Origin of the sequence: Alicyclobacillus contaminans DSM 17975, from assembly GCF_000429525.1 — a bacterium.
In the GTDB taxonomy this organism is placed as follows: Bacteria; Bacillota; Bacilli; order Alicyclobacillales; family Alicyclobacillaceae; genus Alicyclobacillus_A; species Alicyclobacillus_A contaminans.
The window spans coordinates 57,672-115,342 of sequence record NZ_AUCA01000003.1; the positions used below are offsets into that span (position 1 = coordinate 57,672).

Consider the following 57,671-nt stretch of genomic DNA (forward strand, 5'->3'; position numbering starts at 1 on the left):
TTGGACTTCACGAACAGCAGCAGCATGGCCCGAGCCAACAGGACGGCTGTCAGCATGCTGATGACGATGCTCAACATCAGCGAAATGGCGAATCCGCGGATGTCCGCCTGACCGAACCAGTACATCACTGCGCCCGCGATGAATGTGGTGACGTTGGAGTCGACAATCGTCCGAAGCGCGCGTTTGTTTCCGGACAGAATGCTCGACTGCAGACTCTTGCCGTTGCGCATCTCGTCCTTAATCCGTTCATACGTGATGATATTCGCGTCGACCGCCATGCCAACGCCGAGCACCAGTGCCGCCAAGCCCGGTAGCGTCAACACCACGTGCAGTCCCGAGAAGGTGACCAAGACCAGGTACAGGTAGGCCACCAGTGCCAGATCCGCAATGAGTCCCGCCAGCCTGTACAGCACCAGCATGAACAGAAAGATGAGGATAATGGCAGCCAAGCCGGCCCACATCGTGGCCTTGAGTGAAGCGAACCCGAGCGAAGGTCCCACGCTCGTGGAACTGATGAGGTGCAGCGGATACGGCAACGCACCCGCGTTCAGTTCCTGCGCAAGGGCTGTGCATTTCTCCGGCGTATTCAGATCTCCGCCCGATATCTCCGACTTGCCGTCGGACATGATCTGCTGGATCACAGGATCCGTCAACAGGTTGCCGTCCAGAAACACGTAGATGGGCTTGTTCAGATACTGCTTCGTAATCTGCTGCCAAAGCCCAGGATCCTTAAACTCGAGCGTGACCACGTTCTGACCGAACTGGTCCGTCGCCCAGTGCGAATTGCTCTTCAGATCAGCGCCGGTAGCCAGTGGTTTTTCATTCGGCAGCGGCGCCCACTTACCGGTCTTCGGATCCTGTTTGGCTTGTCCATAAAACTCCAACTTCGCCTGTCTGCCAATGATTTGCTCGTACGACTGTTGATCGAACTGGCCGGCCAACTCCACGCGAATCTGGTTGCCGTTCTCCAACTCAATCACCGGAGAACTGACGCCCAGGTTGTCCACGCGCAGCTCGACCGCCTGCAGCGCAGCCTGTATCCCGTCCTTCGTCAACGGATGATCTGGTGTAGCTTCAATTTGATACAACAAATCGAAGCCGCCCTGAAGGTCGAGTCCGAGTGGAATAGATTTCCACAGTTTCATCGACGTACCCGCAGTCAATCCGACGATGGCGCATACCAGCACGAAAAACAGGCCGAAACGGCCCCATCTGTTACTGCTTTTCCTCTTCAAACGGTCAATCTCCTAACAACTCGAATTTGTTCCAAACGCGCAGCCATCCCCAAGTATAATGAATGAAAGAATTCCAGGTCAAACCGAATCATTCCCCGGATTTCTCCGCCACGCGCTGACCGTGGCGTGACTCATGAAACGCCCGATGTTCAGACCGAGGATGGCAGCCACAGCCTGATGCAGCATCGGGGTTTCGCGAAACATGGAACGAGCGCAGCCGAGCACCTCGTCCGCGGTGACGGCATGATAGCCCAAGGACCGAAATTCTTCCGCCTTCGCCTCGCAGAGAGGCAGCAAATCCGGCAGATACGAATCCCAATCGAACACGGGGTCCAGTGCGTGTTCCATCTTGCGCTCCTCCTTCTCACAGCATCGCCATCACACTGCCTGTTGTCCGAGTTCTACAATCGCCCGCCGGAATCCTCCCGATTCGACACACAATCCTCCATTTCCGCACGTGGGACTAATCCCCGCCGCTGCTGCATATGGTCGAAGAGACAGGCTATCGGAGGGTGAACGCGGATATGAATCGATCCTTTCTCCACGGCGCCATGGTTCTGATGGCCGCCATGCTCGTCACCCGGGTCATGGGATTCGCGTACCGCATCGTCCTGACACGCATGATTGGCGCCGGTGGGATGGGGCTGTTTCAAATGGTCTTTCCGCTGCTGGGCTTTGTCATGACCTTTGTCACAGCCGGTCTGCCCATCGCCATCTCAAAACTGGTGGCGGAAGCGTACGCGCAGCGGGATGCGGTCCGAATTCGGCGAGTGCTCGGTGTCAGCTGCGCCGTCATCCTCACCATGGCCGCCGTGTTTACCGCGCTCATGTGGTTGTTGCGCGGCTTCGTTCGACATCACTGGCTGACCGATCCGAACGCGTATCCAACTTACTTGGCCATGATCCCCGTGGTATCCATCATCGCGGTGTCGAGCATCTTTCGCGGCTACTTCCAAGGGCTTCAGGACATGTCGCCGCCCGCCGCGGCCTCCATTGCGGAACAGTCCGTCCGCATCCTCAGCGTTTGGGTGCTCGCCGCCTACTTTGTCCACGTTTCTTTGGCGTTTGCCGCAGCCGCCGCGATGGCGGGCATGGTCCTCGGCGAGCTGTCCGGCCTCGTCTGGCTGGCGGTCCAATACTTGCGGCGTGGACGGCTATCCGTGATTTTACCGGACGCACGCCCGCGGAGCCTGGAGAATCGGCGGCAGACCCTGCGGGCCCTGATTGAAGTCGCGGCCCCTGTCACGCTGAGTCGTTTGATTTGGTCGGTCATTTACGCCCTCGAACCGGTGCTCGTGACGAGAGCGCTGTTGATCTCCGGCGTGTCCACGACGATGGCCACCACGTTGTACGGCCAATACGGCGGCATGGCCATTCCCCTGCTGGTGTTTCCCACCGTGTTCACCAGCAGCCTGGCCACCAACCTCGTTCCGTCCGTGTCTGAAGCGATGGCCCGCGGCAACTGGCGGCAGGTGCAGCGGCGCGTCGGGCAAAGCTGGACCGCGACCGCGCTCGTCGGTTTCCCCACCTCGGTCATCCTGTGGCTCTACGCGGAGCCTCTGTGCAGAGCGGTCTTTGCGGACCAGGGAGTGGGCCCCATCCTCGCCATCATGGCGCCGGTCGGCTTTCTGCTGTATTTGCAGAGTCCGCTTGGCGGCGTTCTGCAGGGTCTCAATCGAGCCGGCATCGCCATGCGCAATTCCGTCATCGGCGGTGTCTCGCGACTCGTGTTGATTTACGTCCTGGCCGCGGATCCAAGACTCGGCATTCGCGGTGTCGCCTGGGCCCTCACCTGCTCCGTGGGGCTCACCGCGCTGCTGCATCTGTGGAGCTTGCACCGACTCGTGGGCCTTCGCTTCGACACCGTGGACACGGTGAAAATCCTGCTGGCGACGGTGGCCATGACGGTGTTCGCGGGGTGCTTGACACCGCCGCACGAACACATGCCCGGCCCGCAACTGCTTCTGGCCGTCACCAGCAGCCTGCTGGTCTACTTCATCTTGCTCTGCATGATGCGCGTGGTGACGACGCGCCGCGTCCGCCGCATCCCGCGCGTCGGCCGTTGGCTGTCAATGCTGGTGCGGGCGGTCCCCTTTTCGCTGTGACTGCCCTCCGCGCTGGCCGGTGCCCTCTTCAGAGCGCGTTACGGAATCTTTCGGGGCATCCACCGGATCGATGAACAGCATCCCCTCGGTGTCCACCGACGCGAAGAACACATCCTCCACCTGCCCATACCCGCGGCGTGCCAGCTCCTCGCGAAGCCACTGCTGGTCGCGCCCGAGCACGTCGAGCGTCTTCTGGATGGGCACGCCGTCGGCGATGATGGGCATGTGAATCGACTCCGGCGACACCTTGAGGTTCATGTCGGTGGGCGTCACCGGTCGATGCTCCGCTTTCGGGAACACGCTCAACTTACCGGACGTCTCCAGAATGGCGAACTCCACATCCGCCACATTGGCGATGCCTTTTTCCCGCAGCTGCATCATCAGATCGTTGATGGTGTAGCGCATTCTGCGCAACTCTTTGTCCTGAATCTGGCCGTGCTCCACGAGCACCGTCGGTTCTCCGTCCACAAAGTGGCGGAAGCGGTGGCTCTTCATCTGCAGAAACGCGACAATCACCTGCAGGGCGACCAGCGCGCCCACCGACAGCAGCGCCTGCATGAGCGGCTGATCCGTATCTTCCATGGGGACCGTGGACAATTCCGCAATCATGATGGAGACCACGAAGTCGAACACGGACAATTGGCCAATCTCCCGCTTCCCCATGACCCGCAGGGCGATGGCGACCACGATGTACAGGATGAGAATGCGCAGGCAAAATTCCCAGACGGGTATCTTCAACACAACGGAATGCCCCCTTCCCGCCTAGTATGGCCGGAGGAGAACGAATGTTGCGTCCGCCCGCCACCCGAGCTTGCATTCGTCCGAACGGGCCGTCACGCGAATGACTGGTCGTTCAACGACACTTGAAGCGACGTGAACATGCCGGCCACATGGTCGAACAAATCGGCGGCTTCCTCGACGTGATCCAACACATCGGTCGCCAACCCCGCGGTCAGCGTGATGATGGCCGATGCGCCAGCGCCAAACCGATGATTTGCGATGGACTGCCGAACCCTATCCGCCACAACGCTCAATTCGGCCGCAGTCATATTCGGCAGCACAATGAGAAACTCGTCGCCGCCAAAGCGGCAGGCGAGTTCGCTCTGACGAAGACTCTGCTTCACCAGCAGACTCGTCTCCTTCAAGATCTTATCCCCCACGTCAAACCCGTAGGTTGCGTTGACTTCGCTAAATCGCTCGAGATCCACGCAGATGACGCCCCAATTTCGAACGCCGGCCGCCAGTTCCTGGCGCACCTTGATGGTCAGAAAGTGGAACGTGTAGAGTCCGGTGAGATCGTCGATAAACAACTGTCCGTCGAATTCCGGACTGTACAACGCCGTTCGATTCCGCCCGCGCTGCTTGGCTCCCCAGTACATCGCGGAATCCGCCTTGAGCAGAACGTCGCGATCATTGTCGGCGTCGTCCGGAAACACGGCAATGCCCGTACTGATGGTGATACCCTGCAGACGGTAGCCTTCAAACTCCACGACGTGGTGCGCCACCGCGGCGCGAATCGCTTCCATCTTGGCAAACGCCTCGTCAGCGCCCATGGAAAACGCCAGCGCGAACTCCTCGCCGCCATATCGGGCGACCACAGCGTCAGGCCCCGCCATTTCCACCAGCAACCGCCCCACCGACCTGAGCACCATGTCGCCCGCGAGATGCCCGTATGTATCGTTGAACTTCTTGAAAAAGTCCACATCCACCACCGCCACCGCCACGGGTTCGCGAAACCTGTCCGCTTGGTCAACCCTCCGTGCCAACTCTTCATAAAAGTAGCGGTAATTGTGCAACCCAGTGGCACCGTCGCGCATCGACTGATCTCTCAATTTCTGGTACAGTTTGGCGTTGTCGAGCAGCACCGACAGCTGATCAGCCAGCGTTTGGAGATACTTGATCCAATCTCCGAACGCGTGCGTTTGGTGTGAATAACAAACCAGCGCCCCCTGGACAACGCCGCGGTACACCATCGGGAACACCGCCATGCTCTCGTAGTATGGACCGAACCCATCGTGTGCAACGCGCGGATCCCGACGGACATTGGGTACATACGTCCAATGCTGGTCCCGTATCACGCTCCAAATGAGACCTCCGTCCGCTTCGCGATATCCTGCCGGACTGAACTCTCCCACGGCGTTCGCCGGCCAAAACGCGGCGGGCATCAACCGGTCCCGAGCCTCGTCGAATACGAACAACACGATGGCGTCCGCATAGGATAGTTCGGCGGCAGTTTTTGCCGCTTCCAAACTCAAGCGTTTCACGTCAAATTCGGACAACCATCTGGATACCGCCAGATGAACCCGTTGCATGACTGCCGTTTGGCGATACAGTCGAATGAGATAGGCAACGAGAACCATCGGCAGCACGATGAACGGACCGAGCAGCTCGTGCGCCACACCCATCGAAACCAGCAACATGGCCAAAGGCAGGGCCACAACGGTGTTCAGACCGTCCGCCAGGAATAGGTCCCATAGGTCGGAAATTTCAAACGTCCCGCGCAGCACGTGCAACACGTGCAGAAGGCTGTGATTCGTAACCACGTGTGCCAGGAGACCCATCAGCACCGCGCTGAACGTCGGCCAATCCAGCGCGGAATACTGCGCACCGTGTCGCATCCACCCGTACACTTCGAGCATCGCGCACATGCTCAGCCCGTACTGGCCAACGTTGAACAGCCACGTGTTGAACGCAGAGCTGCGACGTTGGAAGAGAGGGGCCACTGCCATTGCGAAAACGCTCAAACAAATCGCTTCCGCGCCACCGTACAGCACCATGACGCCAATGGGCAGCGCAATCATGAGCGTTCCCCTCGCTTTACCGAGTGGAACCGGCATCGCCTCCAGCAACGTGGCAAAACACGCCATCCACGCGGCGACCATCCAATGACCCGGGTGGATCTGCGGAATGTAACAAATCGTCAGAAAGATACCGCTGACCCCAACCACCCACTGGTACATGGCCACCTTGAACTGCCTATTTCGTTTCAAAGACTCACCTTCTCTTGTGCCGCGAAAACGGCTTGCCTACACCTGCACCCGACCCTGTCCTCTTCTGGCGCCCCTATCTTCGAAAACATTCCAATTCATGTATAATTTTTGGCAAGTTTTGTAGTTCATTGTATCATACAGTTCATGCCTTCGTCACCAACGTGGACAAATATATTTCGAAATCCGCGATAATTCCAATCCAACGCCGGCCCCGGGGCCGGCATAAAGGAATTGTCCAATACATAGAAGGTAGAGACAAGTTCTTGCGCGACACCTTGCCATGATGAGGAGGAACTGCAATGGAAACGTCTGTTCGCGGCACGCTGCACGCGCTTCGCCGCTATCCGGTGCTTTACGGGCTGGCCTTCAGTTTGTGGTGGGCACTGGTTGGCATCGTCTGCGTCGCAGGTTGGGCGCACCTCGGATTGCCCAGCGATGGCCAACTGCTTGCGGCGGCATACACGACACACTGCGCAGCCATTCTGCTCGGCGCCATCGCCGGTAGCCGAGCGGCTGCGGAGAGAGGTTGGTTCTACGGTGGCATGGTGGGACTGGTCTATGCCCTCGTGATGGTTGCCATAGGACTTGTGGTGTTTACCACCTTCACCCTGGACGCCAGAGGGCTGTTCCGCCTGCTGGTGATGTGTCTCATTGGCTGTTTCGGTGGAATCATCGGCGTCAACACGGTTCGCCGTTGAACCATGCGTGTCACAAGCAGCCCGCACCTGGGGCGCGGGCTGCGACATGCTTCACTGGCTGGCGATCACGCCTCTGACTGCACGGCTTCCGGTGCCGGCTCGACCACGCGCATGACCGCGCGCGGATCGAACTCCATATCCACGCCCTCCGCAACCTGGACACGCAACACGTCGTCCTGGACGGAAGTCACTCGTCCATAGATGCCCGACGTGGTCAGAATCCGGGCGCCGGGTCCCAAACTTTTCATCATTTGTTGACGTTGCTTCTGTTGTCGACGCTGCGGCAGAATCAGCAGTGCGTAGAACACCACGAGCATGACAACAATCAGAATGACGTTGGCCAACCTCACACTTCCTTTCCACGTTTCCCCCATTATACAGAGACGCGAGCGGCGGGGACAAACCAAATCTCACGAACTGGAATAGCCGTACTTCGCGTAGAACTCGCGCTTGTATTCCGGGAAGCGCTGTTCCACAATCGCGTCGCGGATGCGCTCCATCGTTCTCAGCAGAAAATACAGATTGTGATACGTCGTCAGTCGAATGCCGAGCACCTCGTCCGCTTTGATCAAATGCCGAATGTACGCCCGCGTGAACGTTTGGCAGACTCTGCAGTCGCACTCTTCGTCGAGCGGCCGGAAATCCCGCGCGTACACCGCGTTTCGAATCACCAACTTTCCGCGCGAGGTGAGGACCGTTCCATTGCGCGCAATCCGCGTCGGCAACACGCAATCGAACATGTCGATGCCGCGCTCCACCCCTTCGAACAAGTCGTCCGGGGAACCCACACCCATCAGGTAGCGCGGCCTGTCCGCAGGCAGAAAGGGCGTGGTGTACTCCAGAATTTCGCACATCAACGGTTTCGGTTCGCCCACGCTGAGCCCGCCGACCGCATAGCCGGGCAGGTCCAGTTCCACCAGAGCCTCCGCAGCGTGGCGACGCAGATCTCGGTGCTCTCCCCCCTGTACAATCCCGAACAGAGCCTGACTCTCAGGGCGCCGATGCGCGACCTTGCAGCGAGTTGCCCAGTCCAGCGTGCGGCGCAGGGATACCTCCAGGTATTCCCGCGACGCGGGATACGGCGGGCACTCGTCGAATGCCATGATGATATCGGCGCCGAGCGCGTTCTCAATGGCCATGACGGATTCGGGCGAGAAAAAACGCGGACTGCCGTCCAAATGGGAGCGGAATTGGACCCCTTCATCGGTGATTTTCCGCAGGTCGGACAAGCTGAAGACCTGAAAGCCGCCGCTGTCCGTCAGAATGGCTCCGTCCCATCGCATGAACCCGTGCAGCCCGCCCGCTTCGCGAACCAGGTCCTCACCGGGTCGAAGATGCAGGTGATACGTGTTGGACAGGATAATCCCAGCCCCCATCTCCGACAGTTCCCACGGCGCGACGGTCTTCACGGTCGCCTGCGTTCCAACCGGCATGAAGACCGGGGTTTCAATGCTGCCATGGGGAGTGTGCAGTCGGCCGCGCCGAGCTCCGGTTCGGTTGCAGCGCTGCAGCAGTTCATAGCGTACCGGTGACTGTGTCAATCGAACCCCTCCTGGTGATGAACATTGCGTCTCCAAAACTGAAAAAGCGATAGCGCTTTGCCACCGCCTCTCGATACACATCGAGGGTGAACGATGTCCCCATCATGGCGGCCACCAGCATGATCAGCGTAGATTTCGGCAGATGAAAATTGGTGATGAGAGCGTCCACAATCCGGAACTGATACCCCGGGTAAATGAAAATATCCGTCTCCCGCCGGCCTGGTTCCAGTCGCCCGGACTGCCCTGCACTCTCCAGCGTTCGCAGCGCGGTGGTTCCGACAGCAATCACACGGCGTCCCTCGTCCTTCGCTCGATTCACGGCGTCCGCCGTGGCCTCCGACACTTCGTACGTCTCGGCGTGCATCACGTGCTTTTCCACTTCATCCACCTGCACGGGCCGAAAGGTCCCAATACCGACGTGCAACGTGACAAACTCCAACGACACCCCGGCCGCCCGCACCTGTTCCAGCATGCGTTCGGTGAAATGCAACCCCGCTGTCGGCGCCGCCACAGATCCCGCAGGTTTCGCGTAGACCGTCTGGTAGCGGGACATCTCCCGCAACGGTGTTTGGATGTACGGAGGCAGGGGAACCGTGCCAAAGGCATTGAGAAAAGCCTCGAACGGCTCTTGCACATCAAATCGGACGACGCGCATGCCCCCATCCAACACATCGGTCACCACCGCGGTGGCGTTGGCATCCGGTTGGGACGGCACGCCGTCCACCGTGCGCCGAAACATCAGCTCCGTTCCAATTTTCAAGCGCTTGGCCGGCTTCGCGAGCGCCTCCCACTCGGTCGCGCTGCGCGGTCGCGTCAGCAGCAGCTCCACCTGGGCGCCGGTATCCGGCTTGACCGCGTACAGGCGTGCGGGAATCACTTTGGAGTTGTTGAACACCAGCATGTCCCCAGCTTGCAGGTAATCCAACAAAGATCGAAACTGCGTATGTATCACGGACTGTTGCACAGGATCCGCAACCAGCAACCGGGAGTCCTCACGGTTCGCCAACGGAACCTGGGCAATCAGTTCTTCGGGAAGTTCGTAGTCGAATTCGTCCACAAGCACAGGTCATGTCACCTTTCCGTTCAAGCATCGGCTTCCATTATACTTGAACGGCGCGGCGACCCCAAACGCGAGAAACACACAATGGACACCACCTGCGGGCGTCCGATGACTGCGGAAATTCGGATGCAAACCATCAGATTCCGTTCAACGCCGGGAGTGTTCAAATCCGAACAGACTGCCCAGCCAACTGTTTCTGTGCTTCGCGTTGTTGTGATGGTTTCGCTCCGGTACTGCGTGCATATTGCTCGCCTTGACGTGGCCAGGCGATGGTCCAACAGCGTGTCCACTTCGGGTCGTCGGCGAACTGTGTCCCTTGCCGACGGGGCGAGTCACCTGATTGAACACGCTCTGCACCGGGTTGACCGCCGGACTGAACGGACCGGCCACGGGAATGGTGATCACCTGGTTGCCGAACCTCACCGTCACCGAGCTTCCAGCATCACCGCTCTCCTGCGACTTTCGACCATTGCCTCCCTTCGGTCCGCCATTGCCGTCATTTCCATTGTTGCTTGAGCCATGGTTCGTTGCTGCACCACGGTTGCTGCTCGGCACGTTGCCCGCCGCTCCCGGTTTGAGCTTGTCACCCGAATGGCTTGCTCCTTTACCATTGGACGTTCCCTGGCTGTTCGCGGACTTCAACGCGTTCGAAGACGTTCCGCCCCGCGCATTCCCATCTTCCGCACCCACGGCCACGGCGCCCAGCGCATTGACCAGACGCTGCACCTGTCCCACATCACTCGTCTTGAGCGCCTGCGACACGGCTGCCGCCTGTTTCCCGGACAGCACAGTGTCGAGTGTCGGCCCTTGCAGTTGACTCAGCGTCAGGTGCTCTCCCTCGCTGCTCGCAATGATGTACGCGGCCAGTTTACCAGGCGAGATGTTGGCCTGACTCGCAGCGTTCCAGACCATCCCGGACAGCCCCAGCGTGCATACTGCGGGATGATGTGCCTTCACCTGCGGATTTTCCGCAATTTCCTGCTGAACACTGCGCGCCGCCTCCGAGGTAATTTTATCCACAACCTGCTGTGCCGATGGCCCTGTGGAGACCGGGGCCGCGGAAATCAGAATGGTGTCCTGGTTGGGAATCATGCCCTGCTTGGCAGCTTCCGCCGTCACGTCGGACAACGCCTGCTGCAGGGTCTCGTCGACCAGCCGATGTCCGTCTTTCGAAAGCGCCGACAACAGTTGCTGTCCGTCTGTGTTGATGCCTTTCGCCGCCAACACTTTCATCGCCTGATTTACGGTCATGGAGAGACTTGGATTGATATCGATGGCCACATTTGCGTACGCCTCCGTCGCTCGCCCATCCTGGAAGCTCCACCAAGCGCCGGCGGCCACCGCCACGCACGCGGCAATCGCCGCGCCGCCGATGCGGTACCACGCGGATCGATGAATCGCCTTGCGCCTGCCGTGCTTCAGGTGTGACGGTTGTTCGGGAGCGTCCCAGGAAACCGTGCTGCCCACGTGCATATTCGCCGTTCTCGGCAATCTGCAAAACTCTCCATCCTTCGTCAACACCACCGCGGCATCCGCGGCCAATTCCATCACAATGCCTTGCCGCCGCATCGCTCAACCCTCCCTTCTATTCGGTGATGAAGGATTGCAAGCTGCGAAAATCGCCGCACAGCAGCACCACCACGGCGAGAATGTACTTTCTCTGCCGTTCCATCGTCTTTCGCGAAACACCCACCTTCGCCTCCAACGCCTTCAACGGCAGCGCCTGCTTCTCAAACACGAACCGGCGCAACGCCTCATCATCGGCGACCACACGAGCCACTTCGATAGCATTCCGGCGGGCGTCGGCGTGCTTGGGCGACAATTCCACCAATTCCATCAACGACAATCCAAATTCCCTCAACCGCTCCGCGTACTCCTCAATTTCCTGCCGTCGTTCTGCCTGTTCTTCCGATTGTTGATGCACCGCGATGGACGACTGCACCTCCACGTAATTCGTCACATTGTCCTCGTCATCCACCACGTCGAATTCCGTCCACGGAACAGCTTTCGACTGCGTTCGCTGGGCCCGAAAGTGATCGATCAACCGGCGCCGAATAATGGTCTCCGCGAATCCTAAAAAATTCACTTTCCGATCCGGATCGTACCGATCAATGGCCTCATTCATCGCAAGCAGCGCAACGCTGTATTCGTCGTCCCGGCCGCGTTCAATGTAGCGCCTTGCCGCCTGGGATGCAATCCGCAGCACAAAGGGCGAATACGCCTCAATCAACCGATTGCGGGCTTCGTCGTCTCCGGCCTGCGCCTGTCTCAACAATGTATCCAGTTGCACGGATTCCTCGGTGTTCTTGCGGCGAAAAGACAATCCCCGCACGCATTCCACCTCGCTCTACAAAATTCGGTTTTCTCGCGTCGTTTCTAGGGGTGCGGCCGCAGCCCCCTACGCCTCATCACCACCACGTTCCGGCAGCGGAAATTTCAAATGTTGATATGCGCGCACCGTTGCCACTCGTCCGCGCGGCGTACGTTGAATCAGGCCCATCTGCAACAGGTAGGGCTCGTAGACATCTTCAATGGTTCCAGCTTCTTCCCCGATGGCCGCCGCCAGGGTCTCCAACCCGACGGGACCGCCGTCAAACTTTTGAATCATCGTCAACAGAACTTTGTAATCCAGTTCATCCAATCCCAGGTGATCCACGTTCAACCGCCCCAAGGCCTCCCTGGCAATCTCCAGGGTCAACACCCCAGCGCCCGCAACCTGTGCGAAATCCCGCACCCGCTTCAACAACCGGTTGGCAATCCGCGGTGTCCCGCGCGAACGTCGGGCGATTTCCAGCGCCGCGGCTTCCTCCAGCGGACATCTGAGAATCGCGGCGGTCCGCTGAATGATTTGAGCCAGGCTGTCCACTGTGTAGTAATCCAGGTGTGCAATCACGCCAAATCGGTCGCGGAGCGGTGCCGACAACAGTCCGGCTCGAGTGGTTGCGCCAATCAACGTGAACGGCGGCAGATCCAAGCGCACCGAACGGGCGCTCGGCCCCTTGCCAATCAGAATATCTATGGCGTAGTCCTCCATGGCTGGATACAGTACTTCCTCTACAGCTCGGGACAGGCGATGGATTTCGTCAATGAACAGCACATCGCCCGGTTGCAGATTGGTCAGCAGCGCGGCCAAATCACCTGCACGTTCAATGGCTGGTCCGGACGTGATACGAATATGTACGCCCAGTTCATTGGCGATAATCATCGAAAGTGACGTTTTGCCCAGCCCCGGCGGCCCGTACAGCAGGACGTGGTCTAGCGACTCCGACCTGGCCTTGGCCGCCTCAATGAATACGCGAAGGTTCTCCTTCACCTGTTCTTGTCCAATATAGTCATCCAAGAATCGCGGCCGAATGGACTCAAAGGCGCCATCCTCACCGCTCCAATCCGCCGATACAATCCTGTCTTCCAAGCGCGTCCCCTCCAGTTGCATTCACGCCGATGGACCATTGCACACCGTCCCCCAAGCTATCGGGACAACCTCTGCAAACACAGTCGCAATGCATCCTCCACACCGAGCGACGGAGATTCGGAGAGGACCACACGCACTTCTTCCGAAGCTTGCCTCTCATTATAGCCAAGGGCCACCAGGGCCTCAATCACGTCGTTCTGGACGGTTCCCACCGGCGCTCGCCCGGTGGTCCCGGCTCCCCCGGACCGAATCCAGCTCGGTTGCCGCGACGCGGCCAGCTTGTCTCTGAGTTCAACAATCAGGCGCTGCGCTGTCTTCTTGCCCACGCCGGGCAACTGGCACAACGCTACCACATCCTCCGCGTACACGGCTTCGGCCAGCGCCTCTCCGCTGGTGCCGGACAATATCTGCAAAGCCCCCTTCGGCCCAATCCCCGAAACGCCAATCAACAGTTCAAACCACAACCGGTCCGCCTCTGACGGAAACCCGTACAGGTACACCCCGTCTTCGCGCACCGATTGATGCGTGTATAAAAACACCGCTTGTCCGGCCTTCAATTGTGACAAGGCCGTTTGAGTCATGTGCACGCGGTAGCCGACGCCTTGGACGTCCACGTCCACGTAGCTGCCGCCCACCGCAAAGACGGAGCCGCGAAGGAAGGAAATCACGGCTTTATCCCCCTTCCGTAGCGCACCGTCCGCCACGGCGACGCCGGCGATGGTGCGAGTGGCGCCGTCCTTGCCCTCGGCGGCACCGTGTGGGCGTGCGTCAGCGCCACCGCCAACGCATCGGCGGTGTCATCCGGTTTCGGCGCCTCGGCCAGCCGGAGCAGAATGCGCACCATCTCCTGGATCTGGCGTTTTTCCGCCTTCCCGTATCCCGTGACCGCCAACTTCACCTGCATCGGCGTGTACTCCGCCAGTTCGAGGCCGCTTTCCACGCCCGCCAGTATCGCCACGCCGCGCGCTTGGCCAACGACGAACGCCGTCGTGGTATTGCGGTTGAAAAACAGTTCCTCCACCGCCATCCACCGCGGCCGGTATTGTTCAACCAATTCCCGCAACGCCCGATAAATGTGTTGCAAACGCAGCGGAACCGACCAGTCTGCGGGCGTCTCAATACAGCCGTACGCGACGGCGTCGGCGCGCTGTCCGTCTGTGTCAATGATGCCATAACCAAGCCGGGCAATGCCCGGATCGATGCCAATGATTCGTTCTCCCATGAACCTGTTTCCTCCTGACTTCCTGATAGGACTTCTCCTCTTGACCACAGAAATCCTACTGTGGTTTATGAAGTCCGCGGCGGGCGCACGGATTCGGTGCCCGCCGCAGGCGGAAGCGGAGCCACAAAAAAGAGCGCCGAGGTCTCCCCCTGGGCGCTTTGCGCGTTCGATGGTGAATACATGTCAAACCTCCGCCGTGCATGAGTTGCGTCAATGGGCCGCCGCGCGAAGGAACCGTGGAAAACGCAGCAGCGCCACCACCAAGCCGGCAACCCCAAAGGCGAGCAGAACAACCAGACTCTGCCATACGTCAGCCACATGCCAACCGCGAAGCATCACGTCTTCAAATCCCTGTTGTGCCCAATACTGCGGTGTGCAGCGTCCGATGGTCTGCAGAGCCTGCGGCAGCATCTGCATGGGTACCCATACACCGCCCAGCGCTGCCCCACCCAAGGAAATCAGCATCGTGATGCCGCGCCCCTGGTTCTCCCCGCGACTCAGGAACGACACCGCCAACCCAAGTCCGGTTCCACAGATGGCCAGGCAGATGACAATCGCTGCAATGGCCGTGATATCTCCGAGTGCAACGCCGTATACAAGGTGCCCAAAGGTCAGGAGAACGGCGCACTGAACCATCACAGCGAGGATGTTTGGCAGCCACATCCCCATCAGATAGGTCAATGGATGCAGCGGCGTACTGCGCAGCCGGGTGAGCATGCCGGATTCCTGTTCACCGAGAAAACTTCGCAGCATCGTCATGATGATGAAGAACACAAACATCACCGTGTAGCCGGGGACGACCTGCTGCACCATGCTCACCGAAGCACCCGGCGCCACCTGCTCCGTCACCTGTTGCAATTGAATCACTGGCCGAAGCACCTGCTGCACTTGCTGTGAAGACAACCCCTTGGCTTGAAGCTGTTGTTGCATATAGGAGCTTTGGTACGCGTTGGCCACGCCGGACACCATGGATGCAATGGGACCGGTGACTGTGTCCGCCGTCGGATCGCGGTAGAGCGTCAACGTTGCCGGATGGCCGGTGCCAAGGGCGCTCCCAAAGCCGTGCGGGATTACCAACAGCGCGTCGAGTGTGCCGTTCTGAATCCGGTGGACCGCGTCCTGAACCGAATCCGTCTGCTTCTGCAGCGCAAATCCCTTCACATGGTTCATGGCCGTCAGCAGCTGCTGAGACGCCGGTGTGTTGTCCTCATCGATATATGGAACGGTCAGCTTCGCCTTGTCGGCGCCGGAAAAAGCGGAGCCAAACAGCAGCATGAACAACATCGGCATGATGATGAGAAAGAATAGATTTCCTTTTCCTTTGAGAAGAAGCTTGAGCTCCTTGCGGACAATCGACGTCATGTCCATCCTCCATTCTGCTTTGGCGCATCAAGTTGCGTCGTCCACCATCGCACCAGCGACCGCATGACCCCGCGATACAAGAGCGCGCTCAGTCCCTGAGGGATGTACCCGTCAGGGCAAGAAACACCGATTCCAAAGACGGCCGCTCCAACGCCAGCGCGTGCACCTGTGCGCGGTGTTCCTCCGCCCACCGCAGTACGTGGTGCATGGTCCCCACGGCATCCGCCGTCTCCAATCTCCATCCGATTCCTTCCCGCGTATGGTGCTGCACCCCCGCAATCTGCGATGGATGAAAGTCGTCCACCTCCACGTAGACGGTCATGCGCCCGTGTTCCAACAGCACCTCTTGGAGCGATCCGGCCGCAATCACGCGGCCCTGGTCCACAATGGCCACATGGTCGCAAAGAGCTTCCACTTCTTCCATGTAATGCGTGGAGTAGATGATGGTCACGCCCTCCTGCTGTAGCGCGCGAATCATACCGAAGATGTGATTGCGCGACTGCGGATCGATGCCAACCGTCGGTTCGTCGAGAATGAGGAGCTTGGGCTGGTGAAGCAGCGCGGCCGCGATATTGATGCGCCGCTTCATTCCACCGGAAAAGCCGCCCACCAAGCTGTTGGCTCGGTCGCTGAGTCCAGTTGTTTCCAGTACATCCCGAATTCTCCGTTCCAACACTGCCCCGCGAAGGCCGTACACACCGCCAAAAAACCGCAGGTTGTCTTCGGCACTCAGTTTGTCGTAGAGCGTAATCTCCTGGGGGACATACCCCACGTTTCGCCGAGCGTCCGCACCGCGGCGGGCGGCATCCAAACCGAATACTTCCGCCTGACCGCCGTCTGGTCGAACAATGCCCGCCAAAATCTTCATGGTCGTCGATTTCCCGGCGCCATTCGGCCCCAGCAACCCAAAGCAAGATCCATTGCCGACGGAGAACGACACGTCGGCGACGGCCACCGTCTTCCCATATTGTTTGCGCAGATGTTCCACCCGTACTACCCAGTCCATCGTCTCATCCCCCAATCGGACGCATCGTCAACACGCCCGTCATCATCACAACGTCAGGTGCTTTTCCATAATTCGAGTTGCCAGCCGCAGCAGGAATGCAGCCAGCACCCAGCCAACCGCCATCGGCAACAGCAACCACGGTGACACCGCGACAAGTCCTCCCCCAAGCTCCGGATGTACGAAAATGAATTGCTGGTCATTGGAGAACAAAAACCACCACAGGATGCCGAATAGCCCCCAACCGAGCGGCACCAACGGTCTCAGCGTGGAATAACGAAGCATGCCGTACGTGACGCCGACCGATCCGGTGAAAGGCAGGATGCCCAGCACCACGAGGTTCAGCCGCGCGCCCGTCAGAAGAAAATCCGCCAACCCCGAGGCTGTGAATTGTCCCTGGAGCAGTACCGTGTACAGATACAGCAGACAGAACAACGCATCCAATCCGACCATGATGATGAGTGCGCGCACAATGCAGGCCACAAACTTCGACACCAACAAGCGGCCGCGCGGATAAGGCAGGGTCAGCCACCACCCGGCCGTGCCATTTCGAAATTCTTGCGCCACCAATCCGGTTCCCATACCGGCGCAGACGAACGGGATGGCAAATGTGTAGAACCACACAAACCGACCGTCGAATCCAGGTCTCCTCAGGACCAGATATGTGGTGACCGCGATGGCCACAGCGACGATGATTGCTAGATACACCCATCGCCAGATCCGAAGATTGTACTTTCCCCGCTGCTTTCTCTCCTTCATGTCATGGCGCACCAACGCCCAAAACACGCGCTGCCCGGTCATTGCTGTTCTCCCCCCAAGTGCAGCCGTTTCACAATCTCGCGCATACTTCCGTACTGGCGCCGCAGCGCATCCGCCTCGCCAGCCAACTGAAGCCGTCCATCACCGAGAAAGATCACGCTGTCGAACAATGCCTCCACCTCGTGGATTTCGTGCGTACTGATGAGCACGGTCTTGTCACCGTCGCAGATGTGCTCCATCAACGCATCCACAATCTGTTCCCGGGAAACCACGTCAATACCGGAAAACGGTTCATCGAGGATGATGAGCGGAACCCGCCGGGCCACGCAGAGAATGAGCATCAACCGCGCCTCCTGTCCCCGAGACATGCCCCCCGCCTGAAGGGTGAGGTCAAGCTGCATCAGCGATGCCAGTCGTTCCGCCACAGCGCGGTCGAAGGCCGGCAAAAACCGTTCAGCCCACTGAAACGCCTGTTCCGTCGTGTGATCCGGATACCACCGCGCCCTGTCCGGCAGATACGCGATGTTCTCGTTCGCACGCCAACCGGGCCGCTGTCCCAAGACCTCCACCACGCCCGCGTCGGGCTGCACCAGGCCGGCAAGCATTCGGAAAAACGTGGACTTGCCCGCCCCATTCGGTCCCAGCACCCCCACCACGTGGCCGCGAGGAATCGTGATATCCAGATGGTCGAGCGCCGTTTTCGCCCCGTATCGCTTTGACACCTGTTTGCAGGCCACCGCGATGTCCGTCACTGCATTTCCTCCTCCTGTCGCCGACTTCGCAGCTGTTCAATAATCTCCGCCTCGGTGAAACCAAGACTGCGCATCTTCGCGAGAAACTCTGTCACCACGCGGTGCGCTTCCTGCTGTCGAAACGCCTCCACCCGCTGCCGGGACGAGGTGATGAACGTCCCTTGACCGCGGCGCGTCTCCGTGAGACCCTGACGCTCCATCTCCTGATAGGCGTGCATCACCGTGTTCGGCGTCACGCGCAGTCCCTGAGCCAACTCTCGCACTGACGGTATCTTCTCGCCCAATCCGATATCGCCCCGCAGAATCGCTCGGCTCATCTGTTCCACTATCTGCTCGTAAATGGGTTGGCTGAGATCCAATTGGAAGCGGAGTGCACCCACCTGCCGTTCATCCAACCCGCTCCCTCCTTCACCGTCAAAACCTGGTGTATCAAGTGAACTGAGTGTATGATAACACATAATACACTCGCACTGTCAACCGCTCATTCGCACAGACTGTCGTTGCTCTACGGGGAGAGCGCCACGTCCTTCGGAACGGACGTACCATGGCGTAAAAAAGCTGCCCCGCCGTCATCGAACGATGACAACGGGGCAGCCCGCTCACTGGCCGCATACGCGGCGAACCGATTGTCCGCTACACCGCATCCTCTGCCGGATTGCGGGGTGGAGGCGAGATTTCCTTGACGTATACCGGCATTTCGGTGAACCAAGTCAGCCCGTGGTCCATTCGCCATGCGGCGGATTCCGTCCAGAACGCGTTGACCGTATCGTCCGCGATAGAACGAATCTGCACACTGCATCTCCCATCCGGGTACAGAGTGACAAACGCCGCTTGCCGAGTGTGACCGCCGGCGCGGTCAAACGCCGGCACGTCCGCTGTCTGCCCGAAGTCAGCGATGGACGGCACATCTGCCCGCGCTACGACCACACCCTGAGCTGTCCACACGCCCACCGCCGCCAGAACGGTCCATGCCAACAGGCGATTGGCTCTTCGTTCCCGTTTCCGCCTCGGCATCTCCCTCACCTCGCTGTCCTTGTTGGCTCTAGCATGCCTGGACAGAAGCAGAATTATTCCGCTATCGCCGGATCGAGGTTGGTGTACACATTTTGAACGTCGTCATGAGCCTCCAGCGCCTCAATCAAATCCAAGACCTGCTCAGCCGCTTCGCCATCCAACTGGATGTACGACGTAGGCTGGTAGGTCAGTTCGGCGTCCTCCAACGGAATGCCGTCTTTTTCAAGCGCATCGCGCACCGCCGTAAATTGTTCAGGCGCCGTGACAATCAAATACGAGTCCGCGTCTTCCTGCAGGTCGTCGGCGCCGGCCTCCAACGCCTTCAACATCAGATCGTCGCCGGACAGAGAACACGCTTCTTTCAACACCGTGATGGCGCCAATGCGCCGAAACATCCAGCTGACGCAGCCCACTTCCCCGAGGTTCCCGCCGTGCTTCGAAAAGATATGGCGGACGTCGGCTGCGGTGCGATTTCGATTGTCCGTCACGATATCCATCATCACGGCCACACCGTGCGGCCCGTATCCCTCGTAGAGGATTTCTTCGTACGTCACACCGCGCAACGTTCCGGTAGCCTTCGCAATGGTTCGCGCGATGTTGTCCGCCGGCAAGTTGTTTTGGCGCGCACGCTCCACCGCCACTTTCAGGCGGAAATTGGTTTCCGGATTACCGCCGCCTTCCTTGGCCGCGAGATAGATGTCACGCGACAATTTGGTGAACAGCTGGCCGCGAACCGCGTCCTGCTTCCCTTTTCGCCGTTGGATATTATGCCACTTCGAGTGCCCTGCCACGTGGTTTCCCCTCCATCCATGCATCCAGTTGCGGAATCCGCGTTACATCATTGACCCCAATCGCGCAGATAACGGAAATCCACACCGATGGTGCGCGATGACAGTTTGGCAATCACCGGGGGTTTGCGCTTGTACTGGTTCCTCTGAACGCGGCGCACAATCCCCTGCAACACCCGTTCGTCGTAACCGTTGGCCGCCAATTCTTCGGGGGAGAGGCGCAGATCCACCAATTGATACAGCACCTCGTCCGCGAAGTCGTACGTAAAGCCCAGTTCACTTTCGTCGGTCTGGTCCTGCCACAGATCGGCGCTTGGAGGTTTCTCCAAGATGGCTGTGGGCACGCCCACGAACCGAGAGAGTTGTCGCACCTGCGATTTGTACAAGTCGCCGATGGGATTCAACGCACTCGCCAAATCTCCAAACTGCGTTCCGTACCCGAGCAGAAGTTCCGTCTTGTTGCTCGTTCCCAAAACCAGCGCACCATGGTGCGCGGACAGATCAAACAGCGTGCTCATCCGTTCGCGAGCCATTCGATTGCCGCGCCGCAGCGGCGTCGCCGGCACGCCCAGTCGTTCATCCATCCCGGCGAAATACGCATCCACCGGTCCACTGATGGGTACGACCAACGACGGCAGGCCCAAATCCTCGACCACTGCCTGCGCATCCTCCAGGCTTTTTGGATTGCTGGTGGTATACGGCATCATCACCGCCAAACACCGCTCCGCCCCGAGCGCCCGTGCCGCGAGATACGCCACCAGGGCCGAGTCAATCCCGCCGGACAAACCGAAGACAACCTTCGAAAACCCGGCCTTCTCCACTTCTTCCCGAATGAACGCGGTCAGCACTGCGACCGTCAGCGCCTCATCCAACTGCAAACGCCGTTGAATCTCCGGATTCATCACAGTTCTCCCCCCTCCCGACGCACAATTCGGGAGAGCATGCGCAAGACCAGATCTTTCTTTTCGTCTCTCAGCAGCGGTGTCGTGTAGCGCGCCCGCCGGACATTCGCCAGATGGAGGTCGCCACACACGAGCGACTCCTCCAGGGACGGCGCCTGAACCACCCAGGCTCCATCCGGAGACACAATGCCGGAACCACCAAAAAAGTTGACGCCATCCTCAAAGCCGACGCGATTCACAAACACGATGTACACGCCGAACAACTGCGCGTACACCTGCAACAGTTGCCTCCAGAATTTTTGAGATCCAAACTCTCCCTGATCCGTCACGCTGCGCGCTGGACTGTTGGACGGCAGCAGCAGCACCCGCGCCCCGGAATGGGCCAACAAATAGGGGCTCGAGGGGTGCCAGGCGTCTTCGCAAATCAACATGCCCATCGTCCCATAGGCGGTATCCACGGTCGCAAACTGCTGCCCGGCCGCAAAATACCGCCCTTCATCGAACATGCCGTAGGTCGGCAGATAGACTTTTCGATGCACGTGTTGCACCGAACCCCGTGTCACGTACGCACTGGCTATGTAAAAGCGGTGATCCCGCGATTCTTCCACAAAACTGAAGACCACGTCCAGCGCCAAATCGCGGCTGGCCGAAAGCAGCGGTTGAAGCGCAGGAGAATCCAGTGTACAGGCGACATCCAGTGTCAGGTCCTGCAGTTGGTATCCTGTCAGTCCCAGTTCCGGGAACACAACGAGCGACGCGCCCTGTTGCTTCGCTTCGTTCATGATTGTCACATGTTTGTCCACATTTGCCGCGACGTCGCCCAATACCGGACGAACTTGTCCCAGCGCCACTCGTAACGATTGCGCCACGCAGGTCTCACTCCCAGAACCTCATCTTCTTCCCAAGAATGCATCCCGAATCTCCCATGGAGTCCAAAGCTATGTCTCAGTATACCTTGCATGGAGCGGAAAGCAAAAGGGCACGGGGATGTCCCCTGCCCCTCGTCAAGGTGCATCGTCCACTGCGTCAACCTCGAGAATCCGCCGGCGCCATCGTTCAAGATGGAAGGCCCGCCGCAGTTGCCGGGCGGTCCGAGCATTTGGTTGCCGCAGCCACGCCGCGCCTGCCCTGACCAATAACTCCGGAAAGCCGAACAGCGCATACAACCGCTGGCCATCCTCACGGACACCACCGCTGTTGCGCAGGTAGACCGTAACAGCGTCGCGAAAATCACCCGCGGCGGGCTCTGCGAAGTGCAGCCCGTGATTGATGCACTGCATGATATCAATCCACGGGTGATCCCAACCGGATTCGTCGAAGTCAATCACCGCCACGGCACCATTCGGCTGCACCAAGAAATTATGGGGCGCTGCGTCGCGATGACAGTACTGCCAAAGCCGCACGTCGGCCAAGCTGGCCCGAGCCCGCTCGGCCGCCATCAACAGCTGCGCCCGTTCCGACGCCGGAATGGGGCAGTCGGGCCGCTCGAACAATTGCTCCAAGAACGCCCGCTTCCAGGTTAACTTCTCCGGCAACGGCTGCCGTTGCAACAGTGGGCGCGGCGACAGCCGCAACACACGCACCACGCGGTGCAGTACGCCCAGTACGGCGACGGCCCGCAGCCGCTCCGACTTATTGGATGCCATCAGCGCACGGCCGGAGAGCCAGGGCTGCAGATATCCCACCGTCCCGTCGGGCAGGTACGTCAGCCAGTCACCGCGTGCATTTCGAACGGGCCCCGCTGCGGCAATCCCCATTCCCGCCATCGCGTCGCACACCTGCCTCTGCACCGTGAGCCGTTCCGACGCGGGAACCACCGCTTCGGGATGTACGCACTTCCAGACAAACCTTTCATGGGTATCGGCGACAATACCGTACACGGTGCGCATCCGAACCAGGCCGCGAACATATAGACCGTACTGGGCGACCAACGCATCGATCAACTGCTGCGGATTAATCCGCGCTGCGCTCGGCCGCTCCGGATTCATCGGAATCCCCGTTCGCGTTCCCCTCGGTCTGGTTCGGCAGCGCCAGATGGCGGCGGGTTTCTTCGTGGGGCGTTCGCCACGCTCGCCACGATTCCGGCGCCTCCACGGCCCAGCTCGACGAGTCATCGTCCGCCCACATACCGTTCCAGTCGCTGGGCGACTCCATCGGCATCCCTTTCGCCGTGGTGCCCATGGGCAGCCCAAACATCTGAGGATGATACGGAATGAACGCCCAATAACCAGCCGCCATGGGCTTCACCACCGTAGTCCCAGGCATTGGGTGCGGTACGTCGGCCCCCCGGTACGGATAGTGCGTATGGGGACCGAGCGGTCCCGGTTCCGCAGGATACGGTTCCATCGCGGCAGCTTCCTGTGGCGCGGGCATCATTTCGTCAGGCATCATCTGACCTGGCATCCCTTGAGCAGATGGCGCCATCCCGTACCCTCCCGGCATACCACCCTGGGGCTGGGGATACTCGCCCATGGGCGGTGCTGGATATCCCTCCTGCGGAGTCCACCCGGCTCCGCCGGCCGTGGTGCCGGGATGGGCCACACCGGGAACGTACACAATCTGTCCGGGCTGCGGCGTGTCGCCGTAACCGGGATTCAGGTCTTTCAGTTGTCCAACCGTGGTCTGATAGCGGCGGGCGATGGACGCCCAGGTTTCCCCGGCTTTCACCACGTGCGGCCAGACGAATCCGAAATACGGGGGAACCTGCTCCGATGGAGCGGTAGGCGCCTTCGTTCCCGCCGGTTGCGCCTTCTTGTGCAGTTCGGGAATCACCAGCACCGTCCCGGGAGAGAGCCGATTTGGGTCAGAGATCTGCGGATTGGCAGCGAGCAAAAGGTTCATGCGGACGCCTGTGGCCTTGCTGATGGACCACATGGTGTCGCCCTCCCTCACGATGTACTTCTTCATGCTTTTGCCTCCCTTGGGCGCCCGGTTTGGGCCAACATCCCTGCCAGTATATGCAGTCGCCTAATGGGTGCCCGCCGCTGGAGGAAAATTGGGCGACGACGGGTTCGGCAGGCCCGCGCCGTACATCGTGCTCGGCACTTTCCCGTTGAACACGACGTACGCCAGCGGGGTTCGGGAGGATACGGTCACCGGCTCCGCCACCAATGGCGCTATGACCTGAACATCAGCGGAAAGGTCGAGATAGAGGACATGCACGGTCTGGTTGATGCCCTCCGTTTTCGTTTCCACGCGAACCGCGGAGTGAGCGGATCCGACCAGTTCCATGCGCACCGGCAAGCGCGGCCCCATGCGCGAAAACAGCGCGCCCCCGAACGTCCATCCGAGCGGCAGAGACAGCGTTTCCGAAGCCAGCGCCGAGAGGTGATGCTCCGCGGCTTCGGTGGCCGCCGCCTGCACGCGGGTGACCGCACTGAAGTCGAAGTCGGCGATGCGCAGTCCGCCGGTCGAGTCGGTTTCGTAGTGAACGATTTGCTTGGCGGCCGCACTGTGCGCCAACTCTTCGGTCACCGCCTGGCTCAGCGCAGCATTGGCGGCGCGAATCGCCAGCGCCCGGGCACCCGCGGCGATAGCAGGCTGGACCCTGTGATTGACGAGATAAACCGCAAACGCCAAGCCGAACAACACGCCCCATGGCGCCAGCGTTCGCCATCTGCGGTGCACGCGCGCACGCCGGGATCGCTTTTGGCCGGGAGTTGCATGGAACCCTCTGCCGAACATGGACATCCCCTCCACAGCATGTATACGCCGTGGAGGGGATGAACTGGACTTTCGAATGGAACGTTGGAGCCGGCCGACTTACGCGAAGTGCACGAGGAAGTAACTTTTCTTGCCGCGTCGTATGACCACGTACTGGCCCTCAATGCCGTCCGCCGCGGAGATGTTCGCCTCGATGTCCGTCTGTTTGTCTCCATTGACGGAAATGGCGCCATTCCGAATATCTTCCCGGGCCTGTCGATTGGACGGGCAGGCGCCCAGTTCCACGAGGACGCTGACGAGACTGACCGTCTCCTCCTTCGATTTGCGAATGGACGGGACCCCCTGCAGCGCATCCGCGATTTCCGATCCGGTCAGCTCCTTCAAATTCCCGCGAAACAGCGCGTGAGACACCTGTTCCGCCCGTTCGGCCTCGCCCGCTCCGTGGACGAGCGTCGTGACTTCGCGCGCCAGGGCCCGCTGCGCGGCGCGCGCGCCGGGATTGCTCGCCACCTCGTCGGCCAACGCCTGAATCTCTGCCTGCGAGAGGAAGGTGAAGTATTTCAAATACTGAACCACGTCCCGGTCATCGGTGTTCAACCAGAATTGATAAAACTGGTACGGCGTCGTCTTCTTCGGGTCAAGCCAGATGGCGCCCCCTTCAGATTTGCCGAATTTCGTACCATCCGCCTTCGTGACGAGCGGCATCGTCAATCCGTACACAGTCTGTCCCGACTGCCGACGCACCAGCTCCAGTCCCGCTGTGATGTTGCCCCATTGATCGCTGCCGCCGATTTGAAGACGACAACCGCGGCTCTGGAACAGATTCCAAAAGTCGTTGGCCTGCAGGATCATGTAGCTGAACTCGGTGAATGAAATGCCGCGCTCCAGTCGCGAATCCACCGATTCCTTCGCCAGCATGTAGTTCAGCGAAAAACTCTTGCAGATATCCCGCAGGAACGAAATCACGTCGAGCGAGTGCGTCCAATCGTAATTGTTGACAATCACGGCAGGGTTCGGCACGCCGTCGAAGTCCAGGAAGCGTTCCAACTGGGCGCGGATGCGCGCGCTCCACGCCGCCACCGTCTCCACTTCATTGAGTGTGCGCTCCGTGGACCGTCCGCTGGGATCGCCGATGAGTCCCGTGGCCCCGCCGACGAGAGCGATGGGATGGTGTCCAGCCAACTGAAACCGACGCAGCGTGAGAATGGGCAGCAGGTTGCCGATGTGCAGACTGTCAGCCGTTGGATCAAAACCCACGTACAGTGTCGTGGGCTGCTTCAGTTGTTCGGCCAGCGCCTTCTCATCCGTAACCTGGTGAATCAAGCCGCGCCATGAAAGTTCTTGAAGAATATCCATCCTTGTCATCCTCCCAGACGTCTGTGCGGAATGGGCCCCCTTAGAACAAGCCGTCATCGTTCCGTCCGCCTCGCAAAAAACGCCTCATCCCTTGCGGGACGAGGCGTTGCTCGCGGTACCACCCGGCTTGCTGCCGACCATTGGACCGACAGCCACTCCACAGCCGATAACGGGGCCACCCGGTGTCGACTCCCGCCGACACGCCTCCCAAGGCGTAATTTCCGCACAGCAGGACATCGGTTCGCAGCCCCCACCGACTCTCTGCAGTCACCGCATGTACGTACAGACCTTGTTCATGGGCATGTTCTCCGGCGACCGCGCCTTTGATCCATCGACCACAGGCCCGATGCCGCCAGACGCGTATGATTTGAGTCAGTATAGCAAACGCCAAGGATGACCGTCAATTCACCAAAAACCGGTGGACCCGATGCCATTCTTTCGTATGCTATAATCTTCCCCTGAGAGAGGAGTGAAACCCGATGGGGAAACCAACGAGACCGCCAACCGACCAAACGACATCCGGCAGTTCGCGCCGAGCCAAAGGCAAGGCGGCAAAGCGTGAACGGCGGCGGGGCGTTTGGCGCTGGCTGGGTTACTTCGGTCTCGCACTCGGCTCCTGTGTTGTCGTTTTGGTGGGCGCAGCCATTGGCTATGTAACGGCGATGCTCAAAGGCCTGCCCACGGTCACAGCCGACACGTTCACCAATATGAGCCAACCGTCGGTCGTGTATGACCGAAACGGGAAGGTGATTGGGCGCTTTTCCGCAGATGGAGACAGGCAGCTCATCACGTCCACCAAAGAAGTTTCGCCGTATCTTGTGAACGCCTTCATTGCGGCGGAAGATAAAACGTTTTACACCAATATTGGGATTAACCCGCTCGCCATCCTGCGGGCTTCGGTCCAGGATGTGCTGGGTCATCGAATCATCAGTGGAGCCAGCACCATCACACAGCAGACGGTGAAGCTGGCGATGTTTCCGAAGCAAGAACAAACCGCCAAACGTAAAATACAGGAAATCGCCCTGGCGCTGGAAGTCAACCACATGCTGACCAAAGACGAAATCATTACAGATTATATGAACTGGGTCTACATGGGCCGCATGGGGTACAACAATGTGTACGGCGTCAAGGTCGCTTCCGACATTCTGTTCCATAAGGACGTCAAAGACCTGACCTTGCCGGAAGCCGCGTTCTTGGCAGCCATTCCGAACAACGCGACACTGTTTTCACCCTACCAACACCCGAAAAACACGGTGGCGCGGCAACATTACATCCTGCAGCAGATGCTCGATGACAAAATGATCACCCAAGCGCAGTACGACAGCGCGCTGAAAGTGAACGTGGTCAAAGAGATCAAGAGCCCGCCGCCGGACACCACGAAATATCCGTACGTCCTGCGCGACAATGTGGAGCCGGAAGTGGCTCAGGTATTGGTTCAGAATGGTACCTACGCCTCCGTCGATGACGCCGAGAAGGCACTCGCCACGGCGGGCTACAAAATTTACACGACCATCGATTTGACCGACCAGGACGACATTGACAATGTCCTGAAGAACAACGCGCTGTTCCAGGGCAGCACGGTCGGCGCCGTGGATGAGAACGGAAAGCCCATTCTCGGAAAAGACGGAAAACAGCTGCAGGACAAGTACGAGGCCGGCGCCACGTTGATTGACAACCAGACCGGCGGAATTCTCGCCATCGGCGGCGGCCGCGACTTTGACAACGGCGCGTACGTGGATCATTCGGATATCCCGCGGAAACCCGGATCGGCCATCAAACCGCTGCTCGAATACGGACCTGGTCTCGACATGCACGTCATCACCGCGGCCAGTCCGTTGTTTGATGCCCCCCACACCTGGGTGGGCAGCAACGGCCAATCGTGGACGCCGCATGACGCCGAGAACAACTGGGCCGGCATCATGACGGTGCGGGAAGCGTTGGTGGAGTCGCGAAACGTCCCCGCCATTCGGCTGTTGGACGAAATCCACCCGCAGAACGCGTGGCCCTACGTCAACAAAATGGGCATCACGCCGCAGTCGAAAACCCTGACCGGGCAGACCACGTTGACGCAGAGCGACGAGTCCAACCTGTCGGCGGCCATCGGCGGCCTCACCTACGGGCTGACGGTGCAGCAGATGACCAGCGCCTACACCACGCTGGCCAACCAGGGGGTATGGCGGCCGGCGTACCTGATTGACAAAGTGGTAGATCGAGACGGCACCGTCCTCTACCAGCACCAGTCGACGCCGAAGAGCGTCTTCTCGGCGCAAACCGCGTACATCCTGACCGACATTCTGCACGGGGTGCTGTACGACAAAAACGGCACCGCCACCGCGGTCGGACAAAACTTTCCGGGCCAGTACATTTCCGGAAAAACCGGTACGACCGACGACCATCGCGACGGCTGGTTCATCGGCTACACGCAGAAGTATACGCTCGGTCTGTGGATGGGGTACGACTACAACGAAGTGATTCCGGACGGATATCCGTCCGGCCCGGACTGGTACGACCTGAAATTCACGGTGTGGAACAAGATGATGGCGCCGATTTTGAAGAAAGATCCGGCAACAAAACCTTGGCCGAAGCCGCCGGGCATCATATCCATGCAGGTGTGCAGCAAATCGGGCGCTCTACCGACGGACCTGTGCACAGCGGACCATGACGTGTACACGGAATTGTTCATCCAGGGTACGGAACCGACCACGCCCTGCAAGACGCACGTGAACGCGCTGTACACGGTGATCAACGGTCGGAAGTACCTGGCTACCACCAACACCCCGCCGAACGAAATTCGCCAGGGCATCTTCCTGGTGCCCCCGGAGGCGCTGCCACCTGGGGTTGTCACGGCGGACAGCGCGGAATACTTGCCGACCCAGGCCGATCCGCGCGGGGGTCAAATCCTGCAGGGTTCCTCCGGCGGCCAGCTGCAGTCGGTTCCCGCCCCAACCGGCCTGACCGTGGCGGTGGCGGGCAACGGTACGTCCGTCACGCTGTCGTGGTCTCCTGTCAAAGGCGCGACCAGCTACACCGTGTGGCGCGCGACGTCTCCCAACGGCCCATTCGCGAATGTCGGAGGCGTGGTGACCGGCACCACGTTCACCGACACCAAGCCGCCGAAAGGTGGTACAGGCACGGTGTACTACGAAGTGTACGCAGCGTCAAACACGACGGTGTCCACGCCCTCCACGCCGGTGACGGTGCAGCTGAGCGCCCTCCCGTCGGCCGGCGGAGGCAGCGGGCCCGGACATTCCACCGGCACCGGAACCAACAACGCCGAAAAGGGGAACGGCACAGGGCTTCCGGACATCCTGTGGCCGAACATCGGAGACACGCGAAGCCGAGATTGAACCATGCAGCGGCACCTCCCGAATGGGGGTGCCGCTGTTGTATACGGGCAGGCAGCTGCCGTTTCCCCAATCCTCTGTCCAACCCTGCTCACGACGCATCCCAATGCCACCTGATGGGCATTAGCATGTCGGTATTCTTTTCGTGGATGGAGAATCCCGATATGGACGTGATGGCCGCATTGGCTGAAGCGTTTAGCTACGTTGAATCCGGCTTCCCATTCGACGAATCTCCCCAGTAACCGCCCCCCTGGGCACATTGTCCAACCGCCAATGTGCCTTCGTTCAACACATCACTTCAATTCCACCACGGTCGCGCCGTCGCCGCCCTCGCCGGGCCCGCCGGGCGCCCACGACTTCACGTGCGGGTGACGCGTCAGATAGCGCCGAATGCCGTCGCGAAGCGCACCGGTTCCCTTGCCGTGAATCACCGTCACGCGCGCCAGCCCGTGAACCACGGCGTCATCCAGGTACTTGTCCACGGTCGGTATGGATTCGTCGACAGTGGTACCGCGAATATCCAACTGAAGCGGCATGGATTTGGGCATGCCGCGCCGGAACGACTGCGTGGCTTCGGCAGGTTTGGGCTGCCCGAGCAGCTCCACGTCCCCCGCATCCACCTTCATCCGCAAGAGCCCCAGTTGAACGGTGTACGACCTGCCGTCGTCCGATTTCTCGATGACCTCGCCTTTCTGTCCGAGCGACAGCACCCGCACCTGCGCGCCGACAGAGATCTCGCCAGTGGCGACGGATGATTTTTTCCGCCGCTTGGGCGCATCTTCCGGCAACGCATTTTGGAGGGCCTTGCGCAGTTCCACCAGCTGGTGATCTTTCACCTGCGCCGCGTCGCGCAATTGACGCAGTTCCTGGATGACACGCTCCGCCTCCCGTTCCGCCCGGCGCACGATGTCCCGGGCCTCCCGTTCCGCCCGGGCGCGCAGTTCCTCCGCTTCCTGGGTGAGGTCGTTCCATTCAGCTTCCAGCTCAGCGCGGAGCCGGGACACTTTGGCGTGTTCTTCCGCAGCTTCCCGGCGCAGCGCTTCCGCTTCGTGGCGGGCCTGTTCCATTTTCGCAATCAGCTCTTCCATCCGCACGTCATCCGTCGTCAGCAAGGACCTGGCGCGCTCGACAATGGCGTTGGACAGGCCGAGGCGGGAGGCAATCGCGAGCGCGTTGGAGCGCCCGGGCACCCCCACCAGCAATCGATAGGTCGGTCGCAGGGTCTGGACGTCGAATTCCACACTGGCATTCATCGCCTGGGGCTCCTGAAACGCGTACGCCTTCAGTTCCGCGTAGTGGGTAGTGGCCACCACGCGGCACTGCCACCGGTTCAGATGGTCCAGGATGGCCATGGACAGGGCCGCGCCTTCGGCCGGATCGGTCCCAGCCCCCAATTCGTCCAGCAAAACAAGGCTCTGCGCCGTCACCTCACGCAGCATCTCCACAATGTTCCGCAGATGCGAGGAGAACGTGGACAGGCTCTGTTCAATGCTCTGTTCATCCCCGATATCCGCGAAGATCTGGTCGCACCAGCCGATGTCGCTCGGCCGTCCGGTCGGGATGAAACAGCCGGACATGGCCAACAGCGTCAGCAGGCCAACGGTTTTCAGCGTGACCGTTTTACCGCCCGTGTTCGGGCCGGTGATGATGAGCATCCGGTAGTTGTCCCCAAGCGTCAGATCCACGGGAACCGCTGTCTCCATGTCAATGAGGGGATGGCGTGCCTGAATCAGCCGCCATACCCCATCCGCCCGCAGACGGGGACGCTCACAGCGCTGGCTTTTGGCATAGGCCGCTTTGGCGAACCAGAAATCCAACAATCCCATTCGCCGCACGTTTTCCAAGAGGTCCTCCGCTGCGGCGGCCACAAGCGCGGACAGCGCCTGCAGAATCCGTTCTATCTCGCGCTCTTCCTCGGCTTGCAGCGCCCGGACCTTGGCGCCGCTCTCAAGCACCGCCTGCGGCTCCACAAACACGGTGGCGCCGGACGCCGAATAATCGTGGACCGCACCCGGCACCTGACTCTTGTATTCCACCTTCACGGGCAGACAGAGGCGATCCCCGCGAACGGCAATGACCGGATCCTGCAGATAGCGCTGATGGGTGCGCAACATCTGCTCCAATTGCCGCCGCATCTGCCCTTCCAACTGACGGATGCTGGTTCGAATCCGGCGCAGCTCGGGACTGGCGTGATCGAACAGCGTCCCGTCCTCCGACACGGCCTGCCGGATATCCACCTCCAACTGGCGCGCGTCATAGAACGCTTGAACAAAATCCGCCAGCCGCGAAAACGCGCCCTCTTCCGCCGCGTGCTCTATGGCCTGCCTCGCTCTGCGGGCGCCGACAATGAACTGGACGATGCGGTTCAGTTCTTCGGCGCTGAGCACGCCGCCGATGGCGGCTTTGCGCACAGCGCTTCGAATATCGGTGATGCCGCCAAACGGAAGGGACCCGTGCCGGTACAGGTACTGCAGCGCCTCGTCCACCATGTCCAGCTCCGCTTCTGCGTCCTCGAGGCGTTCGCAGGGAACGAGTTCAGCAATGCGCTCCCGCCCAAGGGAACATGCCGCGTAGTTCTGAATCTGCTGCTTCACCTTGTCAAATTCCAGCACCTGATATACTCGTTCGTGCATGAATATCCAGTCCTTTTCAGGAATTGTTCGCATGCGTTCAGGAGCGAGGCCGATGGCATCGCCCCATCCTCGAATCCCAATCATTGTATCACATGGCTGCACAGTTGCCGGGTCATGCTAGAGGCAGTCGGATGAGGAGGGAACCAGATGCTAGGAACCATTGTCCGCTTTGTCGTATCCGCGCTCGTGTTGATGTTTGTCGGTTTGCTGGTTCCGGGGTTCACGGTCTCCGGATTTTGGACCGCGCTCCTGGCAGCCGTTGTCATCGCGCTGTTGGGATGGGCGGTGGAAGCGTTGTTTGGGCGGAATATCTCGCCGTACGGGCGGGGCATTGTCGGGTTTATTTCCAGTGCCGTGGTGATCTACGCCGCAGGCTGGTTCGTCCCCGGTATGCGCGTCACCTTGCTCGGGGCGCTGTTGGCGTCGCTCATCATCGGGATTATTGACTTGTTCGTGCCCACCGAATTGCGGGGAACTGGCCGCTGACGGAAACAAAACCGGCTGGGCCAGCCGCCCGCCGGTTTGTTGTTACAGATGGGCCGATGGAAGAAGCGTGTTGGGCGTGGTGGACGGATGCAGCCACTGCACGATGACGGAATGCTGAAGCTGCATGTGCAGCCACGGATTCTGCACATAATGAGCCACCAGTGTCGCCACGTAGATGAACAGAACGGCCAACGCCAAGCCCACGACCAACCCGGCCAAGCGGTTGACCGTGGACAGCACGGGCAGTTGGAACAACGTGTCCACCAGACCCATCGCGTATCTCAGCAACAGCCACGTGACGATGAACACCAGCGCGAAGGATACCGCGCCGGACATGTCGCCGACCACCAAGCCCAGCCATCCGGTCACGGTTCCGCCGCTCTCCTGCGTGTGCAGAAATGACGCGACCACGGGGGACACGTAAGGCTTTAACCACAAGGAAATCGCATAGGCCACCACCGCCCCAAAGAGACGGGTGATTTGCCGAAACAGACCGCTGCGATATCCGTTCCACCCACCGAGCGCCACGATGCCAAACAGGATGAAATCCAAAACATCCAGCGGTGCGTCACTCCCCTCGTTCATTCACCGCTCAGAGGGTGATTTGGTTTGCTCGTCAAGCAATTCCAGCAATGAGTCATATTGATCGCGGAGCTCATGCAGTTCCTCCGCGATGTTCAACGCGGCCAGCACCGCGACCTTTCGCGCATCCAGATTCGGGTTTGCCCGCAGCACGGCCTGTATGGTGTCGTCCACCGTCTTCGCAATGGCGAGCAGCCGCTCCTCCGACTCGCTGCCCCGCAAGACGTACTCCGCCCCGCCGATTTGCACTCGCACGCGATGGATGGCCTCCCCGCTCATGCCGCAAGCCCCCTTTCGAGTCCCTGGATATTTCGGTTTCCGGCAGCCAAAATCCTGCCCGCCGCGTCACACCGTTCGCAGCGTGGCACCGAACTGGTCGGCCCACGCCCGCACGATGCGCTGCTCCACCTGGACTATTTCGTCGTCGGTCAGCGTCCGGTCGTCCGCCCGATACCGGAATGCCACCGCCACACTTTTCTGTCCCTCGGCAACCCCTTTGCCCTGATAGATGTCAAACAGGGCGCAGTTCTCAAGGATACTCGCCTCCGCCGCGGCATCCCGAGCTGCATCGAGAAGTGCCTGAACCGGCACGCCCACGTCCACCAGCACCGCCAGGTCACGCCGCGATGCCGGATACTTGGGAAGCCGCTGGACCTTCCACTCGGCCTTCGTCAGTGCCTGCAGACGTTCCAGATCAAACTCGGCGTACACCGCCCGCCGAATGTCCAACGCCGCAGCGGTTTCCGGATGCACTTCGCCAAATGTGCCAACGCGCTGCCCCAAAATCTGCACTTCCGCGCTCCGCCCCGGATGCAACCAGTGCATCCGAACCGGGACGAAGCGGGCGTCGTCCAACCAGCCGAGCGCCTCCAGCCACGTTTCAATCGCACCTTTGGCGTCGTAGAAGTCGTAGGGACGAGCCCGTTCTCCCACCGCAGGCTCCAATTCACCGAACCAAAGCCCTGCCCACTGCAGGTGCTCGCACGGTTGCTGACGCAACGGAAGTTCTGTCGGCCAGTACACGCGTCCCACTTCAAAGATGGCGCCGCCAGACACGCCGTGCGCCAGATTGTAGCGCGCAACCTCCGCCAAGCTCGGCAGCATGTGCGTACGCAGCGCCGTGCGCTCCTCAGACATGGGATGCAGCAGCGGGATCATGCTGCGATAGGGCGAGTCCGCCGGAACCCGCAGCGCGTCCACCTCCCGAGGATGCGTCAGCGTATAGGTCACCACCTCATTCATGCCAACCGCCATCAACACGTTGCGCGTGCGCCGGCTCAGCACCTGCAGCGGTGGTCTGTATCCCACCGTGGTTGAGGTGGCGGGCAACGTGGAGGGAATCGCCGCATAGCCCGCAATCCGCCCGACTTCCTCCACCAAATCCGCCTCCAGCACCACGTCCGGTCGGCGCGGCGGTACGAGGACGCGCCACTGGTCATCCGTCTCCGTCTCCACCGCGAATCCGAGCCTGCGGAACACGTCTCGCATCAACTCCGGACCATGATCCGTTCCGAGCAGCATGTTGCACCGCGCCGGCTGGAACGGCACCGCACGCGCCGCCATGGACAGCTTGGTGCCGGGTCCATCGACGCACACCGGCGCGCCTACCGGCGTTGCGCCAGTCAGCTCCGCGAACAATTCCGTCGCGCGGACGAGGGCTCCGGTGATGGCGTTCGGATCAATCCCCTTCTCAAACCGCTGCTGCGCCTCCGACTTGAGCCCCAGCCGCTGCCCCGTCCGGCGCACCGATACGGCGTCAAACGCGGCCGATTCCAGCACGACTGATTTCGTCCCCGCCGTGATTTCCGAATTTTGTCCACCCATCACGCCGGCGATGCCAATGGCCCGCTCGGCGTCGGAGATGACGAGCGTGTCCTCGTCCAGCTTCCGCGTCTCGCCATCGAGGGTGACCAACGTCTCCCCCGCCCGGCCGGCGCGCACCACGATGGTTTGCTGGCGCACCGTATCGAGATCGAACGCATGCAGAGGCTGTCCCCATTCCAGCATGACGTAGTTCGTGATATCCACCGGCAGGCTGATGGGCCGAATGCCCATGGCCATCAGGCGCATCTGCATCCAGACCGGAGACGGCCCCACGGCCACGCCGTCAAACACCTGCGCTTCGTACCGCGCGCAGAGGGGGGTCTCGATGCGGATGGATACCGGCGAAGGTCCCTCGGTCGTCGGCGTCCGACGCTCCGGAAAGGTGGTCGGCCTGTCGAGCAGCGCCGCAATCTCGTGCGCCAGCCCGCGAATGGACAGACAATCGCTGCGGTTCGGCGTCAAGCCAATATCGAGAACCACGTCGTCCAGATGCAGATACGCCACCAAATCCGCCCCGACCGGCGCATCTGCGGGAAGCAGATACAGCCCTTCGGTCTGCTCTTTCCCGAGCAGCTTCGTCTCCAGCCCTAGTTCCTCGGCGGAACAGAGCATCCCGTGTGACGCCACGCCGCGCAGCTTCGCCACGCCGATGGATCCGCCGGGCAGTTCCGCCCCGGGCAGCGCCGTCGGCACTTTCTGCCCCACCGCCACATTCGACGCTCCGCAGACGATGATGGAGGGTTCCGCCGCGCCCACGTTGACCGTGCAGACCCGCAGCCGATCCGCGTTGGGATGCGGCTGGCAATCCAACACCTCGCCAACCACCACTCCGCGAACGCCCTGGTTGCGCGCCGTCACAGCCTCCACTTCGAGACCGGCGCGGGTCAACAATTCAGCCAAGGCCTCCGGGGACACATCGTGAAGATCCACATATTGAGAAATCCATTGATAGGACAGTTTCATCTCCAACCCTCCTCACAGCACACGATGGAACTGGCGCAGCAGCCGCAGGTCATTTTGGTACAGCAGCCGGATGTCTTCAATGCCGTACTTCAGCATCGCGATGCGCTCCGGTCCCATGCCGAATGCGAAACCGCTGAACCGCCGGCTGTCGTAGCCCGCGCCATCCAGCACGCGAGGATGCACCATGCCGCATCCGAGAATCTCCAGCCACCCTGTGTCCTTGCACATCCGGCAGCCGCTGCCCCCACAATTGGTGCAGCGGATGTCGAGCTCGGCACTCGGTTCGGTGAACGGGAAGAAACTGGGGCGCAATCTCACCGTCTGATCCGCCCCGAACACAGACCGCGCGAACAGCTCGAGGGTCCCTTTCAAATCACTCATCCGGATGCCCTCCCCAACGACCAGCCCCTCAATCTGATGGAACATGTGGGAATGGGTCGCGTCGTCCTCATCGCGCCGATACACTTTACCGGGCGCAATGACCTTCACCGGTACGTTCGGCCGCATGCGCTCCATGGTTCGCACCTGCATCGGCGATGTTTGCGTACGCAGCAGGAGCGACTCCGTTAAATAGAACGTGTCCTGCATATCCCGGGCCGGATGGTGCTTTGGCAAGTTCAGTTTTTCAAAGTTGTACTCGTCGGTCTCCACCTCCGGACCCTCCGCCACTTCATAGCCCATGGCCACAAAAATCTCGACAATCTCTTCGATGATTTGCGTCAAGGGATGCATCGATCCCCTCGGCTTCCGTCGCCCTGGCGCCGTCACATCAATGGTCTCTGCAGCGAATCTCCGCTCCAGCTCAGCGGCGTGCAGCGCTTCCTGCTTTTTCGTCAGCGCGTCCTGCAAAACGCTCCGCACCTGGTTGACGTGCTCGCCGAGCACCGGTCGTTCCTCGGCTGGTAACTGTCCCATTTGCCGTGAAATTTGCGTGAGGTCGCTCTTCTTGCCCAAATATTGTACACGCCACTCGTCCAACTGACGCATATCCTGCGCGTCTGCCAATTCGCCGAGCGCACGATCCCGCAGGGATTGCAACGATGCAATCCAATCCGTGATGTTCACGCCATCCGCCTCCTTTACTCGCTGCCACTTCCGCCCGCTGAACGGGGTAAATAAAAAAGCCGTTCGCCTCAGTAAGGGACGAACGACTCGCGGTACCACCCTTCTTGACAGCGACCATGCTGCGCTGTCCACTCCAATGAGCGTAACGTGCTCCTCCGGTGCCCCCTACTTCGCACAACCATGTGCCGGTTCAGGTGCACAGCTCGGGGGGGAACTTCACACAGTTGCCACTGGGCTGGCTTCCAGTCATGGCCAACCTCCCTGAACAAGCGGCGAACCTGGTTACTCTCCCCGTCACAGCCGATACGTTATGTCCAGTTCCAAAGTATAGCGAATGCCCGTATCCGGTGCAAGACAAGCCCCGTCTTCTCGAAAAGAGTTCGTATCGGATTGGCTGTCTCCCGCATACATTATTAACACGCTCTTTACAGCACATGGCCGATGTTCGAGCTCCCGCACACAAGAAACCGCTTGCAATCGTAAAGTGTGAGGAATTTGCCAACCTGTAGTTGACGGATGACCGCGCAGCATGGAATATGTAAGACACAGCATCATCCGAAAATCGCAAAGGATGCCTACAGGATTTTCAACCTGTCGTGTAGAATTATCTGAATAATACAATAAGGCAGGTGTGGCATATGGTTCTTGAACTGCTTCGTTCCCTACTGATTGATTGGGCCCTGGACACCAAGGACAAAGCACTGTTTGAGCACTTGACCTCGGAAAACTGGGAACAGTACGTGGTCTCCGAGCACACCGACGCCAATAACGCACCGGATTCCCCTCGACGCATGGTGCTGAAGGACCGCCGCGGAGGACGCCTTGCGGTGTACCGATTCCCCGCCGTTGGCGAGCCTGTCATTTTTGTCATTCCCGAAACCGACTGGGATGACCGCGGTTGGCGCGACATTCACGGTTTCACGTTCTATGACCGCCTGCGCAGCGCGGGATATCGTACGCAGGCCATGTGGGTGCCGATGGATACATCGGAATACACCGAACTCTGCAGCAGGTACCGGGTCGTGCATCCGCGGCAACTGAACCTGTCCCTGCCTGACCGCCGTTGCACGTTGACCAATATCGACACACCGTCGAACGGGTCTCAGCCCACGCGTTAACTTACGCCCGGAAGCCGAATCTCCACTGTGGTTCCCTGGTGCAGTTGGCTCTGAATGGACATCTGCCCTTTGTGCGCCTGAACGATGCGATAGCTGATCATCAACCCGAGTCCGGTTCCAGACTCTTTGGTGGTATAGAACGGTTCGCCGAGTCGCGGCAGGTGGGATTCGGCAATTCCTACACCGTGATCTATGAAGCGCAGTACCACCTCGCCCGTCGGTGTGGTGACCGCCTGAATATCGATATCGCCGCCGTGCGGCATCGCTTCAATGGCGTTTTTGAGAATATTGATGAACACCTGTTTCAGCTGATTTTCCTCGCACAGCACATCGGGCAGGGGTCTGTCCGCCTCAATTCGAATCTGAACGTTGTTCAGAATGGCCTGAGCGTCCAATAACGCCACCACGCTTTGCAGCAGCGCTTCCGGGTTTTTGCGCTGAAACTGCACGGCGTGTGGTTTTGCCAAAATCAAGAACTCCCCGATGATGAGCTCAATCCTCTTCAATTCATCCAACATGATGCCGATGTACTCACTCTCGCTGGCCTGGCGCCGTTTCAACAATTGTAGAAACCCTTTCACAGCAGTGAGCGGGTTGCGCAGTTCATGCGCCACCCCCGCAGCCAACTGACCGACCACGGCCAACTTGTCCGACTTGCGAAGCAATTCCTCAGTCTCAACCCGATCCGTGATATCCCGCAGCACCAGGACCAGCCCATCCATGTCGCCTTCGGTGTCCAACATGGGCGAGCCGGCACCTTCCACGAGCACCCACCCGGCCGTGTCCCTGCGGTAATTGAATTGGATTTGAAACGGCGTGAGCTGCTCTCGCGCCATCCGCAGATGGTCTTGGACGGACACGCGATCATCCGGATGCACCACGCTGGTCAACGGAGTGCCAACCAACGCATCTCCGGACCACCCCATCACTGTCTCATGCGACGGAGACGCGTACGTCACCCGACCGTCCGTGTCCAGTGTGAGAATCACATCCAGTGTATTTTCGGCAATCAGGCGGTACTTTTTCTCACTTTCTCGATAACGATTGGCCAAATTCCGATATTGCACGGAAAATATGTAAATGACGGCGAGAAAAAATAGATCACAGCTGACTTCGAAGTACAGATCCCAGCCGCTTAACGTAAGAGCCCTCGTTAGCACGGCAGAGAAAATCAGCACCGGAAGATAGAGTGTTTGCACCCACTTTCGAGTGATAGGCCTCGCAAGAGTAGATGTTGTCTTGTATATCAACTGGAGAATCAGCACATTTACAATCTCAAAACAGGCAACCGTCAATAAAACGTCTACGAATAGTGGCAGTCCAGTGAACCACGAGTAAACTTGACAGCTGATGAAGGCGCACACCGTGTACATTCCCAATGTGCAAACCATGCGAAACCACGCGTTTGGAGAGAAGAGCCTATGACCATGCCGAATAAACGAAGCTAACGTTCCAACCAGCATCCCCAATTGTGCTGCCGGCAAATCGTTGGATAACATCAGATACATGAAACCAATGACCCCGGCATTGTAACTGATTCCATTGGGCAGTTGAATGGGAAATGTATCGAGTACTGCGATGACAGCACACGCGGACAGAAGGAATACTAAATTGTGCTGCAAATCGGCGAAAAATATCGCGTCACCGATACAAACCAACCCTGCCCCAAAGAGCAGGATCGTCAAGATATTCAGATCTTTCATCGTACACCTCTCAGCCGTGCGTTGCGACGAATGAGCCAGACAACGCCGATTCCCGCGACAATGTCACCTGGGCTCAGAACATACCTCCACATCGGAATCCAGTCTCCCAATAGTGTAACACCACCGGGCTGAACCAAGCTATGCCTGGAGTCCTGTAGCTGAGACAAACTGTGGCCAGCCACTTCCCAGGCCTGCACGGATACCGGCATGGTCCCGCCGTGCATTGTAACGGCAAACCAATTCAACGAGGCTCCCAAGGCCAACATCCACACACCTGGAATGGCAGCGTTCCGCCACAGCGCCACCACCACGGCCAGTAAAGACATGATAAAGCACCAAGGGGGAACCGAGGCATGGAATGCCACAGCACCCCCCCACAACAGGAGCTGGGTACCGAATGCGCCAATCAACAACCATGGCCAGTGAAACCGCAATTCCAACAGGCTCCTCAGAGACAAACCACGCATCAACGCCCACAAGAGTCCAGCAATTACAAACAGCACCATGCGCATCATCACCCGGAGAAGATTGAACAAAAAGAACCAGGGAATACATTCCCTAGTTCTTCAGGAGAAATTAAAACCAAGGAGACTGAACGATCGTCGCCAACGCAACCGCCACCAACACGCCTGCCGTCACGAGCGCATTCTTCCGCATCGAATCCTGACCTCCTTTCGCAACTGGCTGGCGTAGCACTCGATGAGCCAGAGTGCCGTAGCCCCTGTAGTTTTGCGTCCCTCGGTTTCCCGAGGTTTGCCCTGCGATGTGGACTTGTCCACATCTCCCGTAGTTCATACAATACGGATGCAGGAGTCGAAATTTCAAATATTTATTTTTGTTTAAATCATAGCATGCCGAATTGGCGAATGTTGTCGAAACCTGTCATCGACGCATATTTTTTTGTCAATTCAGCCAGATTCGATGCGGAAGGGTTCAAATCCTCAGTGCGTCCGGCTCCATCGCCGCTGAACCAGGGTTCTCAGCACGAGGTGAATGAACAGAATCACCACCAGCAGCACGCACGCCGCGCTATACGCCAGTGCGTGGGATTCATTATACGGCATATCGATGTACGTCCACACCACATAGGTCAGATACCCGATTTGATGATGCGTGAGCGCAAGGGACGGATTGTACATGGACCAACCCGCGGTGTAAAGCAGCGGTGCCGTCTCACCGAGTCCAATGGCCACCGCCAGAAGGACACCGGTGATGATACCGCTCGCCCCCGACTTCCAAATCACCCGCGTGATGGCCTGAGACTTCGTCATGCCGAGTCCCCATGCAGCTTCCCGTAAGGCGTGGGGCACCTGCTGCAGACTCGCCTCGGTCGAGCGAAGGATGTACGGCACCATAATCACCGTCAGGGCCAGCGAACCGGCGAGGGTTGAAAATTCCCATCCCCAACGTATCACCATGAACAGGTAACCAAAATATCCAATGACAATAGATGGCACACCGGACAGGCCTTCGGTGCAGAAGCGAATCACCGATGCCAGCCGCGATCCGGCGAACTCTGATACGAAAATCCCACCCAGGATGCCGAGTGGAGCGGAAATCACCACGGCGAGGAAAACCAGGTACAGCGTCCCGAGAATGGCGTTCTCCAGGCCGCCGCCGTTGCCGGATGTGACCGTCCACAGCATCGCCGGTCGGAACGAAAGAACACCGTGCCAGAGAATGGTGGCAACCATGTCCACCAGCGAAAACAGAACGAGTGCCGTCGCCAGCCACGAACCACCAAACCCAATCCAACTTCCCAGTTTCCGCCGAAGACGCCGGGATTGATTCATGCGCGCACCCCTTCCCGCAGGGTCTTGCTGCTCCGCTGCACCAAAATTCTCGCCAGCCAATTGGTGATGAGGGTCAGTACCATCAACACCAGCGCGAGTTCTGCCAGCGCATGCACGGCCAGGTGCGTCGCGTCGGTCAGCGCGCTGTCCAGCTGGTTGGCAATCACCGATGCCATGGTGGAAATGGGACTGAAGATGGTGTGCGGCAGCGCGTTCATTCCGCTTCCTCCCACCATCAGGACGGCCATGGTTTCGCCCATGGCGCGGCCCCACCCAAGGGCGACTGCACCAATCAGCCCGTCCTTCACGTAAGGCAGGCAAATGCGGCGAATCACTTCCCAGTCGGTCATTCCCAGGCCAATGCCGCCCTCCCGGTACAGCACCGGAACCTGCTCCAACAAATCACGCGTGGTCGCGGTGAGAATGGGAACCACCATCAACGCCAGCACCAATGCGCTGTTCAGCAGACCCAGACCGGTGCCTGCGGAGCCGCGCAGGAAAGGAATGAAGCCAAGAACCCGATTGATGGCCGGCCCGAGATCATGCACAATCCACGGTCCCAGGACCACCATCCCCCACAGGCCGAAGACCACGCTCGGAATCCCAGCCAGCAGCTCCACCAAGATGGAGAACACCGATTTCACGGGACCGTGCACTCGATAGGCGAGAATTACGGCGGTGCACACGGACACCGGGATCGCAATCAGCATGGCCAGCACGGAGGAAGCCAATGTGCCGACGATATAGGGCAATGCGCCATAGGTCGCCCCCGCGGGCGCGGATACCCCATTCCGTACGACCATGTTGCCGTACATGTCGCCGAGGTCCCAGTTCACTCCGGTCAGAAAGTGCCAGCCCATGTACCGAATCACCGGTATGGAGTCAATCAGCACCACCACGCCGATGACCACCAGGAACAAAACGGGGGTGCTGGCGCACAAGCCAGCCACCACCCGGAACCAAATGTCTGCTGTCTTGGATGCTCGACTTGCCGCGCGCATCCTCATCCCCCCATTGTCCACTCCAAAGTGAATGGCGTCAGCTGCCAATCTTGTTGATCTGCGCTTCGCTCTTCGGCTCTACGCTCGACGGCAGCGGCAGGAAGTGAACCGGATCCATATATTGCGAACTGTTGCCGCCGTTCGGCTGGATGGCCCACTGCAGGAAATCCTTCAGCGCCTGGGCGACGTCGCCGGACTGGTGCGAGTTCACCACTGCATACTCAAAGTTCACGATGGGATACGAGTTGTCTCCCGGTGCGTACACCAACGAAATCCGTTCATCGTCCGGCACCTGATTCACCATCGCGTTGGCGGCCGCCGCAATCGAGTCCTTCGTCGGCAGCACGTCCTTGCCGGCCTTGTTCTGCAGCGCCGCATAGCCGAGCCCCTGTGCCGTGGCCTTATCGAGCCAGCTGATGCCGACATAGCCGATGCTGTACTTGGTGTTCGCCAACTGCGTCACCACACCGTCGTTGCCCTTGGCCCCGATGGAACGGTTACCCAGCGACGGCCAGGAAATCGTCGTGTTGTACTTGTACTTCGTGTTCCATTCCGAGTTCGTGTCCGAGAGATACTGGCTGAACAGGAACGTGTCTCCGCTGCTGTCAGAACGGTGAATGGTCGTAATCGGTTGATTCGGCAAAGATACGCCCGGGTTCAGTTTGGCGATGGCCGGATCGTTCCACTGTTTGATCTCGCCCATGTAAATCTTGGCGATGACGTCACCGCTCAGATTGAGATGTTTGTCCGCCGACAGCCCGGGAATGTTATACATAATCTGCTGCGCGGAAATCGCCAACGGAATGTTCAGCATGGAGGGATTCTGCTGCACCAGCGCGTCAGACATGTAGGCGTCCGAAGCCCCAATCTGCACGTTGCCAGCCACAGCATCCGAAATCCCTTTACCGCTTCCAGTGGATGCCGCGTTGATGGTCACATTCGGATGCACCGACTTGTAGGCCGGAATCCACTGGCTGTTGAACAGCGGGTACAGCAAGGAACTTCCCGTTTCATTCAGCGTTACCGGAGCGGAACTCGCGGAGCTGGTCGAGTTGTCCGTCGAGTTTGCTGCGTTGCTCGTATCGGAATTGCCGGCTCCACTGCCACATCCTGCGAGAGTCACCAGCACAGCCGCCGATGCGGTGAGCCCAGCCCATTGCTTCCGATTCCATTTCATTCTGAAGTTCCTCCCTTTTCTTTTTGGACACTTGTTATTGCACGGTGACAGCGTAACAACGGGCTGTGAATCGAGTGTTGAGCCTCTGTTAAAGGTTTGTAAATTCCGGCCTGTCGGCGATACCCCTGTAAAAACATAGATGCGACAGGCGAACCCGCCTTGTCGCATCTCATCTGACCACCTGCTGCGGCGGCCCGACGAATTTATACCCGATGCCGCGCACCGTACGTATGTACGTCGGCTTCTTCACGGATGGTTCAATTTTGTCGCGCAGGTGAGATACGTGCACGTCCACCACCCGCGTATCGCCGCTGACGGTGTATCCCCAAACCTGATCCAACAGCATATCCCGCGTCAACACTACGCCTGGATGTTCCATGAAATACCGAAGCAGCGAAAATTCGGTGGGGGTCAGTTCAACAAATCGACCGCCAACACGCAGTTCGTGTCCCTGCACATCCAGTTCCACGTGGCCCGCTCTCAGGATGTTGCCGTCGTCCGACGACCATGTCGGCTGCTGCATGGGACCGTTGGGCACCCGTCGCAGCAACGCCTTCGCTCGCGCCACCAGTTCCCGCGGGCTGAACGGCTTGGTCACATAGTCGTCCGCGCCCAGCTCCAGCCCCAACACGCGGTCGATCTCGTCGTCCCTGGCGGTCAACAGCAGAATCGGCACCGTAATCCCCTGATGACGAAGCCTTCTGCAAATTTCGAACCCATCCAGGTTCGGCAGCATCACGTCGAGCACGACGAGGGCGACGGACGTTGGATTTTCCACAATCCGCTGATAAGCCTGCAAGCCATCCTGCAGGCATTCGGTCGCAAAGCCGGATTTCTGAAAGGAAAACTCCAACAGACGCACAATCGCCTCTTCATCGTCCACTAATAGGGCGGTGGGGGCGCCCGGCCACAAGGTGTTCAATTGAGATCCGAGCGCTCCCCGGTGGCGATGTAGATCACACCCTCGCCGATGTTGGTTGCGTGATCGCCAATACGCTCGAGATAGCGCCCCACAAACGCCAGCGTAATGGCCTCCGCCATCGCGTCGGGTTGACCGGAGGTTGCGGTGAACAGCGATTCCACCATCCTCCGATACGCTTTGTCCACGACATCGTCGGCCGTGGCCAACTCACGCGCCAACGCGGGGTTATAGTCAACGTACGCGCGCAAGGCGTTCGCAATCATGTTGCGCAGCGCATCGGCGATGAAACGAATGTCGGCCATGATGTCAGCGGGCGGTGCCTGCTGCAGTCGTTTTGCCGATTTCGCCACGTCCACGGCCAGGTCGGCCATGCGTTCCAGATCCGTCGCCACGCGCAGGCCTGTGACCACCTTTCGCAGATCCGTGGCGACCGGCTGCTGGGTGACCAACACGTGAATGCACAGATCCTCAATCTCGTGCTCCATCCGGTTGATGTCTGGATCGGACTGAATCAACGCATCCGCCTTGGCGACATCGCGCACCGCCAACACATCCACCGCGATACGCAACATCTCCTGCACGTCTTCCCCCATTTGAAGCAACTTCGATTGCAATTGCTGCAAGGCGTGATTCAGGGCATGTCTTTGCTGCATCGTACCCCCCCTGTCTAATCCGGTCGGCTCATCCAAACCGCCCGGTGATGTAGTCCTCTGTCCGGTTGTCCTGTGGGCGGGTGAACAGCGATGTGGTGTCCCCGAACTCAATCAGTTCCCCGTTCAGGAAAAAGGCCGTCTTATCCGCCACGCGGGCTGCCTGCTGCATATTGTGGGTGACAATCACAATGGTGTAGTTCTCCTTGAGCGACAGCACCAATTCTTCAATGCGTGCGGTGGAAATCGGGTCCAGCGCTGAGGCCGGTTCGTCCATGAGCAGCACGTTGGGCTGTACCGCCAACGCCCGGGCGATGCACAGGCGCTGCTGCTGACCACCGGACAGCGCCACCGCCGGTCGATGCAGGCGATCTTTCACTTCGTCCCAGAGTGCGGCCATCCGCAGACTTTGTTCCACCCGCTCAAACTGTGCGGATTTGTCTCGCATGCCGCCGAGCTTCAGACCGATGGCGACGTTGTCGTAAATGGACAGCGTGGGAAAAGGATTCGGTTTCTGAAACACCATGCCGATGACGCGCCGCACGTCGACCGCGTCCATCTCGTACACATCCGCGTCGCCCAACTGCACCTTGCCTTCCACCCGCCCTTGCGGCGTGGTTTCATGCAAGCGGTTGAGACAACGAATGAAGGTGGATTTCCCGCAACCCGATGGACCAATGATGGCGGTCACCCGGTTTTCCGGAATTTCCATGGAAATCCCACGCAACGTTTGATGATTGCCATACCAAGCTTTCAAATCTCGTACATGCAACGACTGACCCATCTCGGCACCTCGTCTATCTGGTTTCCAAACCTCTTCGTTTCTGCGAGAGCGAACCGAGACTCCACACGGCCGCCCACGGCTGTTACGTTCCTCATCCTAACCCGCAGTTGTTAAGCCGATGTGAGCCGATTGTAAAGTCCGTGTAAAGGCGGGGCAGTCATTGCTCATCATTCCAGCGGCAGCACGGCAGAATGCCAACCACAGGCCGACGCTGTGGTGTTGAGGCACTCCGCAAAACAGCGCGTCTGTTCCACGCGGCTGTACTTCTGCTGCTCCTCGCGGTTGGGCGCGTACTGGACGCCCCCCGCTCGGTGCGCGTGCACCAGACTCACCAACAAATCAGCCATGGCGTTCACCTGCTGCGGAGGCAGAACCCAGCCGGCCCGCGTCTGGCGGACCAGATTGGCGGCTTCCCCTTCCTCCACCAGCGCCAGCATGGGACGATTCGCAAACAGGTATTCGTACAGTTTTCCCGGAACGTAATCCGAGCTACGGGGTCCCGTATCACCGATGAGCAGAAGCACGTCGGCGGTCTGCATCCGCTTGAGCGTCTCAGTGCGCGGGAGATAGCCGTGGACATGCACCAGGCCCTGCAGCTGCAACTGCTCCACCAACTCCGCGTTTGCCCGCTTGCCCGGGTAATCGAAGATACCGGCGAACTCCACCCGAATGTCCGCTTTCGACAGACGGCCGTCCGCAATCGCCTGCGCGAGCGCCCGCAGAAACGGTTCGGGTGAACGGCGCTCGTACAGGATGCCCGCGTAAAAAATCGTGAGCGGCCGCTGGCCGGGCGCTGCGTCATCCGCCGAGCGCTGAACCGCCGGAAAGTCCATCGGATCCGCGCCATTGCGAATCACTTGCCACTTCTCCCGCGTGTGCGGGTACGTCTCCACAAACTGATCTCGAAACGCTTCGGTGACCGTCATCAACACGTCCGCCCGCTGCATCACCTTGCGTTCCATCCAGCGATGGACCGCGTCCGTCAGGCCGCGATGGTGATAATGGAGGTTGCCCACCCACGGATCCCGGAAGTCCGCAATCCACGTGACGCCGGTCCATTGCTTCAACAGCAGTCCCACCAGGTGCGTGCTGTTTGGGCCGGACGTCGTGTAGACACAGTCTATCCCCGCGTACTGCACCAGGGACCGGGCATGGCGCGCGGCGGATATCGCCCACCACACGTACTCATCCGGGATGAGCAGGGCGGACTTCAACGCCTTCAGACCTCCGCGCAGCCACGCACGCGGCCCGTGCCTTGGCGGCATTCCAGCAGCGGCGTTCGCGGAGGGCGCATCGCCGTTCCACTGCACCGACGCCCGCTGCAGACGCGACAGAGGGTTTGCAATCCGCTCGATTCTCGTACCTGCGGGCACGGCCTGGAGCAAACTTTCGTCCATCGTTGCAGAATATGCGTCCTTCGTCGTGAGAACCATCGGTTCCCATCCAAAGCGCGGCAGGTGCTGCACAAATTTCAACGGCCGCTGTACCGCAATTCCGCCCATCGGCGGAAATGCGTAAGTCACCATCAGAATGCGCCGGGTCATTGCATCGCCACCTCCAGCAGTCGGCCGAGGGCGGTGCCATGCTGGTCACAGCGGAGCAAGTGGGGAGTGAGGAGTTGTCGCGGATCGTACAGGACCTGGCAGGTGTTGGGCAATTCGAGACCTTCGCTCAACCCGTGGTCCAAAAGTGCATCCTGCCAGCAGGCCATGACCAGCGCGTGACAGTCCTGGATGCATTCAACGAGGGTGCGGGTCTGGAACGGAAATTGCAGGGGGACGACCGGATCGAACGCGCGAACCACGGCCCCTCGCCGCTGCAGTTCCGCGATGAGGGCGAGGGATGGGCTCTCGCGCAAATCGTTGCTGTTGTCTTTCATGCCGAGTCCAAACACGGCGATGGTGGACTGTTCCGCGGGAACACCGGCGGCAGCCAGTTGTTTGACAATGCCGTCGGCTACCCGCGCCGGATTGGTTGCGTTGATGCGGCGCGCCAGCCGCAGCAGCGGCAGCTCCGGTTCTCCCTCCGGCAGTGAATGGCGCAGGTAGTGCAGCGCGTTGGGAATGCAGAATCCGCCCACGCCGATGCCGGGCGTCAACAATTTCACCCGGGGATGAGTATTGGCCAGCCGAATCAGTTCGTGCACGTCGATGCCGTGCCACGCCGAAAACTGGGCCAGTTCCTGGACCATGGCAATCTGCACGTCCCGCTGGACGTTCTCCACGACTTTGACCGCCTCGGCGGTGCGGAGATTGGTCCAGTGCACGCTGCCGTTCGTCAGGTCGGACAGGAGCGCGGCGGCCCGCTCTGTGCACGTGCGCGTATAACCGCCCACCACCACGTCCAACGACTGAAACTCGTACATCGCGCGGCCTTCCGCCACCCGTTCGGCGGCGTATGCCACGGCGAACTCTTCACCGGGACGCAGGCGGCTCTCCTCGGCGAGGCGGGGAATGCAGAGACGCTCCATCGTTCCAGGCGGCAGTGTGCTTCTGATGAGCACGAGGTCGCCCGGTTTCAAGACGCGGCCGACATCCGCCATGGCCCGCTCGAGCGGGGCGGTGGCGACCTGTTCGTCCGTCACCGGCAGGCCCACCGTCACCACATACGCCGCCGTATCGACGGAGGCGTCGGCCAGGCGAGTGGTCGGCTTCAGTCTGCCGCTGCGGATGTGATCATTTAGAATTGCTTGCAACGTACGACCTTCGTACGGTTCAACAATGTCCGTTTGTCCTCGCTTCAATTGCTCGATTTTGTCTGCGTCCACATCGATACCGTAGACGGAATACCCTTTTTCGCAGAACGACAGCGCGAGCGGCAGCCCGATGTGTCCCAAGCCAACGACGGTCAACGTTTTGTTCATGATTTTGCGCCTCCGTTCCTCCTGCCCGTATGGGCTCAACCACTTGTGCAGTCAATTGTAGCGAGCGGTTGTGAAGGAACTGGGTAAAATCGTAAACCCTTTGTGAAGACCGTGTGCGGATCGTGTGAAAGAATGGGATTCACAGGCACGACTCGGACTCTGCGGCCAGCGCGTCGTACAGCCAGCGCCGCACGTGCAGCGCCGGTACGTCGGATGGCACGTGCGCTTCCCGTCGCATGTCGGCTGGCGCCATCCGCGGCCGCACCGACTCGATAATGCGTTGGTCCTCGCCCATCACCTTCAACGTGTGCGAGAGATGGTGATCATCGAGAAACTCCGCGTCCTGCGCGAAATTGCGCAGCGTTTTTCCGAAAATCCGCGTGTGTTCGTCGTCCAAGGGCGTGAACGTCAAATAGGTGCACATGCTCGCATCGCCGGCAACCGGTGCGCGGATGATCCAGTGATTGGGGTAGGTGAACGCAATTTGCACACGCTCTTCTGAGTTCACATACGGTCGGGGCGGCTCCAGAGGATGCGCGGGAACGAACGGTGCGGGGTGAATGACGAGGCCGTCATCGTGGACGCGATAATCGACAGTACGAACCACCGGTGAGACATCGTGTCCCGTCGTGTCGGGATGCACGAAGGGCAGATGTGAAATGTCGAGCACACTTTCCACCACGCGGGTGAAGTGGGCGTTCCATGTTGCGGAGAACGTGCAGCCCTGATAGTCCGGATTGCCCAATTCAGGAAACAGAGACAAGGGGATATGCGGCGGAGCGGCTGCACCGTCGGCCTCTGGACGCGCGCGCACCCAGATGAGCCCCGCCATCTCTCGCACGGGGAAAACGGTCAAGCGGGCCGCTTTGGGAATGGCCTGCCCTTCCGTGTTTGCGGGAACGCGCACGCACGCCCCGGTGGCGTCAAACGCCCATCCGTGAAACGGACACACGAGCAGGCCGTCCTCCTCCTTCCCCAGCGACAGGTCGCAGCCCCGGTGCGGACAGTATCGGCCAACCGCCCGCCAGCCCCCGTGGTCCATGCGAACCACGAGCAGGGACTGTCCCAACAATTGCACGGTGAACCAACCCGTGTCCGCCTCCGACACGGCGGCCACGGCATACCAAGCGTTGCGAATCACAGCCATCCCTTCTTCCGAACCGGTTTCCAGTGATGGCACAGCGTATGCAGCGACGAGGCCGTTGCACACACCCCCGCCTGTACTTCTGCACATGAAAGAGCGGCCCATCGCCGCCGATGCCGCCTGTCCGCGCTGCTCACGAGCTTCCGCGTGTCCCCGCCCCGCCGAGGGTGTCGGAGAGGCTGATGCGGAGTGCGCCGGTGTGCGGATCGAGAAATGTACAGGCGTTCACAGCGAACACGTCCCGAAGGCCGGACGGACGGATGACCAGCTCGGGACTGCCCATGGCGCGCACGCGCCCTTGGTGCAACAGGACGAGGTCGGTACAGTACCGCGCCGCCAACTCCAGGTGGTGCAGCACGGCCATCACGAGATGACCTTCTGAAGCCAGCTGACGCAGTCGCTGCAGAATATCCAATTGATGATGTAAATCCAGACTGGATATCGGTTCGTCCAGCAACAACACGGGGCTCGCTTGGGCGAAACACCGGGCAATCCCTACGCGCTGGCGCTCGCCGCCGGATAACCGCGCCAGGGGAATGTCGGCGAGTTCGGTCAGCCCGAAGGTGGAGATGGCTTCCATCACGCGCTGGTGGGCAGCGGACGGCAGCCGCCCAGACAGGGTGCGTTGCGCAAACGGTCCCATCTCCACATACTCGCGGACGGTGAACAGCGCGGCCGCCGGCAGGGATTGCGGCAAGTGCGCAATCCAGCGGGCGCGGGTGCGGGCCGACGTAGCAGTGACAGACCGGCCATTGTACACCACGCGCCCGGAAGTGGGCCGGACAAGTCCCGCCAAGGCGCGAAGCAGGGTGGACTTCCCGGCGCCGTTCGGGCCGATGACGCCCACGAACTGTCCTCCCCGCCAGCATCCGGACACATCCCGCAACACCGTATGGACCGAGAGTCGTTCTGCCGTGAGCACGCATGGTTCACACATGGTCATCCCCCCGCATCCGCTGCCCCTGTCTTCGCCTGAGAAGAAACAGGAAAAATGGCGCCCCCAAGCAGGACGTGACAATGCCGACATTCAATTCAATGGGGTACAGGATGAAGCGCGCTCCCAGGTCGGACCACACCAGCAATGCGGCGCCGCCGATGGCGGCGGCGAGAAGCAGCGATCGGTGCAGGGGCCCAAGCACCAGCCGCAGGATGTGCGGCACAATCAATCCCACAAAGCCAATGCTTCCCGTCATGCTGACGCAGGTTCCCACGACCAGCGCGGCGGTCCACAAAGTCCAGCGCTTGGTCCACTCCAGCGGCACGCCCACGCCTTCCGCCTGCTCTTCGCCCAACGACAACACGTCCAGTGCGGGTGCCTGCAGGAAAAAGATGCACCATCCTGCAACAACCACCACGGTCAACAGGCCAATCTGCGGCCAGGTGCAGCCATCGAGGCCGCCCATCAACCAGAACATCATCTGCTGCATCGTCTGCAGCGGAACCGTGGACAGCAACAGCGACACCACCGCACTGCACAGGGAGGACAGCGCCACCCCCGACAACAGCAGCGAAGAAACGGACGTGCGACCACGTATGGTGGCGAGCCGGTAGACGCACAGCACCGCTGCCAATCCGCAGGTGAAGGATACTGCGGGAGCCACCCATAATCCAAAGTGGATGAGTCCGGTCTGAACCATGACCACTGCGCCCAATGAGGCGCCGCCGGTCACGCCAATCACGGACGGATCGGCCATGGGATTCTGAAAGATGGCCTGCAGCGCCACGCCGGCCATGGCCAGTCCCGCCCCGGTGAGTGCCGCGAGCACGAGGCGCGGGAGGCGGATGGCTCCGAGCACCACCGCATCCGTGCCTCCCCCGCCGTGTATGTATGCGAGCAAATCCACGGGAATCTTCGAGAAGGGTACCGCCACCGGCCCCGTGCAGAGCGAGAGCACCGCGCCCGCCAGCAGCACCGCCAACAGTGAGAGAAACACCAGACGCCGGCGCACGGTCCTCATGATTCGAATTTCAACGAAGGGTACAGCACTTTCGCCACATCCTCAACCCCCCGCGTGACATACTGGGATACGCTGGTTAAATCTGCGCTGTTCACGGTGTACACACGGTGATGTGCAATCGCCGAAACGTGTTGCAGCGCAGGATTGGACAATAATTTCTGAACAAAGGCCTGGTCGTCGGTGGTGTCAATGATGACGTCAGGATTCAGCTTGACCACCTGTTCATCCGTGATTTTCTGCCACCCATGGAGGTCTTTCGCCGCGTTGATGCCTCCGGCGTGAACGATGACATCATTCACGGTGGTGTCGCTGCCAGCGGCATAGCCGAACGAACTGTAATCCAGCACCCGCAGTTTCGGCTGCCCTGAGACCTTTGTCGCGATGGTCTGCAGTTCGCGGTTCATGTTGGTTACGAGTTTGTCCGCGCCCTGCGGGTTGTCCACCAGTTGCCCAATCACTCGGATGTTGCGTTCAATGTCCGCGATGGACTGGAAATCATTGAATTCGTAGGCAGGAATGTGTGCCTGCTGAATCTGTTGGACAATGGCCGGCTCCGTGTATGAAGCCAGCAGCACCAGATCCGGCTTCGCGGCAATGACCTGCTCGGCGTTTGTGGTCTGAATGGTGGGAATCCCCCTTACCAACGAAGACACGTTGGAGTAGGTGGGATTGGACGCATATTGGGTGACGAGGACGATGTCCGACTTCGGCACCAGCGCCGTCAAAATCTCGTCCGTCCCTTCCGTGGCAGATGCAATACGTTGCGGTTTCTTCGTAAGGGTCACAGTATGCCCGGCATCGTCGGTGCGTGTGAGCGGATAGGTCACCGCTGCGGTTTGGTTCTCAGGCGCTATGGTCTGCTGAGCGGATTCTTTGGCACAACCAACGAGCGCAGAAACAGTGATGAGTGCAGCAATCCATTGTGGCCATTTCATCGTTCGGTTCCTCCTGATGCCTCCATCAGGCGATCCCTTCAAAAAACCACCTCTGCGCCCGCAGAGATGGTTGTGGTTGGAGGTATGCATCACGCATGAAAGGTATGTCCATACCTTGTTCCAACGCAACCTCTCCTCGAAGGTTTCGCGCATACACACTTCAGGCAGGTCTCCTGACTCGCAGCGAAAACCTGTGCATGCCTTCCCACAACCTATGCAGTGACAGGCACAGCAAATCACAAACGCTGCTCACAGTGGCGGGACCGTACCGGATTCGCACCGGTTTCCCTATTCTCTCTGAAATTCAGAGCACCTGAAGCGGTTTATGGGGTTTGGTTGTGATGATAGAGGAGCCTTCACCGTTGGTCAAGTGCTGCGGGCGGACCCCCCATGCTCGGTGGATGTCCGCCCGCAGACGATGTTTGGGGAGTGAAATCAATCAGTGGTTCGTGATGGACGGCGTGGTGGCATGGCGCGTCACCTGGATGAAGTCCACCACCTGGTTCGCAGCGGCGGTCGCGGCGGTTCCGTTCACCACAAGCGCGTAGACGCCAGGCGCCGGCGCCGTGAACGTGTGACCGTTGGTCAACAGGTGACCGTCTCGCGTCGTGATGGCCGTCCCCGGCGTACGGTTGTTATACGGAACCACGTACACGTTGTTCGCCCACCCAGCCCCTTTTGGACTGGTCACACGCACGCTCCACCCCAGCGGCACGGTGATGGTGGCGGCCGACGCCCAGTTCGCGCGCGTTCCGCCGATGCCCGTCCGGGTGTTGTTCGGACCTGCGGCGGTTCCGCCAGTGACGGCGTTGCCGCGCACCGTGGTGTCGGCGAGACGGACATCGACGCGACGGGCCGCATGATTGAATGCGACCGTTTGCGATCCGCTGTACACATCGCCGGTCGCCCAAGCCCCCGTGCCATTGACGCCGTTGCGGAACGCTCCGCCGACGGCGTTGCCGGTTCTGGCAATGCCGTTGCCGACAGCGTTGGCGCCGCCGCCAATGATATTGCCGGTTCCGCGAACCACATTGCCGGTGGTATTCCCGACAAAACCGGCCGCGTTGCCCGCCGCATTGCCCGCGTTGTTGGCGCCGTTGCCACAGCCTGTGACTGTCACAAGCGCCAGGACAGCCAGAGCAGCTTTCCACTTCAAGACACATCGCCTCCCTTCAGAGGGAGTGTTCCCGCGCCGTGGCTTCCTCATCCGACTCATGCGGCCGGATTTCGCAAAAAGTCACTCGACATTTGGAAAGCGTCCGCCCATTTCGTACAATACAAGTGTCGTGGGAGTCGGAGTGGATGGTCCGAACTCCGGATACAAAGGGAGGAATCGCAATCGTGGCAGACATCCTTGTGCCTGATTTAGGAGAAACCACCCGCCAGGCCACCGTCGGCGCGTGGCTGAAACGGACCGGAGACCGCGTACAGGCAGGCGAACCGGTGGTCGAATTGGAGACGGAAAAAGTGAATTTGGAAGTTGTTGCCGAATCCGACGGCGTGCTGGGTACCATTCATCGTCAAACCGGGGATACGGTCACCGTGGGCGATATATTGGCCACGTTGGATCTCGCAGACAGTCGCCAATCGTGATGTCAGGCATCATCCCGATGGGACTTCTGCCCCGCGTTGAACGATGGTATGCTTGGCATAGAAAGGGCCAGCGGAACGTCACACAGGAGAAACAGCCCGTGAATTGTCCGGGACAAAGGAGAGAACGCAACATGAACCGTTCATTGAGGCGCTACGTCATTCCCACTGCAGCCATCTCCATCTTTGCACTGTTGACTGGATGCAGCAGTTCCTCCGGAGGCGGTAGCCCGGTCAATAACACGGTGGTCTCCGGTCCCAGCAATCAGACCGACAACAGCGCCCCGCCAACCACCAACAGCCCGTCGGCAAACATCCCCTCACCCGCTCGGGAATCGGGGATTCATTCCAATGCAGATGCGGTGAAACTGGTGCAAACGCTGTTCCAATCCCAGCTGGCGAAAGACAAAAATTTAATGATTCAAGTGGATCATACCAGTACAGAAGCTGGCCATACGGTCTATTCTGTCCATGTTTTCGACAGCACATCCAACCATGTGGCAACCATCGCCTGGGTGGACGTGCGTGACGATGGTATGGTGCGCGATGGCATCGCCCGGGATGCCTGGACAACGCCATCCGACTACCAGTCCAAACACGCCTGAAGAACGGACGGCAAATGGTCGTCAACCGGCCGCGTCATGCGGCCGGTTGACGTTCAGGACACCTGTTCGCGCGGCAGTGCAGCGGTGGCCCGCAAGCGGCGGTAATTGAGATACATCAAGATACGCCACGGCAGCAGCATGGAGAAAGCGAGAATGAAGAACAGGGCTGCCGTTTGCGGAATGGACACGTAATCCTCAATGTACTGGTGGAGTGCAATTCGCAGAACCACGAGGACAAGCAGGACAACCACAAACCCCTTTGAACGTTTCAGATACACCTTTCCATCCGCCACGAACATTCTCGATGTCGCCACCAACGGTGCGCACAACAGCAGACCTGCCAATATCGCCAGCCCCGCATACGAGAGCGGTACGTGAGTCTCTGGCACCACGAACATGAGAAATCCAGTGCTCATGCCGACAGGGGGAATCAGTATCTTCTTCGCCGATGTCGGCGACTTCGAGGCTTTGAGGCGGATCACAATCACACTGAGAGCAAACAGAATCAGAATGATACTACTGATCCATGCGGCAATCACCAACGACGCCTCCTTTTCCATTCGAGACGAGACACGCACTCATTCCCCATTATACCGTGAGGCCGTATCCACCAAAGCGCAGTCGGCCCGACAGATGTGAAAGATGTCCGAATCCGAGTCACCGACTCCTGCTTGACATCCTCGACCACTGCGTCAAAATCATTGTAATCATTTTTGATAATGATTGTATTTGAGGTGATGCGCGACGAAGGAACCACTCGAATCCAAAGCAGATATCTTATTGCATCCGATTCGCCTGCGCATCATCGGACTGCTCGCCTCAGGACATCCGTTGACCGCCCAGAAGATGCTCGGGCAACTCCCGGACGTCCCCGTGGCCACACTGTATCGTCACCTCAATAAGCTGGTGTAGGCCGGTAATAGTCTTCTGGGGAATGTTTGTCCGCTTCGGCGTCCCGATGCATTGGTAGGCATTCGCCGTGGGCGTGATGGGGTGGCTGGTGGCGATGTTGATGCGCGGCCCGATTGCCGCACTGGTGCGCAAATGGCCCGAGGATCGGGCCACACGGGTAATGGGTGCAGCATCAGGGCCCCTCGAAGAATGCGTCCGGGCAATCGCACTCTTCGCCGTGGGGCGGTCATTCGACACCGCCGCTTCGCCGGGCCAAGGCTGGGCGTTTATGGAAGTTCTGTTGACCATCGTCAACGGGGCCGTGTTGATTCAGGTGTTGAACCGTTCGACGAAAAAGCAGAACAGGTCAAACAGATCCTTCAGAACTCAAGGCAACTTAGCGCAAGTCCATTGCTTGGCGTTGTCGAGCGCATTGTTGCGAGCGCGTACCACATCGGCAGCACCTTGTTAATAGCTCGGAGTCTGTGGCTGGTGATTCTCATGATTCCCGTCCACAGCCTGTTCAACCTGACCACTGTCCGACTCGGAAAGAAGTCCATCCTTACAGCCGAGGCTTGTGTCACGGTGACGGGCGTCGTGGATTCGTTTCCGGTGTGTACGCTTCAGGGATGTAGAGATTGATTCAAGAAGGAGGTCCAGCCCATGCTGGTCGTAACAACGGAGAACATTCCAGGTTATCAGGTTGAAAAGGTGATTGGACAGGTGTTTGGCGTGGTGGTGCGAAGCCGCGGCCTCGGCGGGAATATCACCGCAGCGCTGCGGAGCCTGGCCGGCGGCGAGATCAAAGAGTACACGGAAATGCTGGAAGACGCCCGCAAGGCGGCCATCGATAGACTCGTTCAAAACGCGCACACCATGGGTGCAAACGCGGTGGTCATGATGCGGTTTGACTCCAGTGAGATTGGGCAGACGATGTCTGAAGTGGTCGCCTACGGCACAGCGGTCGTCGTCCGTGAGGGATAATCCGTGGGGCGATGGGTTTCGTATTACTTTCTGTTTGAGCTCGCCATCGTCGTTCTCGCCATTCTGACGACGATGTGGTTTCGGGCACGCCGGCGACGGGCGAGGTTAAAAGAGCCTCCGAAGGGATTTGTACTTACAGATGAATCGTTTATCGATCCCACCACCGGCGTGAAGCAACGCGTATGGTACAATCCGAACACAGGCGAACGCTACTACGAGACCTGGGAAGACGAATAGACGCAGCCGGGGGCCCCCCCCCGGCCACAGCGAACCTCATTTAACCGTGCTCGGTTCCAAAGCGTGTACGTAAAGAACGAACATTCGGGGGATCACCTTCCATCTGTGATACCGCTGTGCCAAATGAGTCTACTTTTTTATCGGATTGCCGATGGGTACAAGGTGATTCATCAAGCCGATTGGAAAGCTGTCTCCCGGAAAAGGTATGACTTCAATGTATGTGCTCCCTTTCTGGAAGAAATACTGAGGAGATTCGGAGGGATCATCTAGTGCCCCTTCAGGCAACGTAGTTTGAGGAAAGTGGAGGATCAACCAGTGGAATGGAGAATATCACCAACGGTGGTGATATTCATGTGCCTGTATGTCCGTGAATTGAGCCCTGCCGAGGGTAACAGATTGGTTCGTATTGCCCGTAAGGGGTCCAATCCGGTCTCCGTGCGTAGAGCACTGGTTGTCCTGGCTTCTGCTCAACGAATGAAGGTCCCCGAAATCGCACGACTCTATCACTTGTCGGAGGAACATGTCCGCCATGTGATTCACGCATTTAACGAGAAAGG

At 59.6% G+C, this 57,671-nt stretch carries 58 protein-coding genes, 2 riboswitches and 2 other annotated features (2 of these 62 cut by a window edge); of the genes, 12 read left to right on the top strand and 46 right to left on the bottom strand.

What is annotated here, in order from left to right; all coding sequences use genetic code 11:
* A protein-coding gene (secD, locus tag G463_RS0102310; protein ID WP_035485236.1) for a protein translocase subunit SecD crosses the window boundary here: on the bottom strand, positions 1-1,235 show its 5' portion. Its footprint begins 55 nt before the window's first position; 1,235 of the gene's 1,290 nt are visible here — the first part of the coding sequence; its start codon is at positions 1,233-1,235; its stop codon lies beyond the left edge, outside the window.
* Positions 1,236-1,313: 78 nt separating this feature from the next.
* Positions 1,314-1,583, bottom strand: coding sequence for a post-transcriptional regulator (locus G463_RS0102315; RefSeq protein WP_051321823.1), 270 nt, complete (start codon positions 1,581-1,583; stop codon positions 1,314-1,316).
* Positions 1,584-1,759: 176 nt separating this feature from the next.
* On the opposite strand from G463_RS0102315, the gene spoVB reads away from it, so the two are divergent.
* The gene (gene spoVB / locus G463_RS0102320; protein WP_026973908.1) at positions 1,760-3,340 is read left to right on the top strand and encodes a stage V sporulation protein B; all 1,581 of its coding nucleotides are present in this window, start codon (positions 1,760-1,762) and stop codon (positions 3,338-3,340) included.
* Here the strand turns inward: spoVB and G463_RS18255 are convergent.
* Positions 3,305-4,081: a DUF421 domain-containing protein gene (locus G463_RS18255; RefSeq protein ID WP_245575659.1), complete on the bottom strand. Its 777-nt coding sequence runs from the start codon at positions 4,079-4,081 to the stop codon at positions 3,305-3,307. The genes spoVB and G463_RS18255 overlap by 36 nt on opposite strands.
* A gap of 92 nt (positions 4,082-4,173) precedes the next feature.
* Positions 4,174-6,330 (bottom strand): sensor domain-containing diguanylate cyclase, encoded by a 2,157-nt coding sequence (locus tag G463_RS0102330; RefSeq protein WP_026973909.1) that lies wholly within the window; start codon positions 6,328-6,330, stop codon positions 4,174-4,176.
* Positions 6,331-6,629: 299 nt separating this feature from the next.
* Between G463_RS0102330 and G463_RS0102335 the strand changes: the two genes are divergently transcribed.
* Positions 6,630-7,028, top strand: a complete 399-nt coding sequence (locus G463_RS0102335) for a TIGR04086 family membrane protein (RefSeq protein WP_026973910.1) — start codon at positions 6,630-6,632, stop codon at positions 7,026-7,028.
* 65 nt (positions 7,029-7,093) lie between these two features.
* Here the strand turns inward: G463_RS0102335 and yajC are convergent, their stop codons facing one another.
* The 21 genes from yajC to tyrS all read right to left on the bottom strand — a co-directional run bounded on the left by yajC (position 7,094) and on the right by tyrS (position 25,862).
* Positions 7,094-7,372: a preprotein translocase subunit YajC gene (gene yajC, locus G463_RS18260; RefSeq protein ID WP_051321824.1), complete on the bottom strand. Its 279-nt coding sequence runs from the start codon at positions 7,370-7,372 to the stop codon at positions 7,094-7,096.
* Positions 7,373-7,438: 66 nt separating this feature from the next.
* Positions 7,439-8,569, bottom strand: a complete 1,131-nt coding sequence (gene tgt / locus G463_RS0102345; protein ID WP_026973911.1) for a tRNA guanosine(34) transglycosylase Tgt — start codon at positions 8,567-8,569, stop codon at positions 7,439-7,441.
* Positions 8,544-9,632 carry a tRNA preQ1(34) S-adenosylmethionine ribosyltransferase-isomerase QueA gene (queA, locus tag G463_RS0102350; RefSeq protein ID WP_026973912.1) on the bottom strand — a complete coding sequence of 363 codons (1,089 nt, stop codon included), beginning with the start codon at positions 9,630-9,632 and terminating at the stop codon, positions 8,544-8,546. The genes tgt and queA overlap by 26 nt, the downstream gene beginning before the upstream one ends.
* A 144-nt stretch (positions 9,633-9,776) precedes the next feature.
* Entirely contained in the window at positions 9,777-11,198 is a 1,422-nt protein-coding gene (locus G463_RS0102355; protein WP_026973913.1) for an anti-sigma factor domain-containing protein, read from the bottom strand.
* A 16-nt stretch (positions 11,199-11,214) separates the two neighbouring features.
* Complete coding sequence (gene sigI, locus G463_RS0102360; RefSeq protein ID WP_035485241.1) at positions 11,215-11,961, bottom strand: RNA polymerase sigma factor SigI; 747 nt, start codon at positions 11,959-11,961, stop codon at positions 11,215-11,217.
* A 66-nt stretch (positions 11,962-12,027) separates the two neighbouring features.
* On the bottom strand, positions 12,028-13,041 hold the full coding sequence (gene ruvB, locus G463_RS0102365) for a Holliday junction branch migration DNA helicase RuvB (RefSeq protein ID WP_026973915.1): 1,014 nt from the start codon (positions 13,039-13,041) through the stop codon (positions 12,028-12,030).
* A 56-nt stretch (positions 13,042-13,097) separates the two neighbouring features.
* Entirely contained in the window at positions 13,098-13,709 is a 612-nt protein-coding gene (ruvA, locus tag G463_RS0102370; RefSeq protein WP_026973916.1) for a Holliday junction branch migration protein RuvA, read from the bottom strand.
* Positions 13,706-14,263 carry a crossover junction endodeoxyribonuclease RuvC gene (gene ruvC / locus G463_RS18265; protein WP_084171144.1) on the bottom strand — a complete coding sequence of 186 codons (558 nt, stop codon included), beginning with the start codon at positions 14,261-14,263 and terminating at the stop codon, positions 13,706-13,708. The genes ruvA and ruvC overlap by 4 nt, the downstream gene beginning before the upstream one ends.
* Before the next feature lie 210 nt (positions 14,264-14,473).
* Entirely contained in the window at positions 14,474-15,625 is a 1,152-nt protein-coding gene (locus G463_RS0102380) for an ABC transporter permease (protein WP_035485245.1), read from the bottom strand.
* Between the two features lie 88 nt (positions 15,626-15,713).
* Positions 15,714-16,631 carry an ABC transporter ATP-binding protein gene (locus G463_RS0102385; RefSeq protein WP_026973918.1) on the bottom strand — a complete coding sequence of 306 codons (918 nt, stop codon included), beginning with the start codon at positions 16,629-16,631 and terminating at the stop codon, positions 15,714-15,716.
* A 45-nt stretch (positions 16,632-16,676) separates the two neighbouring features.
* Positions 16,677-17,429: an ABC transporter permease subunit gene (locus tag G463_RS0102390; RefSeq protein WP_026973919.1), complete on the bottom strand. Its 753-nt coding sequence runs from the start codon at positions 17,427-17,429 to the stop codon at positions 16,677-16,679.
* On the bottom strand, positions 17,426-18,139 hold the full coding sequence (locus tag G463_RS0102395; protein ID WP_026973920.1) for an ABC transporter ATP-binding protein: 714 nt from the start codon (positions 18,137-18,139) through the stop codon (positions 17,426-17,428). The genes G463_RS0102390 and G463_RS0102395 overlap by 4 nt, the downstream gene beginning before the upstream one ends.
* Complete coding sequence (locus G463_RS0102400) at positions 18,136-18,534, bottom strand: GntR family transcriptional regulator (protein WP_026973921.1); 399 nt, start codon at positions 18,532-18,534, stop codon at positions 18,136-18,138. The genes G463_RS0102395 and G463_RS0102400 overlap by 4 nt, the downstream gene beginning before the upstream one ends.
* Before the next feature lie 238 nt (positions 18,535-18,772).
* The gene (locus tag G463_RS0102405) at positions 18,773-19,153 is read right to left on the bottom strand and encodes a hypothetical protein (protein ID WP_026973922.1); all 381 of its coding nucleotides are present in this window, start codon (positions 19,151-19,153) and stop codon (positions 18,773-18,775) included.
* Positions 19,154-19,206: 53 nt separating this feature from the next.
* A complete protein-coding gene (locus G463_RS0102410; protein WP_026973923.1) occupies positions 19,207-19,944 on the bottom strand; it encodes a YebC/PmpR family DNA-binding transcriptional regulator in 738 nt (245 codons plus the stop codon).
* Positions 19,945-19,991: 47 nt separating this feature from the next.
* The gene (locus G463_RS0102415) at positions 19,992-20,843 is read right to left on the bottom strand and encodes an NAD+ synthase (protein ID WP_026973924.1); all 852 of its coding nucleotides are present in this window, start codon (positions 20,841-20,843) and stop codon (positions 19,992-19,994) included.
* Positions 20,843-21,712, bottom strand: coding sequence for a nitrilase-related carbon-nitrogen hydrolase (locus G463_RS0102420; protein ID WP_026973925.1), 870 nt, complete (start codon positions 21,710-21,712; stop codon positions 20,843-20,845). Before G463_RS0102420 ends, G463_RS0102415 begins: the two co-directional genes overlap by 1 nt.
* 135 nt (positions 21,713-21,847) lie before the next feature.
* Positions 21,848-22,831 (bottom strand): aminoglycoside phosphotransferase family protein, encoded by a 984-nt coding sequence (locus G463_RS0102425; protein WP_026973926.1) that lies wholly within the window; start codon positions 22,829-22,831, stop codon positions 21,848-21,850.
* Entirely contained in the window at positions 22,797-23,750 is a 954-nt protein-coding gene (locus tag G463_RS21505; RefSeq protein ID WP_051321825.1) for a LysM peptidoglycan-binding domain-containing protein, read from the bottom strand. Before G463_RS21505 ends, G463_RS0102425 begins: the two co-directional genes overlap by 35 nt.
* Before the next feature lie 60 nt (positions 23,751-23,810).
* Positions 23,811-24,527 carry a sporulation protein YunB gene (gene yunB, locus G463_RS0102435; RefSeq protein WP_026973927.1) on the bottom strand — a complete coding sequence of 239 codons (717 nt, stop codon included), beginning with the start codon at positions 24,525-24,527 and terminating at the stop codon, positions 23,811-23,813.
* Positions 24,528-24,605: 78 nt separating this feature from the next.
* Entirely contained in the window at positions 24,606-25,862 is a 1,257-nt protein-coding gene (gene tyrS, locus G463_RS0102440) for a tyrosine--tRNA ligase (RefSeq protein ID WP_026973928.1), read from the bottom strand.
* 91 nt (positions 25,863-25,953) lie between these two features.
* Positions 25,954-26,168, bottom strand: a binding site (T-box leader).
* A 173-nt stretch (positions 26,169-26,341) separates the two neighbouring features.
* Here tyrS and G463_RS18275 point away from each other — a divergent pair.
* Positions 26,342-29,209, top strand: coding sequence for a transglycosylase domain-containing protein (locus G463_RS18275; RefSeq protein ID WP_084171147.1), 2,868 nt, complete (start codon positions 26,342-26,344; stop codon positions 29,207-29,209).
* Between the two features lie 290 nt (positions 29,210-29,499).
* Here the strand turns inward: G463_RS18275 and G463_RS0102455 are convergent, their stop codons facing one another.
* Complete coding sequence (locus G463_RS0102455) at positions 29,500-31,839, bottom strand: endonuclease MutS2 (RefSeq protein WP_026973929.1); 2,340 nt, start codon at positions 31,837-31,839, stop codon at positions 29,500-29,502.
* 147 nt (positions 31,840-31,986) lie between these two features.
* On the opposite strand from G463_RS0102455, the gene G463_RS0102460 reads away from it, so the two are divergent.
* Positions 31,987-32,325, top strand: a complete 339-nt coding sequence (locus tag G463_RS0102460) for a phage holin family protein (protein ID WP_026973930.1) — start codon at positions 31,987-31,989, stop codon at positions 32,323-32,325.
* A gap of 42 nt (positions 32,326-32,367) precedes the next feature.
* Here the strand turns inward: G463_RS0102460 and G463_RS18280 are convergent, their stop codons facing one another.
* From G463_RS18280 to pheS, 4 genes are all read right to left on the bottom strand, one after another.
* Entirely contained in the window at positions 32,368-32,910 is a 543-nt protein-coding gene (locus G463_RS18280; protein ID WP_051321826.1) for a CvpA family protein, read from the bottom strand.
* Complete coding sequence (locus G463_RS0102470; protein WP_026973931.1) at positions 32,911-33,186, bottom strand: cell division protein ZapA; 276 nt, start codon at positions 33,184-33,186, stop codon at positions 32,911-32,913. It abuts the gene before it with no gap.
* Between the two features lie 66 nt (positions 33,187-33,252).
* The gene (gene pheT / locus G463_RS0102475; protein ID WP_026973932.1) at positions 33,253-35,694 is read right to left on the bottom strand and encodes a phenylalanine--tRNA ligase subunit beta; all 2,442 of its coding nucleotides are present in this window, start codon (positions 35,692-35,694) and stop codon (positions 33,253-33,255) included.
* Positions 35,695-35,706: 12 nt separating this feature from the next.
* Positions 35,707-36,753: a phenylalanine--tRNA ligase subunit alpha gene (pheS, locus tag G463_RS0102480; RefSeq protein WP_026973933.1), complete on the bottom strand. Its 1,047-nt coding sequence runs from the start codon at positions 36,751-36,753 to the stop codon at positions 35,707-35,709.
* Between the two features lie 77 nt (positions 36,754-36,830).
* Positions 36,831-37,066 (bottom strand) — a binding site (T-box leader).
* Positions 37,067-37,397: 331 nt separating this feature from the next.
* On the opposite strand from pheS, the gene G463_RS0102485 reads away from it, so the two are divergent.
* Entirely contained in the window at positions 37,398-37,877 is a 480-nt protein-coding gene (locus tag G463_RS0102485; RefSeq protein ID WP_026973934.1) for an IDEAL domain-containing protein, read from the top strand.
* On the opposite strand, the gene G463_RS21510 is transcribed toward G463_RS0102485, so the two are convergent.
* The 15 genes from G463_RS21510 to G463_RS0102565 all read right to left on the bottom strand — a co-directional run bounded on the left by G463_RS21510 (position 37,874) and on the right by G463_RS0102565 (position 53,963).
* Positions 37,874-39,076 (bottom strand): PAS domain-containing sensor histidine kinase, encoded by a 1,203-nt coding sequence (locus G463_RS21510; RefSeq protein ID WP_169725406.1) that lies wholly within the window; start codon positions 39,074-39,076, stop codon positions 37,874-37,876. The genes G463_RS0102485 and G463_RS21510 overlap by 4 nt on opposite strands.
* Before the next feature lie 500 nt (positions 39,077-39,576).
* Positions 39,577-40,086, bottom strand: a complete 510-nt coding sequence (locus tag G463_RS21515; protein WP_156900058.1) for a DUF5317 family protein — start codon at positions 40,084-40,086, stop codon at positions 39,577-39,579.
* A gap of 166 nt (positions 40,087-40,252) precedes the next feature.
* Positions 40,253-40,348, bottom strand: a riboswitch (cyclic di-GMP riboswitch).
* 173 nt (positions 40,349-40,521) lie between these two features.
* The gene (gene pstA, locus G463_RS0102505) at positions 40,522-41,373 is read right to left on the bottom strand and encodes a phosphate ABC transporter permease PstA (RefSeq protein WP_026973935.1); all 852 of its coding nucleotides are present in this window, start codon (positions 41,371-41,373) and stop codon (positions 40,522-40,524) included.
* Positions 41,370-42,374: a phosphate ABC transporter permease subunit PstC gene (gene pstC, locus G463_RS0102510; protein WP_035485247.1), complete on the bottom strand. Its 1,005-nt coding sequence runs from the start codon at positions 42,372-42,374 to the stop codon at positions 41,370-41,372. The genes pstA and pstC overlap by 4 nt, the downstream gene beginning before the upstream one ends.
* Before the next feature lie 37 nt (positions 42,375-42,411).
* Complete coding sequence (gene pstS, locus G463_RS0102515) at positions 42,412-43,551, bottom strand: phosphate ABC transporter substrate-binding protein PstS (protein WP_026973937.1); 1,140 nt, start codon at positions 43,549-43,551, stop codon at positions 42,412-42,414.
* Positions 43,552-43,720: 169 nt separating this feature from the next.
* The gene (locus G463_RS0102520; protein ID WP_026973938.1) at positions 43,721-44,473 is read right to left on the bottom strand and encodes a response regulator transcription factor; all 753 of its coding nucleotides are present in this window, start codon (positions 44,471-44,473) and stop codon (positions 43,721-43,723) included.
* A complete protein-coding gene (phoU, locus tag G463_RS0102525) occupies positions 44,470-45,126 on the bottom strand; it encodes a phosphate signaling complex protein PhoU (RefSeq protein WP_026973939.1) in 657 nt (218 codons plus the stop codon). Before phoU ends, G463_RS0102520 begins: the two co-directional genes overlap by 4 nt.
* Positions 45,127-45,154: 28 nt before the next feature.
* Positions 45,155-45,907, bottom strand: a complete 753-nt coding sequence (pstB, locus tag G463_RS0102530) for a phosphate ABC transporter ATP-binding protein PstB (RefSeq protein ID WP_026973940.1) — start codon at positions 45,905-45,907, stop codon at positions 45,155-45,157.
* A 167-nt stretch (positions 45,908-46,074) separates the two neighbouring features.
* A complete protein-coding gene (locus tag G463_RS18295) occupies positions 46,075-47,451 on the bottom strand; it encodes a glycosyltransferase family 4 protein (protein ID WP_051321829.1) in 1,377 nt (458 codons plus the stop codon).
* Positions 47,448-48,770 carry a nucleotide sugar dehydrogenase gene (locus G463_RS0102540; protein ID WP_026973941.1) on the bottom strand — a complete coding sequence of 441 codons (1,323 nt, stop codon included), beginning with the start codon at positions 48,768-48,770 and terminating at the stop codon, positions 47,448-47,450. Before G463_RS0102540 ends, G463_RS18295 begins: the two co-directional genes overlap by 4 nt.
* Before the next feature lie 139 nt (positions 48,771-48,909).
* Positions 48,910-49,911 (bottom strand): aromatic ring-hydroxylating oxygenase subunit alpha, encoded by a 1,002-nt coding sequence (locus tag G463_RS0102545; RefSeq protein ID WP_245575660.1) that lies wholly within the window; start codon positions 49,909-49,911, stop codon positions 48,910-48,912.
* 136 nt (positions 49,912-50,047) lie between these two features.
* A complete protein-coding gene (locus G463_RS18300) occupies positions 50,048-50,851 on the bottom strand; it encodes an ABC transporter ATP-binding protein (protein ID WP_156900059.1) in 804 nt (267 codons plus the stop codon).
* Positions 50,844-51,872 (bottom strand): FecCD family ABC transporter permease, encoded by a 1,029-nt coding sequence (locus tag G463_RS18305; RefSeq protein WP_035485250.1) that lies wholly within the window; start codon positions 51,870-51,872, stop codon positions 50,844-50,846. The genes G463_RS18300 and G463_RS18305 overlap by 8 nt, the downstream gene beginning before the upstream one ends.
* Complete coding sequence (locus tag G463_RS18310; RefSeq protein ID WP_084171148.1) at positions 51,869-52,807, bottom strand: ABC transporter substrate-binding protein; 939 nt, start codon at positions 52,805-52,807, stop codon at positions 51,869-51,871. The genes G463_RS18305 and G463_RS18310 overlap by 4 nt, the downstream gene beginning before the upstream one ends.
* Before the next feature lie 146 nt (positions 52,808-52,953).
* Positions 52,954-53,139: riboswitch (cobalamin riboswitch) on the bottom strand.
* A gap of 107 nt (positions 53,140-53,246) precedes the next feature.
* Positions 53,247-53,963: a hypothetical protein gene (locus G463_RS0102565; protein WP_026973943.1), complete on the bottom strand. Its 717-nt coding sequence runs from the start codon at positions 53,961-53,963 to the stop codon at positions 53,247-53,249.
* A 185-nt stretch (positions 53,964-54,148) separates the two neighbouring features.
* On the opposite strand from G463_RS0102565, the gene G463_RS0102570 reads away from it, so the two are divergent.
* Positions 54,149-54,400, top strand: coding sequence for a biotin/lipoyl-containing protein (locus G463_RS0102570; protein WP_026973944.1), 252 nt, complete (start codon positions 54,149-54,151; stop codon positions 54,398-54,400).
* A gap of 131 nt (positions 54,401-54,531) precedes the next feature.
* Positions 54,532-55,002, top strand: a complete 471-nt coding sequence (locus G463_RS0102575) for a hypothetical protein (RefSeq protein WP_026973945.1) — start codon at positions 54,532-54,534, stop codon at positions 55,000-55,002.
* 53 nt (positions 55,003-55,055) lie between these two features.
* On the opposite strand, the gene G463_RS0102580 is transcribed toward G463_RS0102575, so the two are convergent.
* On the bottom strand, positions 55,056-55,541 hold the full coding sequence (locus G463_RS0102580; RefSeq protein WP_245575661.1) for a CcdC family protein: 486 nt from the start codon (positions 55,539-55,541) through the stop codon (positions 55,056-55,058).
* Between the two features lie 241 nt (positions 55,542-55,782).
* On the opposite strand from G463_RS0102580, the gene G463_RS22110 reads away from it, so the two are divergent.
* The 5 genes from G463_RS22110 to G463_RS22115 form a co-directional block, all read left to right on the top strand.
* A complete protein-coding gene (locus G463_RS22110) occupies positions 55,783-55,914 on the top strand; it encodes a helix-turn-helix domain-containing protein (RefSeq protein WP_245575662.1) in 132 nt (43 codons plus the stop codon).
* 471 nt (positions 55,915-56,385) lie between these two features.
* Positions 56,386-56,535 (top strand): hypothetical protein, encoded by a 150-nt coding sequence (locus tag G463_RS22690; protein ID WP_156900061.1) that lies wholly within the window; start codon positions 56,386-56,388, stop codon positions 56,533-56,535.
* A 21-nt stretch (positions 56,536-56,556) separates the two neighbouring features.
* Positions 56,557-56,877, top strand: coding sequence for a heavy metal-binding domain-containing protein (locus tag G463_RS0102595; RefSeq protein WP_026973947.1), 321 nt, complete (start codon positions 56,557-56,559; stop codon positions 56,875-56,877).
* Between the two features lie 3 nt (positions 56,878-56,880).
* Positions 56,881-57,114, top strand: coding sequence for a hypothetical protein (locus tag G463_RS0102600; protein WP_026973948.1), 234 nt, complete (start codon positions 56,881-56,883; stop codon positions 57,112-57,114).
* A gap of 315 nt (positions 57,115-57,429) precedes the next feature.
* Positions 57,430-57,671: part of a helix-turn-helix domain-containing protein coding region (locus G463_RS22115; protein WP_156900062.1), annotated on the top strand (this coding region is incomplete at its 3' end). Its footprint extends 50 nt past the window's final position; the window shows 242 of its 292 annotated nt.

Excerpts from the sequence above, each read along its gene's own strand:
- G463_RS0102425 (WP_026973926.1), bottom strand. The coding sequence starts at position 22,831 with ATGAATCCGGAGCGGCCGAGCGCAGCGCGGATTAATCCGCAGCAGTTG.
- G463_RS0102390 (WP_026973919.1), bottom strand. The coding sequence starts at position 17,429 with ATGACCGGGCAGCGCGTGTTTTGGGCGTTGGTGCGCCATGACATGAAG.
- G463_RS0102405 (WP_026973922.1), bottom strand. The coding sequence starts at position 19,153 with ATGCCGAGGCGGAAACGGGAACGAAGAGCCAATCGCCTGTTGGCATGG.
- ruvC (WP_084171144.1), bottom strand. The coding sequence starts at position 14,263 with ATGGGAGAACGAATCATTGGCATCGATCCGGGCATTGCCCGGCTTGGT.
- G463_RS0102315 (WP_051321823.1), bottom strand. The coding sequence starts at position 1,583 with ATGGAACACGCACTGGACCCCGTGTTCGATTGGGATTCGTATCTGCCG.
- G463_RS0102380 (WP_035485245.1), bottom strand. The coding sequence starts at position 15,625 with ATGACGTCGATTGTCCGCAAGGAGCTCAAGCTTCTTCTCAAAGGAAAA.
- pstC (WP_035485247.1), bottom strand. The coding sequence starts at position 42,374 with ATGCGCGCGGCAAGTCGAGCATCCAAGACAGCAGACATTTGGTTCCGG.
- tyrS (WP_026973928.1), bottom strand. The coding sequence starts at position 25,862 with ATGGATATTCTTCAAGAACTTTCATGGCGCGGCTTGATTCACCAGGTT.
- G463_RS18305 (WP_035485250.1), bottom strand. The coding sequence starts at position 51,872 with ATGAGGACCGTGCGCCGGCGTCTGGTGTTTCTCTCACTGTTGGCGGTG.
- G463_RS0102415 (WP_026973924.1), bottom strand. The coding sequence starts at position 20,843 with ATGAATCCGGAGATTCAACGGCGTTTGCAGTTGGATGAGGCGCTGACG.
- G463_RS0102460 (WP_026973930.1), top strand. The coding sequence starts at position 31,987 with ATGCTAGGAACCATTGTCCGCTTTGTCGTATCCGCGCTCGTGTTGATG.
- G463_RS0102595 (WP_026973947.1), top strand. The coding sequence starts at position 56,557 with ATGCTGGTCGTAACAACGGAGAACATTCCAGGTTATCAGGTTGAAAAG.
- G463_RS18280 (WP_051321826.1), bottom strand. The coding sequence starts at position 32,910 with ATGAACGAGGGGAGTGACGCACCGCTGGATGTTTTGGATTTCATCCTG.
- G463_RS18295 (WP_051321829.1), bottom strand. The coding sequence starts at position 47,451 with ATGACCCGGCGCATTCTGATGGTGACTTACGCATTTCCGCCGATGGGC.
- G463_RS0102575 (WP_026973945.1), top strand. The coding sequence starts at position 54,532 with ATGAACCGTTCATTGAGGCGCTACGTCATTCCCACTGCAGCCATCTCC.
- G463_RS21515 (WP_156900058.1), bottom strand. The coding sequence starts at position 40,086 with ATGGTGCTGTTTGTAATTGCTGGACTCTTGTGGGCGTTGATGCGTGGT.
- pstA (WP_026973935.1), bottom strand. The coding sequence starts at position 41,373 with ATGAATCAATCCCGGCGTCTTCGGCGGAAACTGGGAAGTTGGATTGGG.
- G463_RS0102470 (WP_026973931.1), bottom strand. The coding sequence starts at position 33,186 with ATGAGCGGGGAGGCCATCCATCGCGTGCGAGTGCAAATCGGCGGGGCG.
- G463_RS18300 (WP_156900059.1), bottom strand. The coding sequence starts at position 50,851 with ATGTGTGAACCATGCGTGCTCACGGCAGAACGACTCTCGGTCCATACG.
- G463_RS0102385 (WP_026973918.1), bottom strand. The coding sequence starts at position 16,631 with ATGGACTGGGTAGTACGGGTGGAACATCTGCGCAAACAATATGGGAAG.
- G463_RS0102335 (WP_026973910.1), top strand. The coding sequence starts at position 6,630 with ATGGAAACGTCTGTTCGCGGCACGCTGCACGCGCTTCGCCGCTATCCG.
- G463_RS18275 (WP_084171147.1), top strand. The coding sequence starts at position 26,342 with ATGGGGAAACCAACGAGACCGCCAACCGACCAAACGACATCCGGCAGT.
- G463_RS0102485 (WP_026973934.1), top strand. The coding sequence starts at position 37,398 with ATGGTTCTTGAACTGCTTCGTTCCCTACTGATTGATTGGGCCCTGGAC.
- spoVB (WP_026973908.1), top strand. The coding sequence starts at position 1,760 with ATGAATCGATCCTTTCTCCACGGCGCCATGGTTCTGATGGCCGCCATG.
- yunB (WP_026973927.1), bottom strand. The coding sequence starts at position 24,527 with ATGTTCGGCAGAGGGTTCCATGCAACTCCCGGCCAAAAGCGATCCCGG.
- G463_RS0102540 (WP_026973941.1), bottom strand. The coding sequence starts at position 48,770 with ATGAACAAAACGTTGACCGTCGTTGGCTTGGGACACATCGGGCTGCCG.
- pstB (WP_026973940.1), bottom strand. The coding sequence starts at position 45,907 with ATGGGTCAGTCGTTGCATGTACGAGATTTGAAAGCTTGGTATGGCAAT.
- G463_RS18310 (WP_084171148.1), bottom strand. The coding sequence starts at position 52,807 with ATGAAATGGCCACAATGGATTGCTGCACTCATCACTGTTTCTGCGCTC.
- G463_RS21505 (WP_051321825.1), bottom strand. The coding sequence starts at position 23,750 with ATGAAGAAGTACATCGTGAGGGAGGGCGACACCATGTGGTCCATCAGC.
- G463_RS0102355 (WP_026973913.1), bottom strand. The coding sequence starts at position 11,198 with ATGCGGCGGCAAGGCATTGTGATGGAATTGGCCGCGGATGCCGCGGTG.
- pheT (WP_026973932.1), bottom strand. The coding sequence starts at position 35,694 with ATGAAACTGTCCTATCAATGGATTTCTCAATATGTGGATCTTCACGAT.
- G463_RS0102455 (WP_026973929.1), bottom strand. The coding sequence starts at position 31,839 with ATGCACGAACGAGTATATCAGGTGCTGGAATTTGACAAGGTGAAGCAG.
- pstS (WP_026973937.1), bottom strand. The coding sequence starts at position 43,551 with ATGAAATGGAATCGGAAGCAATGGGCTGGGCTCACCGCATCGGCGGCT.
- phoU (WP_026973939.1), bottom strand. The coding sequence starts at position 45,126 with ATGCAGCAAAGACATGCCCTGAATCACGCCTTGCAGCAATTGCAATCG.